Source organism: Companilactobacillus tucceti DSM 20183, assembly GCF_001434665.1.
Lineage (GTDB): Bacteria > Bacillota > Bacilli > Lactobacillales > Lactobacillaceae > Companilactobacillus > Companilactobacillus tucceti.
In genome coordinates, this window is record NZ_AZDG01000007.1 from 1 (window position 1) to 57,671 (window position 57,671).

Annotated in this window: 59 protein-coding genes and 1 pseudogene (1 of these 60 running past the window's edge); 38 read left to right on the forward strand and 22 right to left on the reverse strand. The window is 34.3% G+C overall.

Features of this window, described 5'->3' with window-relative positions; translation table 11 throughout:
• Positions 1 to 236: hypothetical protein (locus FC72_RS11000; protein ID WP_235805144.1), on the forward strand; the 236-nt coding region annotated here is incomplete at its 5' end.
• A gap of 168 nt (positions 237 to 404) precedes the next feature.
• On the opposite strand, the gene FC72_RS10865 is transcribed toward FC72_RS11000, so the two are convergent.
• From FC72_RS10865 to ppdK, 4 genes are all read right to left on the reverse strand, one after another.
• Entirely contained in the window at positions 405 to 515 is a 111-nt protein-coding gene (locus tag FC72_RS10865; RefSeq protein ID WP_162253522.1) for a putative metal homeostasis protein, read from the reverse strand.
• Complete coding sequence (locus FC72_RS04205) at positions 515 to 1,420, reverse strand: metal ABC transporter solute-binding protein (protein ID WP_057765101.1); 906 nt, start codon at positions 1,418 to 1,420, stop codon at positions 515 to 517. The genes FC72_RS10865 and FC72_RS04205 overlap by 1 nt, the downstream gene beginning before the upstream one ends.
• Before the next feature lie 156 nt (positions 1,421 to 1,576).
• Positions 1,577 to 2,203 carry a helix-turn-helix transcriptional regulator gene (locus FC72_RS04210; RefSeq protein WP_057765102.1) on the reverse strand — a complete coding sequence of 209 codons (627 nt, stop codon included), beginning with the start codon at positions 2,201 to 2,203 and terminating at the stop codon, positions 1,577 to 1,579.
• Between the two features lie 90 nt (positions 2,204 to 2,293).
• Positions 2,294 to 4,903, reverse strand: a complete 2,610-nt coding sequence (gene ppdK / locus FC72_RS04215; protein WP_057765104.1) for a pyruvate, phosphate dikinase — start codon at positions 4,901 to 4,903, stop codon at positions 2,294 to 2,296.
• A gap of 141 nt (positions 4,904 to 5,044) precedes the next feature.
• On the opposite strand from ppdK, the gene FC72_RS04220 reads away from it, so the two are divergent.
• Positions 5,045 to 5,485 (forward strand): Fur family transcriptional regulator, encoded by a 441-nt coding sequence (locus FC72_RS04220; RefSeq protein WP_057765260.1) that lies wholly within the window; start codon positions 5,045 to 5,047, stop codon positions 5,483 to 5,485.
• Between the two features lie 118 nt (positions 5,486 to 5,603).
• Here the strand turns inward: FC72_RS04220 and FC72_RS04225 are convergent, their stop codons facing one another.
• On the reverse strand, positions 5,604 to 5,819 hold the full coding sequence (locus FC72_RS04225; RefSeq protein WP_057765107.1) for a transcriptional regulator: 216 nt from the start codon (positions 5,817 to 5,819) through the stop codon (positions 5,604 to 5,606).
• A gap of 155 nt (positions 5,820 to 5,974) precedes the next feature.
• Here FC72_RS04225 and FC72_RS04230 point away from each other — a divergent pair, with 155 nt between their 5' ends.
• Positions 5,975 to 6,241: a hypothetical protein gene (locus FC72_RS04230; protein ID WP_057765109.1), complete on the forward strand. Its 267-nt coding sequence runs from the start codon at positions 5,975 to 5,977 to the stop codon at positions 6,239 to 6,241.
• Positions 6,242 to 6,381: 140 nt separating this feature from the next.
• On the opposite strand, the gene FC72_RS04235 is transcribed toward FC72_RS04230, so the two are convergent.
• The gene (locus FC72_RS04235) at positions 6,382 to 7,287 is read right to left on the reverse strand and encodes a metal ABC transporter solute-binding protein (protein ID WP_057765111.1); all 906 of its coding nucleotides are present in this window, start codon (positions 7,285 to 7,287) and stop codon (positions 6,382 to 6,384) included.
• Positions 7,288 to 7,472: 185 nt separating this feature from the next.
• Between FC72_RS04235 and FC72_RS04240 the strand changes: the two are divergent.
• Both FC72_RS04240 and FC72_RS04245 read left to right on the forward strand, forming a co-directional pair.
• A pseudogene (locus FC72_RS04240) lies at positions 7,473 to 8,498 on the forward strand (sugar kinase).
• A gap of 169 nt (positions 8,499 to 8,667) precedes the next feature.
• On the forward strand, positions 8,668 to 9,525 hold the full coding sequence (locus FC72_RS04245) for a GRP family sugar transporter (protein WP_057765113.1): 858 nt from the start codon (positions 8,668 to 8,670) through the stop codon (positions 9,523 to 9,525).
• Positions 9,526 to 9,615: 90 nt separating this feature from the next.
• On the opposite strand, the gene FC72_RS04250 is transcribed toward FC72_RS04245, so the two are convergent.
• From FC72_RS04250 to FC72_RS11140, 6 genes are all read right to left on the reverse strand, one after another.
• Complete coding sequence (locus FC72_RS04250; RefSeq protein WP_057765114.1) at positions 9,616 to 9,987, reverse strand: helix-turn-helix domain-containing protein; 372 nt, start codon at positions 9,985 to 9,987, stop codon at positions 9,616 to 9,618.
• 20 nt (positions 9,988 to 10,007) lie between these two features.
• On the reverse strand, positions 10,008 to 10,772 hold the full coding sequence (locus FC72_RS04255) for an ABC transporter permease (protein ID WP_057765116.1): 765 nt from the start codon (positions 10,770 to 10,772) through the stop codon (positions 10,008 to 10,010).
• A gap of 20 nt (positions 10,773 to 10,792) precedes the next feature.
• Positions 10,793 to 11,434 carry an ABC transporter permease gene (locus FC72_RS04260; RefSeq protein ID WP_268871653.1) on the reverse strand — a complete coding sequence of 214 codons (642 nt, stop codon included), beginning with the start codon at positions 11,432 to 11,434 and terminating at the stop codon, positions 10,793 to 10,795.
• A 100-nt stretch (positions 11,435 to 11,534) separates the two neighbouring features.
• Positions 11,535 to 12,425: an ABC transporter ATP-binding protein gene (locus FC72_RS04265; protein WP_057765118.1), complete on the reverse strand. Its 891-nt coding sequence runs from the start codon at positions 12,423 to 12,425 to the stop codon at positions 11,535 to 11,537.
• 389 nt (positions 12,426 to 12,814) lie between these two features.
• Positions 12,815 to 13,552, reverse strand: coding sequence for a sugar phosphate isomerase/epimerase family protein (locus tag FC72_RS04270; protein ID WP_057765120.1), 738 nt, complete (start codon positions 13,550 to 13,552; stop codon positions 12,815 to 12,817).
• A 167-nt stretch (positions 13,553 to 13,719) separates the two neighbouring features.
• Complete coding sequence (locus FC72_RS11140) at positions 13,720 to 13,938, reverse strand: DUF3923 family protein (protein ID WP_157051103.1); 219 nt, start codon at positions 13,936 to 13,938, stop codon at positions 13,720 to 13,722.
• Positions 13,939 to 14,027: 89 nt separating this feature from the next.
• Here FC72_RS11140 and FC72_RS10730 point away from each other — a divergent pair, with 89 nt between their 5' ends.
• Complete coding sequence (locus FC72_RS10730; RefSeq protein WP_157051104.1) at positions 14,028 to 14,228, forward strand: hypothetical protein; 201 nt, start codon at positions 14,028 to 14,030, stop codon at positions 14,226 to 14,228.
• Between the two features lie 36 nt (positions 14,229 to 14,264).
• Here FC72_RS10730 and FC72_RS04275 read toward each other — a convergent pair whose 3' ends face one another.
• Positions 14,265 to 14,729, reverse strand: coding sequence for a Fur family transcriptional regulator (locus FC72_RS04275; protein WP_057765122.1), 465 nt, complete (start codon positions 14,727 to 14,729; stop codon positions 14,265 to 14,267).
• A 206-nt stretch (positions 14,730 to 14,935) separates the two neighbouring features.
• Here FC72_RS04275 and FC72_RS04280 point away from each other — a divergent pair, with 206 nt between their 5' ends.
• Together FC72_RS04280 and FC72_RS04285 are read left to right on the forward strand one after the other, a co-directional pair.
• Positions 14,936 to 15,625: a VIT1/CCC1 transporter family protein gene (locus tag FC72_RS04280; protein ID WP_057765124.1), complete on the forward strand. Its 690-nt coding sequence runs from the start codon at positions 14,936 to 14,938 to the stop codon at positions 15,623 to 15,625.
• Between the two features lie 13 nt (positions 15,626 to 15,638).
• The gene (locus FC72_RS04285) at positions 15,639 to 16,343 is read left to right on the forward strand and encodes a VIT1/CCC1 transporter family protein (RefSeq protein ID WP_420806038.1); all 705 of its coding nucleotides are present in this window, start codon (positions 15,639 to 15,641) and stop codon (positions 16,341 to 16,343) included.
• 60 nt (positions 16,344 to 16,403) lie between these two features.
• Here the strand turns inward: FC72_RS04285 and FC72_RS04290 are convergent, their stop codons facing one another.
• A complete protein-coding gene (locus FC72_RS04290) occupies positions 16,404 to 17,750 on the reverse strand; it encodes a Na+/H+ antiporter NhaC family protein (protein WP_057765125.1) in 1,347 nt (448 codons plus the stop codon).
• A gap of 155 nt (positions 17,751 to 17,905) precedes the next feature.
• On the opposite strand from FC72_RS04290, the gene FC72_RS04295 reads away from it, so the two are divergent.
• Complete coding sequence (locus FC72_RS04295; protein WP_057765128.1) at positions 17,906 to 18,736, forward strand: putative RNA methyltransferase; 831 nt, start codon at positions 17,906 to 17,908, stop codon at positions 18,734 to 18,736.
• 145 nt (positions 18,737 to 18,881) lie between these two features.
• Here FC72_RS04295 and FC72_RS04300 read toward each other — a convergent pair whose 3' ends face one another.
• Positions 18,882 to 19,151, reverse strand: coding sequence for a metal-sensing transcriptional repressor (locus FC72_RS04300; protein ID WP_057765130.1), 270 nt, complete (start codon positions 19,149 to 19,151; stop codon positions 18,882 to 18,884).
• 174 nt (positions 19,152 to 19,325) lie between these two features.
• Between FC72_RS04300 and FC72_RS04305 the strand changes: the two genes are divergently transcribed.
• Positions 19,326 to 19,649: a thioredoxin family protein gene (locus tag FC72_RS04305; RefSeq protein ID WP_057765264.1), complete on the forward strand. Its 324-nt coding sequence runs from the start codon at positions 19,326 to 19,328 to the stop codon at positions 19,647 to 19,649.
• 244 nt (positions 19,650 to 19,893) lie between these two features.
• Here the strand turns inward: FC72_RS04305 and FC72_RS04310 are convergent, their stop codons facing one another.
• A complete protein-coding gene (locus FC72_RS04310) occupies positions 19,894 to 20,916 on the reverse strand; it encodes an LCP family protein (protein ID WP_057765132.1) in 1,023 nt (340 codons plus the stop codon).
• A gap of 140 nt (positions 20,917 to 21,056) precedes the next feature.
• Between FC72_RS04310 and arsC the strand changes: the two genes are divergently transcribed.
• The 4 genes from arsC (at position 21,057) to FC72_RS04330 (ending at position 26,180) form a co-directional block, all read left to right on the forward strand.
• Positions 21,057 to 21,455, forward strand: coding sequence for an arsenate reductase (thioredoxin) (gene arsC / locus FC72_RS04315; protein ID WP_057765134.1), 399 nt, complete (start codon positions 21,057 to 21,059; stop codon positions 21,453 to 21,455).
• Positions 21,456 to 21,944: a cysteine hydrolase family protein gene (locus tag FC72_RS04320; protein WP_057765136.1), complete on the forward strand. Its 489-nt coding sequence runs from the start codon at positions 21,456 to 21,458 to the stop codon at positions 21,942 to 21,944.
• Between the two features lie 86 nt (positions 21,945 to 22,030).
• Positions 22,031 to 23,374 carry a M20/M25/M40 family metallo-hydrolase gene (locus FC72_RS04325; protein ID WP_057765138.1) on the forward strand — a complete coding sequence of 448 codons (1,344 nt, stop codon included), beginning with the start codon at positions 22,031 to 22,033 and terminating at the stop codon, positions 23,372 to 23,374.
• Between the two features lie 139 nt (positions 23,375 to 23,513).
• The gene (locus FC72_RS04330) at positions 23,514 to 26,180 is read left to right on the forward strand and encodes an HAD-IC family P-type ATPase (protein WP_057765140.1); all 2,667 of its coding nucleotides are present in this window, start codon (positions 23,514 to 23,516) and stop codon (positions 26,178 to 26,180) included.
• Positions 26,181 to 26,358: 178 nt separating this feature from the next.
• Here the strand turns inward: FC72_RS04330 and FC72_RS04335 are convergent, their stop codons facing one another.
• A complete protein-coding gene (locus FC72_RS04335; protein WP_057765142.1) occupies positions 26,359 to 26,928 on the reverse strand; it encodes an LOG family protein in 570 nt (189 codons plus the stop codon).
• Between the two features lie 87 nt (positions 26,929 to 27,015).
• A complete protein-coding gene (locus tag FC72_RS04340) occupies positions 27,016 to 28,044 on the reverse strand; it encodes a lipoate--protein ligase (RefSeq protein ID WP_057765144.1) in 1,029 nt (342 codons plus the stop codon).
• 131 nt (positions 28,045 to 28,175) lie between these two features.
• Here FC72_RS04340 and FC72_RS04345 point away from each other — a divergent pair, with 131 nt between their 5' ends.
• The 4 genes from FC72_RS04345 (at position 28,176) to FC72_RS04360 (ending at position 32,437) form a co-directional block, all read left to right on the forward strand.
• The gene (locus tag FC72_RS04345) at positions 28,176 to 29,603 is read left to right on the forward strand and encodes a C69 family dipeptidase (RefSeq protein ID WP_057765146.1); all 1,428 of its coding nucleotides are present in this window, start codon (positions 28,176 to 28,178) and stop codon (positions 29,601 to 29,603) included.
• Positions 29,604 to 30,136: 533 nt separating this feature from the next.
• Positions 30,137 to 30,808 carry an L-serine ammonia-lyase, iron-sulfur-dependent subunit beta gene (gene sdaAB / locus FC72_RS04350; protein WP_057765147.1) on the forward strand — a complete coding sequence of 224 codons (672 nt, stop codon included), beginning with the start codon at positions 30,137 to 30,139 and terminating at the stop codon, positions 30,806 to 30,808.
• A gap of 11 nt (positions 30,809 to 30,819) precedes the next feature.
• Positions 30,820 to 31,686, forward strand: coding sequence for an L-serine ammonia-lyase, iron-sulfur-dependent, subunit alpha (gene sdaAA, locus FC72_RS04355; RefSeq protein WP_057765149.1), 867 nt, complete (start codon positions 30,820 to 30,822; stop codon positions 31,684 to 31,686).
• Between the two features lie 211 nt (positions 31,687 to 31,897).
• Entirely contained in the window at positions 31,898 to 32,437 is a 540-nt protein-coding gene (locus FC72_RS04360) for a ClbS/DfsB family four-helix bundle protein (RefSeq protein ID WP_083480746.1), read from the forward strand.
• A gap of 361 nt (positions 32,438 to 32,798) precedes the next feature.
• On the opposite strand, the gene FC72_RS04365 is transcribed toward FC72_RS04360, so the two are convergent.
• Positions 32,799 to 33,908 carry an SLC13 family permease gene (locus tag FC72_RS04365; RefSeq protein ID WP_057765151.1) on the reverse strand — a complete coding sequence of 370 codons (1,110 nt, stop codon included), beginning with the start codon at positions 33,906 to 33,908 and terminating at the stop codon, positions 32,799 to 32,801.
• A 190-nt stretch (positions 33,909 to 34,098) separates the two neighbouring features.
• Between FC72_RS04365 and FC72_RS10735 the strand changes: the two genes are divergently transcribed.
• From FC72_RS10735 to FC72_RS04385, 5 genes are all read left to right on the forward strand, one after another.
• Positions 34,099 to 34,251: a hypothetical protein gene (locus FC72_RS10735; protein ID WP_157051105.1), complete on the forward strand. Its 153-nt coding sequence runs from the start codon at positions 34,099 to 34,101 to the stop codon at positions 34,249 to 34,251.
• 67 nt (positions 34,252 to 34,318) lie between these two features.
• Complete coding sequence (locus tag FC72_RS04370; RefSeq protein WP_057765152.1) at positions 34,319 to 34,519, forward strand: hypothetical protein; 201 nt, start codon at positions 34,319 to 34,321, stop codon at positions 34,517 to 34,519.
• Positions 34,520 to 35,056: 537 nt separating this feature from the next.
• A complete protein-coding gene (locus tag FC72_RS04375) occupies positions 35,057 to 35,542 on the forward strand; it encodes a PH domain-containing protein (protein WP_057765154.1) in 486 nt (161 codons plus the stop codon).
• A complete protein-coding gene (locus FC72_RS04380) occupies positions 35,532 to 36,020 on the forward strand; it encodes a PH domain-containing protein (protein WP_057765156.1) in 489 nt (162 codons plus the stop codon). Before FC72_RS04375 ends, FC72_RS04380 begins: the two co-directional genes overlap by 11 nt.
• A 24-nt stretch (positions 36,021 to 36,044) precedes the next feature.
• Positions 36,045 to 36,962, forward strand: a complete 918-nt coding sequence (locus FC72_RS04385; protein WP_057765158.1) for a PH domain-containing protein — start codon at positions 36,045 to 36,047, stop codon at positions 36,960 to 36,962.
• Positions 36,963 to 37,100: 138 nt separating this feature from the next.
• Here the strand turns inward: FC72_RS04385 and FC72_RS04390 are convergent, their stop codons facing one another.
• Both FC72_RS04390 and FC72_RS04395 read right to left on the reverse strand, forming a co-directional pair.
• Positions 37,101 to 38,384, reverse strand: coding sequence for an O-acetylhomoserine aminocarboxypropyltransferase/cysteine synthase family protein (locus tag FC72_RS04390; RefSeq protein ID WP_057765160.1), 1,284 nt, complete (start codon positions 38,382 to 38,384; stop codon positions 37,101 to 37,103).
• 502 nt (positions 38,385 to 38,886) lie between these two features.
• The gene (locus FC72_RS04395; protein WP_057765162.1) at positions 38,887 to 39,831 is read right to left on the reverse strand and encodes a Dyp-type peroxidase; all 945 of its coding nucleotides are present in this window, start codon (positions 39,829 to 39,831) and stop codon (positions 38,887 to 38,889) included.
• Positions 39,832 to 39,994: 163 nt separating this feature from the next.
• On the opposite strand from FC72_RS04395, the gene FC72_RS04400 reads away from it, so the two are divergent.
• The 5 genes from FC72_RS04400 to FC72_RS04420 all read left to right on the forward strand — a co-directional run bounded on the left by FC72_RS04400 (position 39,995) and on the right by FC72_RS04420 (position 47,883).
• The gene (locus FC72_RS04400) at positions 39,995 to 40,981 is read left to right on the forward strand and encodes a choloylglycine hydrolase family protein (protein ID WP_057765164.1); all 987 of its coding nucleotides are present in this window, start codon (positions 39,995 to 39,997) and stop codon (positions 40,979 to 40,981) included.
• Between the two features lie 577 nt (positions 40,982 to 41,558).
• Positions 41,559 to 42,284 (forward strand): GntR family transcriptional regulator, encoded by a 726-nt coding sequence (locus tag FC72_RS04405; RefSeq protein ID WP_057765166.1) that lies wholly within the window; start codon positions 41,559 to 41,561, stop codon positions 42,282 to 42,284.
• 106 nt (positions 42,285 to 42,390) lie between these two features.
• Positions 42,391 to 44,748, forward strand: coding sequence for a phosphoketolase family protein (locus FC72_RS04410; protein WP_057765168.1), 2,358 nt, complete (start codon positions 42,391 to 42,393; stop codon positions 44,746 to 44,748).
• A gap of 751 nt (positions 44,749 to 45,499) precedes the next feature.
• Entirely contained in the window at positions 45,500 to 45,688 is a 189-nt protein-coding gene (locus FC72_RS04415; protein WP_057765170.1) for a hypothetical protein, read from the forward strand.
• Positions 45,689 to 45,828: 140 nt separating this feature from the next.
• Positions 45,829 to 47,883 (forward strand): SLAP domain-containing protein, encoded by a 2,055-nt coding sequence (locus FC72_RS04420; RefSeq protein ID WP_057765172.1) that lies wholly within the window; start codon positions 45,829 to 45,831, stop codon positions 47,881 to 47,883.
• Between the two features lie 239 nt (positions 47,884 to 48,122).
• On the opposite strand, the gene FC72_RS04425 is transcribed toward FC72_RS04420, so the two are convergent.
• Positions 48,123 to 48,923, reverse strand: coding sequence for a tyrosine-protein phosphatase (locus tag FC72_RS04425; RefSeq protein ID WP_057765174.1), 801 nt, complete (start codon positions 48,921 to 48,923; stop codon positions 48,123 to 48,125).
• A 57-nt stretch (positions 48,924 to 48,980) separates the two neighbouring features.
• On the opposite strand from FC72_RS04425, the gene FC72_RS04430 reads away from it, so the two are divergent.
• From FC72_RS04430 to FC72_RS04475, 10 genes are all read left to right on the forward strand, one after another.
• Positions 48,981 to 50,102 (forward strand): glycerate kinase, encoded by a 1,122-nt coding sequence (locus FC72_RS04430; RefSeq protein ID WP_057765176.1) that lies wholly within the window; start codon positions 48,981 to 48,983, stop codon positions 50,100 to 50,102.
• 80 nt (positions 50,103 to 50,182) lie between these two features.
• Complete coding sequence (locus tag FC72_RS04435) at positions 50,183 to 50,656, forward strand: universal stress protein (protein WP_057765178.1); 474 nt, start codon at positions 50,183 to 50,185, stop codon at positions 50,654 to 50,656.
• A gap of 68 nt (positions 50,657 to 50,724) precedes the next feature.
• Positions 50,725 to 51,270 carry a DNA-3-methyladenine glycosylase I gene (locus FC72_RS04440; protein WP_057765180.1) on the forward strand — a complete coding sequence of 182 codons (546 nt, stop codon included), beginning with the start codon at positions 50,725 to 50,727 and terminating at the stop codon, positions 51,268 to 51,270.
• 46 nt (positions 51,271 to 51,316) lie between these two features.
• Positions 51,317 to 51,805: a hypothetical protein gene (locus tag FC72_RS04445; RefSeq protein WP_057765182.1), complete on the forward strand. Its 489-nt coding sequence runs from the start codon at positions 51,317 to 51,319 to the stop codon at positions 51,803 to 51,805.
• 3 nt (positions 51,806 to 51,808) lie between these two features.
• Positions 51,809 to 52,633, forward strand: coding sequence for an ATP-binding cassette domain-containing protein (locus tag FC72_RS04450; protein ID WP_057765184.1), 825 nt, complete (start codon positions 51,809 to 51,811; stop codon positions 52,631 to 52,633).
• A complete protein-coding gene (locus tag FC72_RS04455) occupies positions 52,623 to 53,273 on the forward strand; it encodes a hypothetical protein (RefSeq protein WP_057765186.1) in 651 nt (216 codons plus the stop codon). The genes FC72_RS04450 and FC72_RS04455 overlap by 11 nt, the downstream gene beginning before the upstream one ends.
• Before the next feature lie 65 nt (positions 53,274 to 53,338).
• Positions 53,339 to 53,863 (forward strand): GNAT family N-acetyltransferase, encoded by a 525-nt coding sequence (locus FC72_RS04460; protein WP_057765188.1) that lies wholly within the window; start codon positions 53,339 to 53,341, stop codon positions 53,861 to 53,863.
• A 98-nt stretch (positions 53,864 to 53,961) separates the two neighbouring features.
• A complete protein-coding gene (locus FC72_RS04465; RefSeq protein ID WP_057765190.1) occupies positions 53,962 to 55,131 on the forward strand; it encodes a metallophosphoesterase family protein in 1,170 nt (389 codons plus the stop codon).
• Between the two features lie 10 nt (positions 55,132 to 55,141).
• Complete coding sequence (gene asnB / locus FC72_RS04470) at positions 55,142 to 57,040, forward strand: asparagine synthase (glutamine-hydrolyzing) (RefSeq protein ID WP_057765192.1); 1,899 nt, start codon at positions 55,142 to 55,144, stop codon at positions 57,038 to 57,040.
• Positions 57,041 to 57,263: 223 nt separating this feature from the next.
• Positions 57,264 to 57,671, forward strand: partial view of a carboxylate--amine ligase gene (locus FC72_RS04475; protein WP_201781795.1) — the 5' portion only. The gene runs 816 nt beyond the window's last position; 408 of the gene's 1,224 nt are visible here — the first part of the coding sequence; it begins with the start codon at positions 57,264 to 57,266; its stop codon lies beyond the right edge, outside the window.

A 57,671-nucleotide genomic window follows, 5' to 3' on the forward strand; every position in this document is an offset into this window, starting at 1 on the left:
AGAGACAGATTCAACTTTATAATATTTCATCTGTCAACTTGACAGGGACTAGTGCATCTTATGCAGTTCCATTTTTTTATATTGGAGAAGTAATAAGTTTCAAATTAAGAAAGGCAATAATAGTTGTTAAAATCAAACCGACGATTAAAGCTAATTTACTATTAACATTATTTCCCATGATTTTCTTGTTACTATTCAAAAATATGGGGCTAAATTTTATAAGGAGCAAAGTATAAAAATTGGTCAACAAGTATTAGGTGAATCTGTTTATAGATGGAATCTTGCTTAAACGCGTTAAAAACACGGCTTTTTCTGCTTAAAAAAAACAAGCCCCACCAATCCAAAGTCGGATTGATGGGGCTTGTTTGTCTTAATGATCGAAAGCTGAACGTGTTTTTAACACTCTATTTCTTACGTTTTATATCATTTAAGACTTTTTTAGCACGTCTTCTTGTTTTAATGTTTTTTGATTTTAAACGACGTAATGAACTAGCTCGATCTATTTTTTCTGCCATTATTTTTGTACCTCTACTAATATTTTATTAAGCTGTTTGTATTGCGACAGCATCCATTCTTTATAATTTTTACCGGCTGGTAATGTTTCGGTTACTTTTAAAACGGGGATATTATTTTTATTAGCCAGTTTTACCATATTATCAACTGTTTTGCTGTCGGATTGAGAATTATACACTAAAAATGAAATGTTTTGTTCCATAATACCTTGGCGCATATTTTTGACTACTTTAGGCGATGGATCGGTTCCATTTTCAACAGCTTTTTCGAATTCCTTATTACCGACTTTGAATCCCATATCTTCAATAGAATAGTCAAAGACAGGTTCACTAACGTATACATCTTTGTTATTTGCATTTTGAGCAGTTTGTTTTAATTCGTCTAATTCTGATTGAACGGGTTTTAATGATTTGATGTATTTATCGGCATTTTTTTGAAAATAAGCTTTATTTTTAGGCTGCTTCTTACCAAGTTCTTTAGCTAGATAGTTAGCTAACTTAGGCATAGTTTTAGGATCATACCAAAGATGGGGATTGTCTCCGGTTTTCTTATTCATAATATCTTCACCGACCAAAATCTTGGATGTTGAATCATTTTTTGAAAGTTTATTCATCCAAGAATCATATCCTAAACCATTAGCAATTGTTACATCTGCTGCGGAAACATCTTTTGCAATATTAGTCGTAGGTTCATAGTCATGTGGATCAAGTCCCGGTTTATTGATGATCGATTGTACAGATCCTTTATTACCAACGACAGCTTTAGCAACTTCGCCATAAAAATCAGTGGTAGTAACAATTTTTATTTTGTTGTTTTCAGCTTGTTTATTTCCACAAGCTGAGAGTGTTATTCCTAAAAACACAATTCCCAAAAATAAAGAAAGGAATTTCAAATTTTTTTGAAACATATAAAATCTCCTTCTAAATAGTAATTATTACTGTTTAAGGATATATTAATTCTTTTTAATTGTAAATGGTAATATTTACGATTTACAATGTATAAGAGAATAAAAATAACCTCAACAACCCAAAAATAGGATTGTTGAGGCTATTCAAAATTAATTTTATTCGTTATATTTAATACCCAATTCAATAAAGTATTGGAAAATACGATTCTTAGTTATTTTACCGATGACTTGTCTGGGATCATCTTTTCTTGTAACTGGTAATGAATCAACTTCATGTTTAAAAAGTAAGTTGCCCACTTCAAGAACTGACATATCTTCAGTTACTGTTACTAGATTTGGCATCCTAGTCATAACCATACTGGCGACCATTGATTCGGTATCAGCGTTATTCACAGTTACTGAAAGTAAATCTTTACGTGATATAAGTCCTAAAAGATTTTTATCATCATCTACGACGTAAAGAGAACCTGAATCTTGAAGAAATAAGATATTAACGCACTCTTGTAAAGTAGTATTTGCCTGTACAAAGGTAGGATCCTTCAAAATTTTGGCAATATTATTGTCGTAAAGTTCTTTAAAGTTAATGCTGGACTTTGGCATTGCGGAAAACTCATATCCGACTTTAGGACGTGATTTGAGTATTTCAATGGCAGTCAATAGACGCAGATCACCACGAATCGTTGGTACACGAAGATTGAGTTTTTCAGCAATTTGTTCACTAGTCATAGGACTTTTTTGTTTAGTTAATTCGATAATTTGTTTTTGTCTATTTGTTAGATACATGATATTTCTCCAAGTATTCTGGTTAAGTAAATTTATACCTATTATATATATAATTATATTTACTAGCAATATCACGTTATATATCATTTGTTAAATTTCTTTGTTAATTGTAGCTTGCGCAGCAGCAATTCTAGCAACTGGAATTCTGTATGGTGAACAAGATACGTATGTAATACCGATTTTATCGAAGAATTGAATTGATTTTGGATCTCCTCCGACTTCACCGCAGACACCGATAGGTAATTGTGATTTTGTTTGACGTCCACGATCGACAGCCATTTTCATTAACTCTCCAACACCTTCTATATCTACTGATTGGAAAGGATCATTTGGAAGAATGCCTTGTTTAATATATTCTGGCATAAATGAACCCACATCATCACGAGAATATCCAAAGGTTAGTTGAGTTAAATCGTTTGTCCCAAAGCTAAAGAAGTCAGAAACTTCTGCAATTTGATTGGCTGTGACACATGCTCTAGGCATTTCCATCATTGTACCTACTTGGTATTCAACATCGGATGAAAGTTCTTTGATTTGATTTTCTACCAAATTTCTGACCCATTGCATTTCTGATTTAGAATCAGTCAAAGGAATCATAATATGTGGCTTGATCTCAATTCCTTCATCTTTAAGACGTAAGACGGCGTTAATGATAGCACGAACCTGCATTTGGTAAATATCGGGGAAAGTTACAGCTAAACGATCTCCACGGTGACCAAGCATAGGATTTAATTCTTTGAGTGAATCGATACGATTTTCAAGGTCTTCAACATTTTCTCCTAGTTCATCAGCGACTAATTTGATTTCTTTAGCGTCATGAGGAAGGAACTCATGTAAAGGTGGGTCTAATAGTCTTACGGTAACTGATTTTCCAGCAGATAGTTTATAAATTTCGTAGAAGTCATTTTGCTGCATTGCCAGTAACTTTTCAAGTGGATCTTTTCTTCCGGTTGCATCTTTGGCTAAAATGAGACGTCTCATTTGTAATAATCTTTCAGACTTGAAGAACATATGCTCAGTTCTTGTTAAACCTATTCCATCAGCATCAAAATCAAGTGCCTTTTGGAAATCAGCAGGAGTGTCGGCGTTAGTATAAACACCCATGTCACTTATTTCTTTAGCCCAGTTAAGTAAAATTGAAAGGTCTCCTTTAATGACGGCTTCACTAGTAGGAATTTGGCCAGAGTAAATTTTTCCCTTAGTACCATCTACAGAGATCCAGTCACCAGGATTGATAACTGTATCGTTTATTTTAGCGACTTTATTTTTGTAATCTACTTGAAGTTCATGTGCGCCTACGACACCAGTTGAGCCCATTCCTCTAGCAACCACAGCTGCGTGAGATGTCATACCACCACGAGAAGTAACGATAGCTTCACTGACAACCATACCTTCAATATCTTCAGGGGAAGTATCTTGTCTTACCAAAATAACTTTTTGATGTTTATTATCGTGAGCTTCTTTAGCCGTATCGGCGGTAAAGTAAACTTGTCCGCTGGCAGCACCGGGGGAGGCAGGAAGTCCTGTTGTTAATTCTCGATGGTTCTTCAATTCTTCTTTGTCAAAATCTGAATGTAACATAGCAGAGATTGATTCAGGGTCAATACGTGAAATAGCAGTTTTTTTATCGATCAATCCCTCATTTACAAGATCAACTGCGATTTTTACAGCGGCTTCAGGTGTTCTTTTACCATTACGAGCTTGTAGTAGGAACAATTCTCCATGTTCAATCGTAAACTCTAAGTCTTGCATGTCTTGATAGTGGTCTTCAAGTTTTTGAGCAATATCAGCAAATTGACCATAGATCTTAGGCATTGATGATTGTAGTGTATCGATTGATTGTGGCGTTCTAACACCTGAAACGACATCTTCACCTTGAGCGTTTAATAGATATTCTCCAAATAGATTCTTTTCACCAGTAGCAGGATTTCTTGTAAAGGCAACACCAGTACCGCAATCTTCACCAGCGTTACCAAAGACCATTGTTTGGACGTTGACAGCTGTTCCTAAGGTTTCAGGAATGTTGTTTTGTTTACGATAAACACGAGCACGATTGTTATCCCATGATTCAAAGACTGAATTCACAGCAGCTAGAATCTGGTCTTCTGGATTTTGAGGAAAGTCTTTATGAGCTTCTTTGGTGTAAATCTCCTTAAAACGCTCTACAATGGATTTTAGGTCTTCTGTTGTTAATTCGATATCGGATTTATAATTATTATTTTTCTTAGTATCTGTTAGAACTTGGTCAAAAATTTCTTCTGAAATTCCGTAAACTACATTACCAAACATAGCTAGCAGACGACGATAACTATCATAGGCAAAACGTTCGTTGTTAGTTATTTTTGCTAAGGCAACAACGGATTTGTCATTTAAACCAATATTTAAAATAGTGTCCATCATTCCGGGCATGGAAATTGCTGCACCTGAACGTACTGAGATCAATAGAGGATTTACGGTATCGTTAAATTTCTTATTTGTATTTTTACTTAATTTAATTAATGCATTATCAATTTCTTGGATGAGACTGTTGCTGAGTTTATTATTATTTCTTTGGTATTCGTGGCAAGCTTCAGTCGTTATAGTGAATCCAGCTGGGACCGGAAGTCCTAATCTGGTCATTTCGGCCAAATTTGCACCTTTACCACCTAATAGTTGACGCATATCTTTGTTACCTTCGGAAAAGAAATAAATTTGTTTCATCAGATATATCTCCTTAATCATTAATTATGATGTATTAAATAACAACTAGACTATATATGATGTTTTATATTAATGCAAGGGGTTACATAAATAAAGACTGGTAATGTGTTAAACTTAAAAAAATAATTTAGATAGGTGAATATTTTGAAAGAAGCACTTCAAATTTTAAAAGACAACAATTATAAAGTGACAAAACAACGAATCGATTTAATTGACTATTTAAGTAAATACGTCGATAGTTATGTTCAAATCAGTGTTGTTGATGCTTATATGCGTTCGTTATATCCTGGTATAAGTCACAATACGGTTTATCGAAATGTTAAAGAGTTTTCTGATATTGGCTTGGTTGAGTACCAAGAAAAAAATAAAACGATGATCAAATTTCAATGTGATTTTGAACAACCACATCATCATCATTTTATTTGTTCTAATTGCGGTAAAGTGATTGAATTAAAGGAGTGTCCTATGGATTTCTTCACCAAGCAATTACCTGGCTGCCAAGTTGAAACACATGCTATTGAAATTTATGGCTTGTGTCCTGACTGTGTAAAAGCACAAAGCAAAAAGGCCAAACCTCTTTAATAGAAGTTTGGCTTTTCGTATCTACTTGAATCTATGGATAGACCAAAGAATAGCTGAATTATAAATACTTCAAAAGTCCCCTATAAAATTATACAAAGCAACTTTCTGCGAAGGGATGTTAGATCGGTTCCTCGTCAGAGTCTTTGTCATGGAAGAAGACTTCAAAGGGAATTTCATATGTGTCATGAAGTTTAATGATTTCCTTTTGAGTGAAGCCTAGATCCTTATTCTTACGATGAACGGTTGATTTAGATTTCTCTAGCAAGTCTGCAATGTCACTTTGTTTAATCTGGTGCATAATACAAAAAGTTTTAAAATACTGATTATCATACATTGCAATCTTTCCTTTGTGGAATATATTTTCCTTTAATGAGGATTACAACTACATATTAAGTTAATTAGTGAAACTTTTCAATATATTTTTTTTCGCAAAGTGTCATAAATTACGCTAAAATATCATATATGAAAGGTAGAGGTTATATTTGACACATGATAACAATTGGAAGATATTTAAAAACTAAAAGATTCTTTTCAGAACTTACATTATTGCAAGTAACTCATATTGCTAAAGATAAATATGGTTACTCTACTTCGACGTCAGTTTTAAGTGCTATTGAAACTGATAAGAACAAAATTATCGACGGTGAGTTATTGTTCGTCTTGTCGGATATTTATGACTTTGATTTGAATGAATTCAAAGAAGTCATTCTAGCAAATATCAGTAATATTCGTGAACGAAGGAAATTAAATAAATAAATTTTTACAGTTTCAGGTACGGTTTTTTTAACGTACATAAAAAGAGAGTTTGGTAAAGTAAAATCAACTTTCGAGCATTAAAACAAATAGCCTCCAACAATCCGATTTTAGATTGTTGGGGGCTATTATTTTGTCAAAAGTTATTTATCTTTTAGGATTTTATTTAATTGTTTGTACTGTGATAGCATCCATTCTTTATATGTATCACCTTCAGGAAGAGTTTCTGTCACCTTTAATACCGGAATATCGTTTTTCTTTGCTAATTGAACTAGATTATCAACGGTTTTACTTTCAGCTTGTTCGTTATAAACAAGAAAGGATACTCTTTTATGGTTCAATCCGTCACGCATATCTTTGACTACTTTAGGTGAAGGATCAGTACCATTTTCAATAGCTTTTTCAAAACTTTTATCACCAATAGTAAATCCCATTGCTTTGATCGAATAATCAAAAACAGGTTCACTCACGTATACATCTTTGTTCTTAGTCTTTTTTGCAGTGTCTTTTAATTGATTCAGTTCATTTTGAACAGGTTTTAGAGATTGAATATATTTTTTAGCATTATTTTTAAAATATTGCTTGTTTTTAGGCTGCTTTTTACCAAGCTCTTTAGCTAAATAGTTAGCATATCTTGGCATGGTATTAGGTTTGTACCAGAGATGAGGGTTGTCACCACTCTTTTTATTCATAATATCTTCGCCGACTTTTATAAAGACAGCATCACTTGTATCGCTTGTTAGTTTATTCATCCAAGAATCATAACCAATACCGTTTGCTACCGTTATGTCGGCACGACTAACTTTTTTAGCGATTTCGGTGGTTGGTTCATAATCATGTGGATCGATTGCAGGATTATTGATTATGGAGGTGACGTTTCCCTTATCTCCAACGACTGATTTGGCAACTTCACCGTAAAAATCAGTCGTGGTTACAATATTTATTTTGCCGTTATGGCTAGTGGATGGTGCTTTTGAAGAACATCCAGTTAAAATAATTGTTAGTAGAGCAATCCCTAAAGTCAAAATGATTTTCTTTGATTTATTCATAATTTTTCCTCAATAGATAATACTATCTACATTAAATGATTGGCTCAATTTTGTAAACGATAATACTTACTGTTTACAGAAAGAGAATACTTTAAAATTAAGAAATCGCTTTCATTGTTTAGTTAACAAGTTTTATAATATTACTAAATGATAATTTAAGTTTATGTATAGGAAAGGATATAAAAATGAAGAATGTACTTACATTTGGTGAGATGATGTTACGTTTAAAGCCATCTGCCAATAATAGAATTATTCAATCAAATGAGTTTGAAGCATCTTATGGAGGAGCGGAAGCTAATGTTGCAGTGTCTTTGGCACTTCAGGGTGATTCCGCTTCATATTTGACCAAATTTCCAAGTAATTCTTTAGGGGACACAGCACTAGGTACTCTTAGAAAATATGGAGTTAATACTAGTCATATTTTGCGTGGTGGACCAAGATTAGGGATTTATTTCTTTGAAAAAGGGGCTAGCGTACGTGGAACATCAGTTGTTTATGATCGAGCTGGAAGTTCTTTAGCGGTTTCTAAAGCAAATGAATATAATTGGGAAGATATTTTTGCAGGGATAGATTATTTTTATTTCTCAGGAATAACTCCTGCAATTTCTAAAGAACTACAAACTGCTGTATTAAATGCTTGTCAGTATTGTAAGGATAACGGTATTCAAATTGTTTGTGATATGAATTATCGTGGCAAAATGTGGACTCCTGAAGAGGCACAAGCATTTAGTAAGAAAGTTATGCCTTTTGTAAATGTTTGTTTAGTACATGATTAAGATTTTGAATCTAGTCTTGGAATTAAGAGCTTTGATGGAGATATGAGTCGTGGTATCGAACAAAAGGATAGTTTCAAAAAAGCCATGAGACAAGTTTATGATCTTTATCCAAATTGTCATACAGTTGCCAGCGTTTTGAGAAATATTTATTCAGTTGAAGATAGTCAATGGTCAGCACTATTACTCAGAGATGGTAAATTCTATGAAAGTCCAGTTTACCAAGTCCACGTATATGAAGGAGTTGCTGGTGGAGATGCCTTCGGAGCTGGATTAATGCATGGATTCCTAAACGACTTTGAAGGTCAAGAACAAGTCAATTATGCAATTGCTGCTAGCGTTTTGAAGTTGACTATTGGAGGAGACCTGAATTTAGTTAGTGAACAAGAAATACGTGACGTTATGAAAAAAGATAGCGCCTCAGCTATGAAACGATAGCCTTTAAAGCAAGATAAAACCTCTCAATAAATTTCAGTGTTACTATATATACCATGTATTTATGGTTGTAGTTTTTTTGAACAAAGTATATAATTCTTTGGTCTAGACAACTATAAAATATAATAAAATAGTTATTTAATATGAAATTTTTTGAGAAAAGAGTGATTTTTTGGGTGTCTTGTTAGCGCTTATTCCAGCAATTGGTTGGGGAATTCAGCCCCTTATTGCCAGTAAAGTTGGAGGAAGCCCTTCAAACCAAATTTTTGGTACAGGATTTGGTTCATTAATAATAGGTCTATTTATTTATGCGATGTATGGAAGTGTTACAGGAATTAACTTTTGGATCAGTTTTGGTGCGGGATTCTTATGGTCGTTAGGTCAAGTAGGTCAATATATCTCCTTTACACAAATCGGCGTTACACGAACGATGCCTATCACAACTGGATTGCAGGTTGTTGGTACATCATTGATTGGAGTTATTATCTTTGGTGAATGGAGTGGTACGGTTTCTAAATTAGTTGGTTTATTGGCAATTATTTTAGTTGTACTTGGTGTTGCCTTCACCGCTATTACCGATAAAAAAGCTGGTAATTCTGCTAAGGGATCATTGACTAAGGGTCTAGCAGTTTTAGTTCCAACAACAGTTGGTTATTGGGCATATGGTGCTTTACCTAAAGCAGTTTCAGCTTCTGGATTACATTTATTTTTCCCAGAAATGCTTGGAATATTTATTGGAGCCGTAATTTATAACTTAGTTATGACAAAAGGAAAGAGCTTTGTCCAAAAAGAAAGTTGGCTTAATGGACTGATCGGATTAGATTTCGGTATTTCCTCATTAGCATATATTTTCGCCGCTCAAGCAGCAGGTGTTGCTTCTGCTTTTGTTATTACACAATTAAACGTTGTTGTTGCAACACTTGGTGGTTTGTTGATCTTGCATGAATCTAAAACATCAAGAGAGCTTAAATTTACATTATCTGGATTAGTTTTAATCGTTGTTGGTAGTGTAATGACGGCATTCTTATAGATTAAAAAAGCAAATCCTTACGGATTTGCTAAGATTATTGAAGGCAAACTAGATTTACTGACAGGTAAATCAGAAGTTTGTCTTCTTTTTTTATCTACCTGTCCAAAAAATGGAAAAGAATCCAATCACGAAGACAATTGCAAGAACTGCCCACCAATAGCCAGACAAGAAGTCCCAAAAGTTCATTTTACCAAGGCGACGAACGTAACGATTATGTTTAGGGTCGAAAACAAATTCTGACGTATCAACCTTAGTGTCATGTTCGGTGCCAAAAACTAAATTGTCCAGGCTGACATTAAATATGTCTGTTAGTTTAATTAAGTTATTTAAGTCTGGTGTTGAATCACCAGATTCCCATTTTGAAACTGCTTGCCGCGTAACGAAAAGCTGGCTAGCTAGATCATCTTGCGTTATATTTTGCTCTTTACGAATTTTTTTGAGTTGTGTAGGAAACCTATTCATGGTTGAATCCTCCTGATTATTTAAAAACGTTTTTTCCTAAAAATAAGATAGCCAACGATTACGAATAGCAAGGTGTAACTGAGCGTCCCCAGTAATAATTGCTGATTAAGTAGGTGACTGGTATCGAAGTAAGTTGCATAGTTATAATATTGTCGAGTTAGATTTGTCATATTGAATGGGTTCCAACGTAAAATTTGTGTGAATTTTTCAGAGTTTAACAAGTTGTCAGAAATAAATTGTCCCATGAAAACCATCAATAGGCTGACGCTAATGACAATGGAATTACTATTGATCAGACAAGAGAGTAGAAAAATTAGACTGATAATGAATGTTGTTGTAAGCACGTCAATTGCAGAGGTTTTCAACATGTTTTCCCAAAGTGGCTGCTGGTAACGATAGAGTGTAGACCATGACACCGATTGATTAAGAGAAGTTTCGTGAAGTCCAAATGTGAATAACATGGCAATCAGATGTAGCCAGAGGTTGTAGATTAGAATGACAATATATTTTGATAAGTAGACTAAGGCCTTACTAGGTGACTTGTAGAGTAATGTGAGAATTGCATTATTCTGAAATTCCATGGAAAAAGTCGTAGCTCCAACGACGACTAGAATAAGCATGATCCAATCTGGTGCGTTATAACACGTAGCCATGAGCAACTTACTCTCATTATACCCAATTGATAGGTCGGTTAAAATCATGAGTATGAGTAATGTTAGCGGTGCAATCCAAGCTAATTTTCGATGACAGAGTTTGTAGAACTCCTGATAAAAACTAAAGGCCATTTTAAATATATCCTCCTTAATTAGATTCGTCTTTTTTTAAATAAGTGATAGCCTAAAATGACGAAAATGATTGCATATATTAAATTTCCTCCGATAATTTCAAGTGAATTTAAATGTGAGACTGTTGCGTATGATGGATTGGTCAATTGTTGAGTGACAAAAATCATATTTAATGGATTCCAGCGGAGGATAGGGATCAAGGATGTAAAAGCTCTCATAAGTGCTACCGAAACGCCAGCACCTAAAAATCCTAATGCTAATCCAACCCCAATCACTGCGGCATTGATTTTTAGTAACATAATAAGCATAAAAGATAGCGTAATGATGAATAAGGAATAAATGAGTATGCCAATAATATTACCAGTGAGCAAAAAAAGTTGCGTTTGATGATTGCTAATTAGTGCAGTCCACGGTGTTTTTACAAGTAAGGATTTAAGAATAACGGTGAAAAGGGTAGCAATCAGTGTCAAGACGAAACTATATAACCATACAACCGTCAATTTTGCCCAGTATATTTGCCAACGCTTTGTATTTTTGTAAAGAAGTATCAAGATCGTCCGGTTTTGATATTCCATATCAAGGAAAATTGAGCCGATTGCGATCATAATAATAGGGATCCATTGAACGGCTCCAAATTCAAAGGTGACTTGTGTTGGGTTCAATTTAGTAGTTAAGACGCTTTAAATCATCAAAATGATTAGTGTGAAAATACCAGCCATAGTGGACTTTTGATGACTAAACTTAAATAGCTCTGCTCTCAAACTAGTCATCATAATGGTCACCACCTCGTTGCTGGTTTAAAAGTTGAACGACAATTTGTTCAAAACTACTAGAAATAGGTGTTAGTTCTTTCAGGTAAACGTGTTGTGAGCTAAGGATATCTTGAATTTCAAAGATATTTTTAGGATTGACTTGAAAGATGCCGCCATCCAAAGTGTAATGAATATGATGATTTTTCAAAAGATCAACAGTAAGTTGAGAATTATTGGTGTGTAGTTTATAAACTTGATGATGAAGTTGTTCAAATTCCGCGATGGGTTGGTTAATGATGATGTGACCATGATTTATGAGAATAACTTGGTTCATGACCTTTTGAAGTTCACTCAGAATATGACTAGAAATCAGGAAAGCAGTGCCTTTTGCAGCGTACTGGTGAATAAGTCGACGAACAATAATTGTCGCTTCAACGTCAAGACCATTCATCGGTTCGTCAAGGATTACTAGTTGTGGCTTATTCAGTAACGCAATAGCAATGCCTAGTTTTTGTTTCATACCTAAGGAGTATCCCTTGGCCTTATCGTGAATGTAGGTATTCATGTTTAACTTGGAGATGAGACTTTGACAGTCATCTGGATCATGCGCATAAAGTTCTAGATTTTGTTGGCCGGTTAGAAAAGGGTAAATAGCTGGGTGCTCAATTAGAGTACCGACTTTGTCTAATGCAGCGTGCTGATTTTCTGTAACGGTAGTCTGGTTTAAAAGAATTTGACCATTAAATTTAGTGAGACCTAGAATTGTTTTCATAAGGGTTGTTTTTCCAGCCCCATTAGGTCCAATCAGACCAATGATATTTCCTGGATTAATCTTAAAGCTAGCATCTGTGATGATTCGTTTTTGACCAATATAAGTATTTACGTTTTGAACGACGAGCATATAGTCTCCCCCCTAAGTTCGGATTGGTTATTTTTTTGACTAATTATACTGTTGTCCAATTTGTTGGTTGCATACAAGCAATGTGTAACAATCATTTCGCAAAATGATAGGATAATTTGCGCAACTTGTAGTTTCGTAAGAAACTATGAATACTGGCATATCAAGGCTTGACAAGATTTTGCTAACTTTTATATAAGTACTTACAGTTGAGTGTGCTTGGTGGTAAAAATAGTAATAAATATTAGAAAGTAACTTCAAAACTGGTCTATTTTTACAGCAGTAATTTGTAATGTTATTAAAAAAAAGACAAAGTCTCAAAAATCAAGACTTTGTCTTCGGTCTGAAACAAATCCGTAAGGATTTGTTTTTTTCGTTATAACGCCTCATTATTAAGCGTGTTCTTCAATAGCATCTTGAACGAGTTTAAACTCATTCTTTAATTCGTCTAATGTCATTGGATATTCGATTGCAACAGGGACATCGGGAGAAACGGCACTTATCAAATTCTTCCAATTTGTAGCACCCTTATCTAAAAGGACTGTTCCTTTGTTTTGAATGTTCTTCAAATGAAGAATTGTTACATAACTGTTTAATTTATCCATGGCCTTTTCAGGGTCTTCATCGATCCAATACCAGTTACCAGCGTCAAATGTATATCCAATAGGTAATCCAGCTTGTTTGATTTCTTCATTGATAGCTAGAACATGATCCATATGTCCGTGATCATTTTGTTCATTTTCAATTGTTAACTGAACTGAATATGAATCTAAAATGTTCTTTAAGTCATTAATCAATTCGTCTGTTAAAGTATCGATCTCTCCCAAACTGATTTTTAATGAACCGATAGAATATTTTGTTGCAAGTTCAAGATAACTTTTTAGATTTTCATTTACTTTATTGTTAACAAATAATTGTTCAGGAATTGAGAAGTATAATAGCCAATTCTTTGATTGTGCTAAATCTTTTAAACTTGAAAGTTCTTCATCACGATTATCATTGAAGAATTCTCCACGTACTTCAACACCATCGATACCCAAGTCAGTGATTTTTTTGATCATGTCTAATTGTGATGCACCATTTTTAACATCATTTTCAAATACTGCTGTATTAACCAAAATCTTTGTCATTGTAGTTCCCTCCAGGTAAGTTGTTAGAAAGTTAATAGACTTACTTTATACCAAGGAATTATCTTTGTAAACGTTTTCAGACAAAACGGTTTAGTTTTCGTGAAAAATTTCTCAATGATAAACTTTTTAGCGTAATTATTGTAAAAAACGTCAAGTTTGTCTTGAATTTAGTGCGGTGTTTTATTGTGCAATAATAAATTATAAATAGTGTAGGCAACAGTTTGAAGAATCGAAATTAATATGAAAATTCCTATCCAGACAAATAGACCACCTAATTTTAAAGTGGATGGATTATTCACACTCGTATATGAGTGTGCGCTGATAATGATTGCTCCGATAACAAAAATAACGAGCCAACTTAGACTGAAAATACGCCATTTTGACATAAGAAAACCTCGATTTATTTGATTTACATGCTATCTAAATTGTAAGTCAAGATTATCAAAAATTAAATTGCGTTTTTAGTTGTTATCTTTTGCTAAAAAAGGATAACGGTGCAACAATGTCACCATTAAACTATTGGGAGTTTAATCATGAAAAAAATACTGGTACTTTTCCCGACATTTTTGTTGAGACTTATTTTTTGATAGGTATTTGGTTACAAGGAATGGGGCAAAAGATTGGAATTGATCTGGGCTATAGATATTACTATTGCAATGTACTTTATGAATCATAACTAAAAAAATAAAGCTGAGGGAAATTTCTCTCGGCTTTATTTTTTTTGTGTAATACCAAGTTTTGCTTGGCATTCAGGACATAGTCCGTAAACTTCCATATGATTTCCAGATATCATATATCCAGATATTTCAGCAGTTCGTTCTTCTAAATTCTTTTCATCTTTATCAAATCCTGGATAAGTGACGTCAACAATTTTCCCGCAGTTAGTACAAATTGCGTGATAGTGTGGCGTTCCGAAATAATCATAGTGGGTACTTCCATCACCGTTTTGCAATTCAACGACTAATCGGTGTTCAACAAAAGTATTTAAAGTGTTATATATCGTTGAAGAACCCATATTCGGAAGTTCCTTGCTTAGAGCATCACGAATGGTTTCAACTGTTGGGTGATTATGATGGCTGGCTAGATAAGCCAGTATAATGTGACGCTGTGGAGTGACTCTAAGCTTGTGATCTTTTAAAAGCTTTAACGTGTCCTCCATGACAGAACTATTAGTCATAAGCAGTCTTCCTTTCTAGTTTGGAATCATTACAAGTTAATTATAATACCTATCTAATAAAAATATCAATTAATGATTCTTATTGGGATAAAGTTAGGAATGGGTTATTAAATGTTTACATTTGGCTAAAAATGAATTATTATGTATTCGTTAGCATATGAGAATTATTCCAACTTAGAAATGATTTTAATTAAGAGGTGAACAAAATGCAAAAAGCTAAAAAGACTAGAAGTTTAGCAGAGAAGATAAATGTTATGCGTGCTAGCGTTATGGGGGCAAATGATGGAATTATCTCAGTTGCTGGTATCGTTATTGGTGTTGCTGGTGCAGGTAGTAATAATTATGCAATTTTTCTAGCTGGTATTGCTGGTATGTTAGCGGGAACCATTTCTATGGCGATGGGAGAATGGGTTTCAGTTAGTACACAGCGTGACAGTGAAAAAAGAGCCATTGAAAAGGAATCAGCTGCTTTAGATGGAAATTATGATGGAGAGTTTGAATTTATCCAAAATAAATATCAAAAGACAGGAATATCTCAAGCACTGGCTTTAAAAGCTACGAAAGAAATGATGAGTGATGATCCTTTGGATGTTGCAGTTCGTGAACGCTTTGGATTTAATCCTAAGGAAGAAACAAGTGCAATTGCAGCTGCGATAGCTTCTATGATCTCTTTCCCAACAGGATCGATTTTGCCATTAGTTTCAATAACACTATTTCCAGCCGATATGAAAATATTCGCTACTATAATTGCCGTCATAATTGCGCTGGTTATTACTGGTTATACAGCCGCATATTTAGGAAATGCTAATAGACTAAAAGCGGTCTTCAGAAATGTAGTTTCAGGATTATTGACAATGCTCGTTACTTACTTCATAGGAACATTATTTGCACATTAAAGGAGTGATAAGAATGATGAAAGCAGTAAACTTTCCCAAGCAAAAAAAGAGTAAAAAGACCATGGCTGAACGTTCAAATACGTTACGTGCCGGAGTTCTAGGTTCAAATGATGGAATTCTTACCGTTGTTGGTGTGCTATTCTCAGTTGCCGTTGCGACAACAAATCAATTCACGATTTTTATTGCTGGTTTATCCGACCTTATTGCATGTGCTTTTTCAATGGCTTCTGGCGAATATGCATCAGTTAGCTCCCAAAAGGATACCGAAAAAGCAGCTATTGAAAAAGAACGTGAATTAATAGAAACAGATTACCAAGCAGAATTAAATGTAGTAGCCGATTATTACGTTGATAGAGGCGTAAGTAAAGAGACATCTTTAGAAATTGCCGAAGAATTAATGAAAAAAGATGCCTTAGGAACTGTAGTTAAAGTTAAATACGATTTGGATCTTGGACATTATATGAATCCATGGGATGCAGCATTTTCTTCTCTTGTTGCTGCGTCATCTGGTGGTATTTTTCCACTAGTTGCAATGACATTTTTGCCAGTATCATTACAATGGCCAGGTACAATATTAGCCGTTACATTGTCTGTTGCACTTACAGGGTTTCTAAGTGCAAAATTAGGTGACGGACTAGTTAAAACAGCTATCATTAGAAATGTTATTGTTGGTATTATTACTATGATCATTCACTATTCAGTAGGATTAATGTTGTAATTATTTATTGAACAAAGATAGGAGAGATAAGGATATTGAAATCCAAATCTCTCCTATTTTTTAATTTATCAGGTCTTCTTCAAAATGGTCGTAGCCATTTTCCGGTGTTACTTTTATTTTTGGAAACCCTAAGAATACGAATAATAAACTCATAATAAGTGTTAAATAACAGTACCAAACCCAAGGGACGATAGAAACTGGTGATATTTTAGCCATTCCTCCAGCTACTAATAATTGTCCCGCATAAGGTATCAATCCTTGGACATGAGTCGCAAACATTGATAATAAAGTTGAAACACGTGCTCTTGAAAGTTTAAATTTACGTCCAATTTCAGTTGCCAGTGGGCCAACGGTAATAATAGCAATTGTGTTGTTAGTTGTAGCAACACATAATAGTGTTACTAAAGCTCCAATTGAAAATTCGGCTCCGTGTTTAGATTTAGTTTGTTTTCCTAATGTATCCATTAACCACTGAATCCCACCGAGGTATTTCATCAACTCAACTAACCCACCAACGATAATGGAAATAATGGCGATATCTTCCATACCGGACATACCTGATTGAACGTATTTCATCGATCCAATCAAACTAAAATCTCCATGAATTATCCCAATTACAATTCCAGAAACAACACCAATTATCATCACTGGCATGACATTCAATCCTATTAATGACAAAACGATTACTAAAATATATGGGATCAAGTCGATAAAATTCCAGTTATATGATCCAGTCAAGACGACATTTTTTATGGGATAAATAGTTAATAAAATAATATTAATAATAATTGCAGGAATATAGGTGATTATATTTAATTTAAATTTTTCTCTTTGTTCCACGCCTTGTGTTTGAACTGATGCAATTGCAGATGCGGAGATAAATGACAAATTATCTCCAAACATTGCACTACCTACGACTATTCCTGCCATTAATGCTGGGTTCACACCAGTTTTAACAGCCACATCCACAGCTACAGGCATCAAAGCAGTAATTGTTCCCATAGATGTACCCATGGCAAAGCTTAAAATACAACCTATAACAAACATTCCTGGTAGGATCATATTCGATGGTAGGATACTTAGTCCTAGATTAGTGACAGAAGATACAGCATGCATTTTAGATGCTACACCTTGAAAAGCTCCGGCTAAGATAAAAATAACGACCATCATAATTAGAGTAGGTTCACCACCACCTCTACAAAAGGTCATTACTTTTTCGGAAAAAGATAATTTCTTTGTTCCTTTAGGTGGAGCAATTCCAAATGCAACCATTGAGGCTAAAATCATTCCTACTAAAAGTGGCATGCTGTCAAATTTCCCAGAAAATATACCTGTTAATACATATAAAATTAAAAATACGACTAGTGGCATTAGACCTTTAATGCTACTATTTTTTGATTCTTTCATTTGAAGCTCCATTTAACTAAAAATATTTTTTTTAAACATACTTTAAAAATATTAAGACACATAGATTGATTAAACAAGTTATTATTTGGCAACTTTAAAGCGAAAAATCAACGTATGATAAAATTAAAACATTATATAAGAATTCAGGTAATTCAATGAATAAGGAAAAAATACTTAGATTCAGTGATAGTGATAAATTTTTTAATTGTCCTATTTGTAGTGAATCTCTCAATTTAGAAAACAATGGTTTAGTTTGTTCCAATGGGCATAATTTTGATATTGCCAAACAAGGCTATGTAAATTTCTTGTTAAATATGAAGCAACAAAAAAATTATGATAAAGCCAATTTTGAAAATCGAGGATTGATTTTAAAAGATGGCTTGTACGATCATATTTTAAATAAGATAGTAGAAATTATTGAAAAACTACCAATTACAACTATTTTAGATGCTGGCTGTGGTGAAGGATATTACTCTCGTGTTATTCAGGATAAACTAAATAAAACTGTTTTAGCATTTGATATTTCAAAGGATTCAGTACAACTTGCTGCCAGAAATGACAAAAATAATGCAGTTAAATGGTTTGTTGGTGATTTAGCTAATTTACCTATGAAAGACAATAGTGTAGATGGCATCCTAGACATCTTTTCACCCGCAAATTATCATGAATTTCACCGAATCTTAGATAATGGATATTTGATCAAGGTTATTCCTGGAGAAAAGCATTTAACAGAATTACGACAACAAGCCAGCAAATATCTTCGTAGTGAAAGTTATTCTAATAAAAAAGTTCTTGATTATTTTGAGGAACATTTTCAAGTAGTAGATGAAATTAAAGCTACTAAAACTTATGCAGTTTCAGACGAAGAAAGAACAGCTTTTATTAATATGACACCGCTACTTTTTAACGTTGATAAAGAAAAAGTAGATTGGACTACCGTTAAAGAAATAACAGTTGATGCCACTATTCTTATTGGTAAGGCTTAGAGCGTAATGATACACGCTCAGCTTTCGAGCATTAAGGCAAACAAGCCCATCAATCCGGTTTTGGATTGATGGGCTTGTTTGATTTAAGCGGAAAAAGCTGTATATCATTGCGCGTTTATACCGCATGAAAAGTAATAGTTACATTCTACTTAGTCTTTAATAATAGTTCTAATGATGTTTGTAAATCTGTTAGTTGTTGTTCATTGACACAGTTAACATTCTTACGAATATTTTGGGCGATAACTTGCTTTATGGCTTTATCAACACCGGATTTTACGGCCGATAATTGAACTAAAACTTCGTCACAAGGGCGCCCGTTATCCATCATTCGCAAGATGCCATCTAGTTGACCACGAGATCTTTTTATCTGGCTGGTTATTTTTTTATTTGCTACTTCTTCAGATGTTTGAGACATATACCGGCCTCCTCAATATTAATATCATAGATATTATACCCAGACGGGTAGTGTACATCAAATTATATGCTGATGATTGTTTATATAGGTTGAAAGCAAAATAATTGATATAGTTTACCCTAGGGGGTATATTAGTAATTGAAATATGAGAATGGTAAAAGGGGAGACTTGCAGATGAGCAATATTAAAGAGATTTCTGATAAGACTTTTAATGATGAGACAAGCACTGGTTTAGTAATTACTGATTTTAATGCTGACTGGTGTCCTCCATGTAAGATGATGAATCCAATTTTGGAGAAGTTATCTGAAAATGATCAATTAGGTGATAAGATCAAATTTACATCAATGAATGTTGATAAGAATCCACAAACACCTAACAATTTTGGTATTCAAGGTATTCCAACATTTATCGTTAAAAAAGACGGTGAAGTAGTTGGTAGAATGGTTGGATATCAACCAGAGCCTAAGTTCCGTAAGGCATTGGAACAGTATATGTAGAAGAGTGTGAAAAAAGGCGTTCTGCCACCGGAACATAGCCTAGAGCCACGAATGATTGGCTCCATCAATCATTTGTGGTTCGTAGCTATGTGGAGGTTGCAGCCTTTTTTCACACGTTTAGGCTATAAAAAAGTTCGGAAATAAAGACAAGCCCATCAATCCAAAATCGGATTGATGGGCTTGTTTGTATTAAGCGGAAAAAGCTGTGTGTTGTCACACGTTTACGGAAAAAAGTACTCCTTTTTTAGTATGTATTATTTGTATAGTAAGTTTTATCTAGTCCGTGTGTATTATAATCTGTGTCATCTTGATCTTCAAAGAAAGACTTATTTAATTCATTTAATTTAGTTTCAGTATTTGAAACTTCCTGGTCATTCAAACCTAAGTTTTTACGTAATTTATTAGAAGAATTTTGTAGTACATTAGTAGGAAGTATTTGATATGAACTGCCATTGATCCATGCTGATTTCCCTTGCAATTGATAAGATTTGATTTTTTTACCACTACTATGATACTTAACTGGTAATTCTTCTAACTGTTTATCGGTTAAGTCAGTACTAATATCTGGTCCAAGTTCTTTGATCAATTGTGGTAGTTTAACTAGATATTTGGGTTGAGCCATTTTTTTGGCAACTGCTTTTAAAACTTGTTGTTGTCTAATTTGTCTACCATAGTCACCACGTGGATCTTCATAACGCATTCTTACATAAGTTAACGCCTTTTTTCCATCTAGATGGTGAGTACCTTTAGGGATGGTTATACCATCAAAGCTAACTTTTAAATCAGATTTGACTGTAACACCTCCGACAAAATCAACGGTCTTTTTGAGAGCCCCCATATTTACGGCAACGCTATAATCAACAGGAACGTTTAATAAATCACTTACAGTATTTTTAGCCATTTTAGACTTTCCAATATTATAAGCAGCATTTATTTTTTGAACATTTTTAGTTTTGTCGCCAACCATTTCGGCAACAGCATCTCTTGGAATAGAATATATGACAGTTTTGTGAGTTTGTGGGTTCAAAGTAGCTAACATCATAGTGTCTGAATTACCGCGGTCAATTCTGCCATCGGCCCCGGTGTCGGCACCCAAGAGTAAAACTGAAATAGGTTTGTCTTGATCAACTTTTTGGGAAACACTATTTTTACTAGTATCAACAGACTTCAATGCTTGCTTACTTTGATGGATGTATACACCTAAAATGATCGCTAATATAGCGATTAAAGCAATGATAACTATTGTAATTCGTTTAAAAATTTTCATATAATACCTCAATGATTAATCTTAGTAATTTATTATAATATAATTACTAAATAATACAAGGTAGTTCGTCCTTTACTATATTTCTATGGTTTAATTTAACTAACAATCTATCCTATCTAATGGGAAGGAGCTAATAATTTATGAAAAAAATTTATTTTATTTGTACAGGTAACTCTTGTCGTTCTCAAATGGCAGAAGGATTTGGTAAAAAGTATCTAACTGACTTTGAAGTAAGAAGCGCTGGTGTTGAAACTCACGGACTAAATCCTAAAGCAGTTAAGGTTATGGCTGAAAAAGGAATAGATATTTCTGATAATACGTCCGACTTGATTGATATTGATTATTTTAACAGTTGCGATTTGGTAGTTACCCTTTGTGGGGATGCTAGAGATCGTTGCCCAGTTATTCCTAAAAATGTTAAACATCTGCACTGGGGATTAATGGATCCTGCAAAAGCAGAAGGTTCAGAGGATGAAATTTTAGATGTCTTTAGAAAAGTTCGCGATGAAATTGAAATCAAAGTTAAGGAGTTAGCGTAAATGAGTAAGATGGCACAGGTTTTGATAGTTATCGATATGCAGAATGAACTAAGTGGTTGTTATAATTTTGAAGAATTAATAGACGATATCAACAATCGTATTGATGATTATCGACAAGATAAATTACCGATAATCTTCATTCAGCATAATGACAGTGATTTGATAAAGGGTAGTGAAGAGTGGAATTTTGTTAGTGAGCTAGATAAAAGAGATTCTGACCTAGTGGTAGAAAAAACTCATGCTAATTCTTTTTACCATACAGAATTGAATGAACTATTGCGGGAAAATGGGTTAAAAACGATAGAGATATGTGGTGCCCAAACAGAATATTGTTGTGATACGACTATTAAAATGGCGCATGGATTAGGATATAAAATTTTAATGCAACCTGATATGACAACAACTATGGACAACGATTATTTAAGTGCAAAAAACACGATAGACTTTTATGAAGATATTTGGAATAAACGCTTTGTTTCTTTTATTTAATATTTCTAGGACTTTGACTAATATCAGTTATTGTGATTAAAAAGGTCTACAATAAAACTGAATATTATAGTTGAGGAGGATACATATTGATTTCAAGAGATAGTTTCATCGAAGATAATAAAGCTGAGTTTGAAAAATTATTTAAGAAATTGATTGGGCTTAAAGGTGTCAGTGCCACTGGCGAAGGTATCAACGAAACGATTAAATTATTACAGGAAAAATTAAAGGGTCTGGGAGCTCATGTAGAAGTAATTCAAACTGCAGGATCACCTACCATTTTGGCTGAAATAAGAGGTCAAAGTGATCGTACGGTTTTGTTTTACGGGCATTACGACGTTATGACGCCGGGAATTGATGCTGATTGGGATACAGATCCTTTTACTTTGACTAAAAAAGATGGACGATTCTATGGAAGTGGGGCTGGAGATAATAAAGGTCAATTATTAGCACAAATTCTAGGCCTATATGTCTATAAAAAGGTTAATGGCGGTTTCCCATTTAATATTAAATTTTTAATTGAAGGGGAAGAAGAACAAGGTAGCAAGAATCTACCTTTCACAGTTAAAAAATTGTCTGATAATAAGTTGAAAGATGTTGATTTGGCAATAGTTGTTGATGGATCTTTTAACCAATCAGGACAACATGTTTTAAGATTAGGTAATCGTGGAGCATTAGGATTTCAGATTACCGCTCAAACGGGTATGCAAGATAATCATTCTGGTAATCTGGGCAATATTATGAGAAATCCAGTATTGATTTTGATGAAGTTATTACAAAAAATGTATGATTTTGAAAATAATAAAGTTTTGATCCCTGATTTTTATAATGGGGTAGAAGAACCTAGCAAAACAGAAATAAATTGGATGAAACAATTACCATATGATAAGAAATCTATTTCTGAACAAACTGGAGTAAGCACATTGCCTGATACAGGTTTGGAGTACTATAAGAAATTGATGTTTAGACCGACATTCAATATTTCTGGAATCAACGCAGGCTATACAGCTAAGGGAATGAAGTCGATTATTCCTCATGAAGCAGTTATGAAAGTTGAAACTAGATTAGTTGGTAAACAAGACATTCAAGAAATTCAAATTGGAATCAATAATCTATTGCAGGATGAAATAAATAATGGAGATATCAAAGTACACTATTTGGTACAAGTACCACCATGCAAAACCGCCTCTGATGATAAGGATATTGGATCATTAGTTGATGCTATCAAAGAAGCAACAGGTTCAGGCTTGATTGAACCTACAATGCCAGGAACCGTACCAAATTATGTTTGGTCAGATATTCTAAAAGTTCCTGTGTTTACAATTCCATATGCAAACTTTGATCAATGTAATCACGCTCCAAATGAGAATATTACTGAAAAAGCTTTTTACGATGGAATAAAAATTTCTTATGAATTGTTAGAACACTTATAGAGTCGCTAATGCGGCTCTATTTTTATATATAAGTTTTTACGACATATATGCATAAGACTTTACTTAAATAAAAATATTTGTTAAAGTTTATATACACGGATATATCCACCGAACCCACTTTATGAAAGCGAGGTCTTAGATGGACATAAAATACTATCAATTATATTTAGAAGAATTAAAAAAGAAAAACAGAATTCAAGATTTTGAACAGGGTCTTTCCGATGAAGAAGCTAAAAAGCGACTAGAGGAATTTGGACTAAATAAACTTGAATCAAAGAAAACTCCAAAATGGAAAATGTTTCTTAGTCAATTTAATAATATGGTGATCTACGTGCTGATTTTTGCAGCTCTGATTACTTTAATATTGGGTCATTATTCGGACTCGATCATAATTGGATTGGTTGTAATCATAAATTCATTGATCGGGTATTTTCAAGAAGCCAGTGCTTCTAATGCTTTAGAACGAATCAAAGAAATGCTTTCGATCAATGCAACTGTATATCGAGATGGTCAAAGAAAGGAAATATCTGCAGAAGATTTAGTTCCTGGAGATACGGTCTTTTTAGAAGCGGGTGATAATGTACCTGCTGATTTGAGAATTATTAATTCTGATAATTTGAGAATTCAAGAATCATCTTTAACTGGTGAAACTAATTCAGTTGAAAAGTCATCTGATGTTATTAAAGAAGATTCTGCTTTAGCTGATCAAACTAATATGGCTTTTGCAACAACGGCTGTTACTAAGGGAAGTGGTATTGGTTCAGTTGTTGCTACCGCTGAAAATACAGAAATTGGTAAAATATCCACCGAGGTCAGCTCTGTAAAGAAACGTAAGACTCCATTAATGCAAGTGATCGATAAATTGGGAAGCAGTGTTTCATACTTTATTGTTGCTGCGGCAGTGATAACTTTCTTTATTGGTTTACTATTTAACGTTTATTCTATTTCAGTTTTATCTATGGCAGTGGTTTCAATGGTAGTTGGTACAATTCCTGAAGGATTACCCGCTACGACATCGGTTATTTTGGCCAAAGGTGTGAACGATATGGCTAAAAATCAAAATACTATTATTAAAACCTTGCCAGCTGTTGAAACTTTAGGTTCAGTTGACGTTATAGCTACAGACAAAACGGGAACATTAACTAAAAATGAGATGACGGTAACTGACATTGTAGTTTTAGATGATGAATTTCAAGTAACGGGAATAGGTTATGAACCTGTTGGGGAAATTGTTAAAAATGATCAACCAGTTGAAATGAATGAAAAACTACAATTATTCTTAGAATCAGGTTATCAGGCAAATGATACCCACTTAAGTAATGATGATGGAGAATGGAAAATCGTCGGTGAACCCACTGACGGTGCGTTTTTATCTCTCTATCACAAAGTTTTCCCGTATGGTAAAGAATCAGACTTTGAAAGTATCGATATCTTACCGTTTGACTCTGATTATAGATATATTGCTAGATTAGTGAAAAAAGATGATCAGAATTATCTTTTTGTTAAAGGATCACCTGATAAGTTATTCCAAATGGCTAAAAATAACGATGATTCATTTGATCAAGATAGTTGGTCACAAAAGGTTAAAAAATTTTCTGAAGATGGTAAACGTGTGATTGGTGTCGGTTATAAAAAAGTTTCAAATGAGACGACTACTATTACCCATGACCTCATAAATAACGGACTGAACTTCTTAGGCCTTGCGGCTATTATAGATCCTCCTAGAGAGGAAGTAATTGAAGCACTTGAAGAAATTCGTTCCGCTGGTGTTGAAGTTAAGATGATAACTGGTGATAGTCCGATCACAGCTAGTGCAATAGGTGAAAAACTTGGGTTAGCTCAAAACATTAATGCTATAACAGGTCCAAAATGGGATAGGTTATCAGATTCAGAACGTATAAAAGCGGCAGATGAAAATCAAGTATTTGCTAGAACAACTCCGGGAAATAAGATCGAAATAATCGAAGCACTACAAAAGAATAATAAAGTTACTGCTATGACAGGGGATGGTGTAAACGACGCTCCAGCCTTGAAACAAGCTGACATAGGAGTGGCCATGGGAATTAAAGGAACAGATGTTGCCAAAGATTCCGCTGATATGATTTTGACAGATGACAATTTTGCTACCATTTCTAAGGCTATGAGAGAAGGTAGAAGAATATTTGATAATATCAAAAAGAGTATTTTGTACTTGCTCCCGATCTCTTTTTCAGAAGGATTGATCATAATGTATTCAATTCTTACAAAGAGTGAGATTCCTCTACATCCGACGCAATTGCTGTGGATCAATATGGTATCAGCGATTACTATCCAGTTTGCATTGACTTTTGAACCAGCAGAAGACGGCATTATGAGTCGTCCGCCTAGAAAGACCGGCTCTAAATTAATGAGCAGGCATGACTTGTTCCAAGTTACATATATTTCTATTTTGATGGCAGTTATCAGTTTGATCATTGATGCCTTCCTACGTGGAAATGGAGTCAGCGCAGTAATTTCAAGTACTACAATGGTAAATGTTTTGATAATGGGTAAGATTTTCTACTTATTTAATATTCGCTCTCAAAAGCCAGCATTTTCTAGAAACTTCTTTTCTAACCCTAAAGCATTTTACTTCGTAGGATTAATGTTGTTACTGCAAGTTGTACTTACTTATGTTCCATTCATGCAAGAAATATTTTATACAGGTTCTCTAGGTATAACAGAATGGGTACTTGCAATAGTAGGTGGGGCAATTATCTTACTTGTAGCTGAGTTTGATAAGTATATTTGTAGGTTGAAGTTGAGAGGACAATTTCAAAGAGTGTAATGAAAGAGTGCAATGAAAGAGTGCAATGAAACACGTTCAGCTTTCGAGCATTAAGGCAAACAACCCCAACAATCCGATAGGATTGTTGGGGTTGTTTGGTTTAAGCGGAAAAATCTGTGTTTCATTGCACGTTTAAGCTTCGTATAGAGGCTGTTTTACGCTTCATATTAAGTCAAAACTAGTTATTTGTATAAGTACGAATCTTAGGAGGAACATAATTTTCCATAAATTCACGTATATCATCTAATGAATCAGAGAAAAGTAGTTTTTCACGATCTTCTGAACTTAAGAACTCCTTACTAGTCATTTGATCGAACATAGTTTTGAGTGGATCATAGTAGCCTTTAACATTAAAAAATGCGCTAGGGTTTTCGTTGTCACCAAGTCTTGCCCAAGAAAATGCTTCGATTATTTCTTCTAAAGTACCTGGACCTCCAGGTAAAGCAATACATCCATCTGATAGATCTAACATAGTTTTTTTACGTACAGACATGTCAGGGACTATTTGTAAATCACAATCTTCAAAAGCAGTACCACGATCAAACAATTCTTGAGTTATAATTCCGTGGACATTGCCACCTTTATTACGAACTTCGCCGGCAAGCATGCCCATAAGGCCAACTTTCCCGCCTCCGTAAACTAATTCTAAATCGTTATCAACTAACCAATCGGCTAACTGCAAAGTTGCTTCTTGATAGATTTTTTCATTTCCACTTGCTGCACCACAATACACTGCAATTCGTTTCAAATCATGATCTCCTTTATGAAAACTATTGTGAAGGTATTTTAGCACAAGCAATTAAAGAATTGGAAATGTATCTGCAATCATAATTAATTATTTGGAAAGTAATAAATCTACTAAAGGTTCGGCATCTATTTTACCTAGATTACCAGCAATATCTACTTTGTTTAGACTGGCAAGTAAGCTGTCTTTATCAAATTTAGTATTTAGTAGAGCATCTTCAAGAACTGAAGGTTTTCCACCAGTAATGAAATCACCATATATCTTAATAGCAGAAATTTCATTATTATCATTTAATGAGAAGTTAAATGCGACTGTACCAATATCAAAATGCTTTGATACATAATTTGTGAAGCCAGGATTCTTACCATAGTTCCATTCATCAGTATCGTATTTGTCGGCTAAACGTGAGTCAATGATATTCCAATCATGATCAGTAAGGGTATAAGTCTCAATATCATCTAAGGAGTCTACTTTGAAAATACGTTTCAACAATTCAAGTTTGAAGTGATCAGCGTCCATACTCTTAAATGGTTCGTCCAAGTATTCCTTAATATTTGTAATACGTTTGTTTACTGATTTAACACCTTTAGATTCAAGTTTATCTTGTTCGGGTGTTAGAACTTTTGAAGCAGTTTCCATATCAAGGTCAAACATCAATGTACCACCAGCAGCGTAGGAATCACCGACTTTAAACATAGTCATTCCAGAGAACTTTTTACCATCAATGACGATATCATTTCTGCCACGCATTTCAGCACCAGTTGCGCCCATTTCGTGTAAGGCATCGACGATAGGTTGAGCGAAATATTTATAATCTCCAAAATGATCATCGTTACCAATAATAATATTTTCAAAAATCATATTTCCATAGTCGTGGTAAACCGCACCACCACCAGAAGTACGTCTAACTAGTTGGATATTTTTCTCTTTTAAATAGGGAAAGTTGACTTCAGCGTAAGCATTTTGGTTAACACCTACAATAACTGAAGGATTATTGATATACATAATTAAACCGTGACCCTTTAGTTTAAGATCATTTACCAAATAGTTATCTAATGATTGATTAACAATTGCGTTGTAAACAGGCTTCTTATTCTTTGATGTATCTATAAAGAACATCTAATCACACTCCCTCGAAAAATTATGACACACAGTAATTGTAAGCCTTAACATATTAAAAGAAAACGTGTTTTATTTTAACAAATATTCTGTTACTCTTAACTTGAAAACTGAATTGGAGGAGAGAAGATATGACTGATCGTTTGGAAGCATCTGCATGTACGTCAATTTTAGTTGGCAAAAAGGCTAGTATGGACGGATCTACCTTAATATCGAGAAATGAAGATAGACACGCCGCAATTGAAGGTAAAAGACTGATCGTTCAACCTGCTGTATCAGGTCGTAAGGAGACTTATGTTTCACCATATAATAAGTTAACTGTTCCATTACCAGAAAACGGTTACAAATATATTTCTACGCCTAACTTGGATCAAAGCGCAGGACCTAATGAGGAAAATGGTTTTAACGAAAAGAATGTTGGTGAAAGTGCTACAGAAAGTATTTTTGCTAATGAACACGTTTTGGCACTAGATCCGTTTGTAAAAAACGGTTTAGCAGAAGATTCAATGACAACATTAGTATTGCCATTCATCGACTCAGCACGTGATGGAGTACGTTATTTAGGTGAATTAGTTAAGAAATATGGTTCAGCTGAAGGTAATGGTGTTCAATTCAACGATAAAGATGAAGTTTGGTATATGGAAATCGTAACCGGACATCAATGGGTAGCTGTTCGTATCCCTGATGATTGTTACGCAGTTACAGGAAATCAAACATCAATTCAAAATATTGATTTTAATGACCCTGATAACTATATGTGGGCCGATGGAATTCAAGAATTTGTTGAGAAAAATAATTTGAATCCAGACTTTGAAGGATTCAACTTCCGTCGTATTTTTGGTACTGATACAGAATTTGACCGTCACTATAACACACCAAGAGTTTGGTATGCACAAAAGTACTTTAACCCATCAATCGAACAAGACCCTGAATCATCAGATCTACAATTTATTCGTAAACCAGAATTTAAAATCACACCAGAAGATATTCAATTTGTTTTAGGATCACACTATAATGAAACAAAATATGATCCACTAGGAACAGGCTGTGAAAAAGACAAACATATCTATCGTTCAATTTCATTAGCACGTACAGCTCAATCACATGTTTTACAATTACGTGATTCAGACAAAAACGGAGCAGCCGCAATTGAATGGGTATCATTAGGAGTTCCATCATTTTGCCCATACGTACCATTCTTCGCAAATACTAATGAAATAGATTCTTCATACACTGACATTCCAGAAAAGCTAGATCTAAAGAGTGCCTTCTGGATGTATGAATCATTAGCAATGTTAGTAGAATCACATTATAAAGAATTTATCCAAGATGACATCGATTATAGAAAAGAATTGTCAGAGTGGGCACACAGAAAGATCGATGAAGTAGATAAGAAAGCAGTCACAATGTCAGGTGACGAATTAACAGATTATCTAACAAAGCAAAATGCTGAAATCGTAAAGCATTATAATGATAAGACAAAAGAATTAATGGCAAGCTTAGTAACAAAGGGAACAGAGTTGTCCAAGTTGCAATTTGTTAGTGGACAGTGGCACTAAAAAAAAGAGCGTTTCAATTGGCCGCTTAAACCTCGAGCATTACTTAGGTAAATAGTTGTGGCAACGAAGTTGACGCAATTATTTATCGTAGTAAGCGGAGAGGTTTGCCAATTGATTCGCGTTTCGGAAAAAAGAGAGTAAAACAAGGCGTTTAGCTCCTGAGCATTACCTAGGTAAATAGTTGTGGCAACGGAGTTGACGCAGCTATTTATCGTAGTAAGCGCAGGGAGCTGCCTTGTTTTACTCGTTTCAAATCAGTATCAAAACATTACCAAACCAGCATCAAAATAAGCACCACAAATAAAAGGGGAAACATGTCTATAACTAGATATGTTCCTTTTATTTTTGTCAAAAATTTCAAAAAATATCATCGTAAAATAACTGTGACAACATTCACAAAATGAGTTGTTTTAACATCTTTGACGCGTTAATATTACTAAGGCACAAAGAATTTGAAAACGAAATAATACACATTTAAATTATTTAAGTTGGGGAAAATGATTTGCCAAAAATATGAAATAAAGGAGTAAATTATGAAAGATTTACGTTTTAATAGTGTTTTTGACATTATAGGTCCCGTTATGGTGGGACCAAGCAGTTCACATACGGCTGGGGCAGCCAGAATTGGTAAAGTCGTACGTAGTATTTTTGGTGAAGAGCCAGAAAAAATAACGATTGATCTGTATGAATCATTTGCTAAAACATATCGTGGTCATGGTACAGATGTTGCTATCGTTGGAGGATTATTAGGCATGAAACCAGATAATGATAGATTATCTGATTCTTTGAAAATTGCTTATGACAAAGGAATAAAAGTTGCTTTTGTTCCAAAGAGTGATAAAGTCGACCATCCTAATACAACTAAGATAACGATGACCAAGGGGGACCATAGTCTTACTGTAACTGGAGTATCGATTGGTGGAGGAAATATTCAAATTTCTGAAATTAATGGTTTTAAGATTTCGTTGAGTATGGGGACACCCACTTATATAACGATCCAACAAGATGTTGCGGGGATGATTGCCCAGGTAACAGATATATTTTATGATCGAGATATCAATATCGGTACTATGACCGTTACTAGAGAATCTAAAGGTGAAAAGTCTATCATGATCATTGAAGTTGATGATAGAAAAGATCATGAAGAAATACTTAAGCAATTAAAAGAAATAAAAAATATAGAAAACACAACATTCTTTGAATAGGGGGATATATTATGTTTTATACAGTTAAGGATTTAATTGAACAAAGTCATGATTATCCTTCAATTGCTGATTTGATGATCACCGTAGAATCAGAAAATACAGGACGTGACAAGGATAAGATTCGTTCACTCATGGAATGTAATCTTGAAGCAATGGAGAAATCGGTTAAAGAAGGTATAAAAGGAGTTAAGTCCGTTACTGGATTGACCGGTGGGGATGCAAAGCGAATGGATCAATATATTGATGATGGCGATTTTTTAAGTGGTAAACCGATTCTTGAAGCTGTTAGAAATGCTATTGCTGTAAATGAGGTCAACGCTAAAATGGGACTCATTTGTGCAACTCCTACAGCCGGTAGTGCAGGGGTCTTAGCCGGTGTATTAATGGCCGTTCGAGATCGCTTGAAAATGACTAAAGATGAACAAGTTGATTTCTTATTTGTAGCAGGTGCTTTCGGCCTCGCCATTGCTAATAATTCATCTATTGCGGGCGCTGAAGGTGGTTGCCAGGCAGAAGTAGGGTCAGCTAGTGCAATGGCTGCTGCAGCCTTAGTTTGTGCCAAAGGAGGTACAGCAGAGCAGGCTGGATACGCAATAGCCATAACTTTACAAAATATGATGGGATTGATTTGTGATCCTGTTGCCGGTCTGGTTGAAGTACCTTGTGTTAAGAGAAATGCACTTGGTTCGTCTCAAGCGATGATATCTGCTGATATGGCGTTAGCTGGTATCAAGAGTGTTATTCCTGTCGATGAAGTAGTCGATGCCATGCGTAGAGTTGGACAGCAAATGCCTAGTATATTCAAGGAAACTGCTGAAGGTGGAGTAGCAACTACACCAACCGCTTTAAAATTAAAAAAAGAGATTTTTGGAGAATAATAAAAGGAATATATCGAAAATAAAATCGGTATATTCCTTTTTTAATACTTTGATAAATTTGTCATTATAGCCCGTCATTATGGCATATATAGGAAGAAAAATAGTTTACAAAAAACAATAGTGAAATTTTTCATAAGTTATTTTACAACAATTGTGACATTCCGAGGCCTATAATGAATATTGGAGGAGTCCCGAGTAGGACTCAAAATCAATGAAAGGTAGCGACGGTATGCGGGGATATAAGAATTCAGAAGAATTAATTGACCAAATAAAAGAAAGTTATCATAAATTCATTGATGAATATCAGGGTATTACTGATGGTGTGGCTGATGAAAGAATTGACCAAGTAGAGAAGACACCAAGAGAAATGCTCTCTTATCAAGTCGGTTGGATTAATATGATTCTTTCTTGGGAAAAGATGGAAGAAAGCGGCGAAGAAATAACTACTCCGACGCCAGGATATAAGTGGGACCAAATGCGTGAGTTATACCACGACTTTAACGTTAAGTATGGTGCCAATGGCTTAGACAATGAGGAAGAAGAACTAAAAAAAGTTGTTAAAGAGTTAATTGCTTGGATAGATCACATGTCTTCTGATGAACTATTTAAGCCGGGAGAGAGAAAGTGGGCAACTACAAAAGCCATGTGGCCAGTTGCCAAATGGATCAGAATCAATGCAATTTCACCATTTACTAATTACAGTCGTCAAGTTAGAAAGTGGAAGAATTATAATTTAAGACAAAGAGCGTAACAAAGTATGCTCAGCTTTCGAGCATTAAAGTAAAATTACCCAACAACCTTCAGGTTGCTGGGTAATTTTATTTTAAGCGGAAAAAGCTATACTTTGTTACGCGTTTAAGCGGCATGATAAAGGAAAAAAAGAGGAGTAATCCAAAAAGAAATATCTGTTTTAATCTATTTTAAGCGGAAAAAGCTATACTTTGTTATGCGTTTAAGCAGCATGATTTTGTTTTCAAATTTTTATAGACTAAACGTGCAAAAAAAAGGCTGCAACCTCCACATAGCCACGAACCTCAAATGATTGATGGAACCAATCATTCGTGGTTCGTGGCTATGATTCGGTGGCAAACCGCCTTTTTTTGCACTCTTTATTATTGGAATAAATCGATCATAAAGTAACCAATAACTCCAATTATTATTAACATTGTAAAGTTGATTATTGAAAAGGCAATTAAATATTTGCCGGGGTTCTTTTTAAAGAAGAACTTATACTGTTTAAAAGCTAGTAAGTTAGCCAAAGAAGCAACTACCGTTCCTAAACCACCAATATTAGTACCTAAGAATATAGCATGAACATATGTAGAAAACTTAGAAACTAAGATCGTAGTGGGCACGTTACTAATAAATTGACTAGTAACAATAGAGGTTAGATAGGCACTTGTTCTTGTTTGGATAAAACCTGATAAGTGGCTAACTATTTGTGGATCACGATTGATATTACCAACGGCTATGAAGAAACACATAAAAATCAAGACGATGGAATAATCTACTGATTTTAAAATATTTGGATTTACAAAGATCACTAGCAGTATAGCCGCAATCAATGATCCCCACATAGGAATAACAGAGAATATTCCTAAGAAAATGATGATCGTAACAAATGCTGTAAGAGCTAAACTAGGAATATTTAATTCAACGGCTGTTAATTCCGTTAACTCGACCTTATTCTTTGGAAAAAAGCGAGTTATTGCAAAAATTGCCAGAAAGTTAACGATAGTTATCGGAGCAGACATAACGAAGAATTGCATGATTCCTAAGTTGTAATGAGTTAATAGGAATAAGTTATGTGTATTACCAAAGGGAGTAAAGATACTTCCTAGGTTAGCTGCCATAGCTATGATTATGACTGGGTAAATCGGGTTTACTTTTATATGCTTGGATAATTCATAAAATAATGGAACTAAAGTTAAAATAGTAACATCATTAGTTAAAAACATAGCTCCAAAGAATGCCAAAGATGCTAAAGTGAACATCAGTTGCTGGGTTGTTTTTGCCTTATGAGTTAAGTAAGCAGCATAATATTTCAAAAAGTCTAAATAATCATATATTTGAATTATTATCATCATTGAAAGTAAAGACGCGATCGTCTTCCAATTTATATCCATAAGTCGCGGTGGACTAATGAAGATTGAGGTGAGGATTGCTGCAATACCAGCAATCCACAGCACCTTGTCTGAAAATACTCGTTTTAAAACTACCATTTACGTTTCCCCTAATAAAAGAAGTGCCTCTAACTAGTATAAAGATTATTTGTTCAATGAAAAAGACAAATGTGTAAATTTTTATTAATTTAGCGCTCAAATATTAAATTTTTAGAAAATCTTTCCCATTAAAAACCTTATTCATTGTAACTTAGTTATACTATATAGCAATAACAAGGAGGTAGGTAAAATGTATCTATTATTAATATTCTTAACATTTATAGTTGGAATTGCCATAGCCACAATCTCATTTAAAGCTAAGAAAGAATCATTATATTACCTTCTACTATCAACTGGGACTATGATGTTTTTCTTAGGAATTTATATGGCCGTTCCAAAATAAAAATTTAGTGCGTTTTTAGTATTGTATTTGTATAATTTCCTTACTTTAAATTGTGGGGGGATCGCCTATGATGAAAATACGCATAGCGCTTCTAGTTTTAGTATCAATGTTGTTGACGATTACCGAAATGACAATCAATCCAATGTTTTATGTAGGTAGAATATTTTTAGTGCTCTCAGTATTGATAGCAGTACTGGCAGGATTAAATTTCGTAAAGTCTAATTGGAGATTCGTTAATGAAGACGACGATTTACCAGATCCAGAATAATATAAATTTATAGTATTAGTTCAAATAGTCTAGCAAATTCAGTTGCTGGATTATTTTTTTTGCTTGAAAAGTCCGTCTTCAGGAGCAAGAAAACCATGTTGCTATGGGGACCTATTCGAGCCAGGGTCTCGAATTTCGGTTTTGAACTTTGAGAAAACCACTCAAATTTCAGAACTCGTCTCGTGGTGTAAGTGCTAAAGCACTAACGCCACCTGCATAGCAACCTAGTTTTCTTGCTCCTTCCGACTGAATATCAGTATTTAGTGTTTAGTATAGATATCTTAGTCGGAGGTTGAAAGTGAGAAGAGTCAACAGTGATTGTGGTGTTAGTACGAGTGGTTTTCTCGTGCTTACAGCACAGGACGTATTTTGAAATTCGCGTACTTTGCGAAGTTCAAAATCGAGTTCGGAGACCTTGGCTCCGGACGATCCCACTGTAGACTCATTCTCATTTTTAACCGGAGACGGCCAAAGACTAACTTGCTGAAGATATTGTATTTGATATACTTTAACCACGATTGAACAAGGGGAGAATATATGGATAAAGTAGAAAAAATACCTAAAGAGATTAAGACTATTTGGCGAATAAATGCGATCTTTGATTTCTTAATTTTTTTGATTGTTATTTTGGGAATGGCTTTAATTAAGATGATTTTTCCAGGGATAAATAAAGATTTTATAATAATCAGTCAAGTTGTCGTATCGATATTGGCGGTCATTGTAATAGTTTCCGAACTAGTCTTAATTCCTTATCGTTGGAATTTTTGGACTTATTATATTGATGAACGACAAGTTGAATTACATAAAGGGTATTTTTTTAGGAAGCAAATTGTGATTCCAATCGCTAGGGTGCAAAATGTTACCTTAAAACAAGGTCCTATTTTGAGGATCAAGGATCTACAAAAGGTTATAGTTGTTACGGCTGCTGGAAAAAGTGAGATTGAGGGTATCGAATCTACCCAAGCTGAACAGTTGAAGGAAGTAATTATGAAACTGGCGCAGGAGGCTAAAAATGATATCTAAACCACGTCGATTACATCCAGCAGCAATTCTTTTTTACCTATATAAAGAGATCAAGTCGCTAGCTTTGCCTATTGTCATTGCTTTAGTTGCCATCTTTCGTGGATCCTTATTAAAGATGGTTCTGGGAATAGGTGTTACTTTAATTTTGATTGTAGGATATTGTTTGCTTAAATATTTTACTTTTAGTTATCAGCTGTTGGACCATGAAATTTTGGTAAAAAGTGGAGTATTTGTTAAAAAGGTTAACCACGTTCCGTATGATAGAATCCAAAACATAACTTCTAATCAGTGGTTTTTTCTAAAACCATTCGGTCTTGAAGAACTAGAAATAGAAACAGCAGGACATTCGGAAGGTCCAGAGGTAAGTTTATCGGCGGTTTCTGTGGAACTAAAGAACGAACTAAATAATTATCGTCAACAAGTTGATACGGAAATAAAATCTAAAAATGTTTCACGGGAAACTTTTTCTGGGGAATAATATTCTATAACATGGAAAGAATTATTGAAGTTTGCCCTAACATCTCCTGCATTTTTATCAGGTTTATTAGTGATTCTGGCAGCATATGGCAAAATTCAAAATGTCGTCAATAAACAGGTATATAAGTTTGCGGAAGCTGAAATGCAACATTTAGGTATTTTAATTATAATTGCTGGATTTATTTTCGTATTGTTACTGTTTTATATTATTTCTGTTTTGTCATTGATTGCTAAGTATTATCATTTCAACTTGGTTAAAAATAATAATAAATTTCAAATGGAATATGGATTTTTTAAGACTAAGAAGACAACAATATCTATGAATCGTGTTCAAGCTGTTGTTGTAAAACAAACTCTTTTACGAAGATTATTAAATATAGCTTCTGTTAAGTTGGTTATAATTTCTAATTCTAAAAAAGAAGATACCGAAAAAGATATTATAGTTATGCCAGTAATTGAAAAGGCTAATTTAGAATCATTTTTGGGTAAGTTTTTTCCCAGTATTCCAATTAGTAATCTTGAAGTTAAAAAGGCATCGTCGAAAACTTTTTATTATGATTTACGTAATGCAATTATTATTAGTGTTTTAGTAGATGTTGTTTTAGGAATAATGGCTTACAGAATAACATGGTTGTTGGCAGTCATTATTTTATTATCTGGACTTATTTTTGTAGGACCGGCATATTTAAAGGCTAGAAGGTCTGGGCTAGCAATAATGGATAAACATTTCTTATACTTGCAAAATAACCAATTCTTCTCTAAAAATACTTATTTTATTCCTAGAGAGAGTATTCAATTAATAGAAAGACGTCAAAGTGTATGGCTAGCAAAAAAGTCATTTGCGCATCTACGACTTAATTGTCGATCTGGTAATGGGGAACGAATTATTGCGGTTAAGTATTTACCTGAAGAATTAATTGATGAGGTTGTTGATTGGTATTGAGATTTTTTATGTGTGGCGTAAACGTGCAATGATACACAGCTTTTTCCGCTTAAGACAAAAGACCCTATCAATCCGATTTTGGATTGATAGGGTCTTTTGCATTAATGCTCGAAAGCTGAACGTGTATCATTGCACTCTCTAATCACTAACTTTATCCAATCCCTGCTTAAGATCGGCAATTAAATCGTCAGCATTTTCAATACCGATCGAAATTCTGATTAAATCGGGCGTGATACCTGTAGCTAATAGTTCTTTTTCATTTAATTGTGCATGGGTCGTTGAAGCGGGATGAATGATCAATGACTTAGCGTCACCAACATTTGCTAGCAATGAGAAGATATTTAGGTTTGAAATTAATTCTTTACCTGCTTTTTCACCACCAGTTAAACCAATTGTAAAGATTGATCCGACACCTTTAGGGAAATCTCTTTTGGCCAGTTTGTAATAAGGGCTGTCTTCTTGTTCTGGATATTTTATCCAAGCGACTTTAGGCGAATCTTGAAGGAATTTAATGATTTTACGAGTATTAGTAACGTGTCTCTCAATTCTTAGTGACAATGTTTCTAGACCCTCGATCAAAAGAAATGAGTTGAATGGACTGATAGCACCACCGACATCACGCAATACTTCTGAACGAACTTTTGTTGTAAAAGCACCGCCATTTAAATCAGCGAAAACCAAACCATTGTATTGGGGATTTGGTGTTGTAAATTCTGGATATCGATCTGATTTACGGTAATCGAATTTGCCATTTTCTACGATAACGCCGCCCATGCTAGTACCGTGACCTCCAATAAATTTAGTGGCTGATTCTACGACGATATCGGCACCCAAATCAAGTGGTTTATATAGATAAGGTGAGGCAAATGTATTATCAACGATCAATAACAAACCATTTTTGTGAGCAATTTCAGCGATAGCAGGAACATCGGATAGGTTGATGTCAGGATTACCAATACTCTCTAGGTAAAGTGCTTTTGTATGTTCGTTAATTTCTTTTTCAAAATTTTTGGGATCATCTGAATTAACGAAATGTGTTTTAATACCTAATTTGGGCAATGTGACGTTGAATAAATTGTAAGTTCCACCATAAAGGGTACTTGCGGAAACAATTTCATCGCCAGCCTTGGCAATGTTTTCAATAGTTGCTGAAATAGCCGCCGCACCAGTTGCTAGTGCTACACCAGATGTCCCATCTTCTAGTTGAGCAACTCTTTTCTCAAGTACATCAGTTGTAGGGTTAGTCAAACGGGTATAAATATTACCGGGGTCTTTTAAGGCAAAACGGTCAGCTGCTTGTTTAGGGTCTTTAAAAACGTATGAAGTTGTTTGATAAATAGGAACAGCACGAGCTCCGGTTTCGTCTACAGTTTGTCCAGCATGTACTTGTAATGTTTCAAATTTATATTCTTGTTCACTCATAATTATGATTCCTCCAAAATTTTAATAAATTCATGTTTAATTGATTAGTTGTGTTGGATGATTCTTCTGTCAAAGCCGCCTAGTCGCAACTGCGGCATTCGAAAATCCCTCTTAAATGAAAATCGTCTAAAATCGTTTGACATTAAAATCACCTCCATAAATTAAAAAAATGTATAAAAAAAGTCCCCATGCTGACTAATGTCAACATGGGGACGATGTGGTCGTGGTACCACCCCAAATTCGTAGATAAAATCTACCTCAACAACTCACTAAGTAAGTTCGGGATGATATCGCATCCTTGCGTACCGTTGGCTTTCACCTAGGTAAGACTCCAAGCTCATCTTCAATCAAGTGTTCGTTCCGCCTTTTCACTATCCAGCGGTCACTATTCAAAACTAATAATTGATCTACTCTTCTCTTCAACGTCTAAATTAAATTTTCTTTAATGAAATTAGTGATTAGTATAGTCGTTGAAATTTAAAAGTCAAGCTTGTTTTTATAATTAATATTCACCCTCGGCAATCTTATCCAAGGTATCTTTTGAAGGAATGAAGAATAAATTACCTGTTATTGGGGTACTAAAGTCAAGTAAACGGTCGCTTTTAGTAAACATATTTGTAAGCATACGGTTAGTGACAGCAAAGTCTTTTGAGTAACCAATAAAGTATGTACCAGTTAAGTTCTTTGCGGGGTCGGAGAATGGAACATTCATTCTAACGATTTTATGTTCAACACCGCCGTCTTCATCTTTAGCGGCAATGTTGTGGGCATTAGGTAGTTTTTCGTCATCATCAAGTTCTCTATCTGAGAATTTATGACGGCCAATAGCTTTTTCTTGATCCTCTGTTTTTAGATCATTCCAAGCATCCATATTATGAGAGTATTTTTGAGCAAATGCATATGATCCATTAACAAATTCTGGATCTTGCTTTTCGTCGATCAAAGTATAATCCATTGATTCAACTCCGGCGGGATTTTCAGTTCCGTCGATGAATCCAACAATAGAGCGACCTTCAAAATAACGGAAACCATGTGTTTCATCTTCGACAGTTGTTATTGGGCGTAAGATACCCATAAATTGATCAATGATTTCGTAACAAACTGACATCTTAGAAGCACGTACGTGAATAAACAAATCACCAGGTGTAGAAACTGCAGTATATTTTGGACCTTTGATTTCTTTGAAATTTTCGAGTTCTTTAGGCTTTGGTGAATTAGGGAATAAGTAATCCCAAGCATTTGAACCAAATCCCCAAGCTACATGAACTTGGGCTTCAGGGTCACGAATACGCATGCTATTTATGATTGAGTTGGACATATCAGAAAATTCAGCAATAGCATCTTTTTCTTCACTTTGGTTCTCATGTTTTAACATTAATGTTGTGAAAATAACACTTTCACCTGCATCCTTATAAACGTCTTGAGCTTTTTTAATATCAATAGTCATCTGCTTACCTCCGAGGCTTATTTAAACAAATCATAACATAAGGAATCGGTACAAAATTATTTAAAAAATGTAAATTTAAATTGTTGATTTTGTATCTAATTTAGGATAATAATTAAACGTTGAATAAATTAATTAATAATTGAACCAAAAGGGAGTAGTAGCAATGTGCACAAGTATAAGTTATGAGGCTTTAGATGGAGCTAAGTTTTTATCAAGAACAATGGACTTTGCATTTGAATTGAACGGCAGACCAACTTTCTTGCCTAGAGATTATGAATGGATATCTTCTTTTGATAAAAAAACATATAAAGCTGATTATGCCATTTTAGGTACTGGGGCAAAGTATGGTAACAACTATATGGTAGCCGACGGTACTAATGAGTACGGATTGGCAGCAGCTGAATTGTATTTTGCTCATAAAGCTGAATATGATCATGAACCAACAGATGGAGCTATCAATTTGGTATCAGAAGAATTTATTTTGTGGGCTTTAGGCAATAATAAATCACTTGCCGAATTGAAAGATAATATTAAAAACGTGCATATTATTGAATCCGATAAGGGTGTTATGGGTAAGAATCAACCACTACATTGGATATTTAGTGATTTAACAGGAGCAACATATGTCATTGAACCTGAAGGTGATGGCTTGATCCTTCAAGAAGATAAAACAGGTGTTATGACTAATACTCCAGATTATCAATGGCATGAAACAAATTTGGCCAATTATTTAGGTGCACAGCCAAATAATTTTGGAAGTAAAAAATTTGGTGATTTAGAAGTTCAACCATTAGGTCAAAACGGAACATTTCGTTTACCGGGTGGTTATACAGCTGTTGATCGTTTTGTTAGAACTGCCTTTAATCGTGAAGTAATTGAAAAAGCAGCCGACGCTACTGAAGCTGTTAACACTATCATGCATATTTTAGATAGTGTAGATGTTCCAAAGGGTGCAAATACTAAGCCAGATGGCCCAAGTTATACTCAATATCAGTCTATATTTGATATGACAAATAGAATCATGTATTACATACCTTATGGAAATAGAACTGTCTTTAAAGTAAGAATGACTGATGAAATGATTGGTGCACAAAAGACTCCTAAAGAATTTCCTGTTGCATTGACACAAGAGTTTAATGAGTTGAATTAGATCGGGGGAATTGCCGCCTCCAGAATCAAGAAAATCATGTCGCTATGGGGACCGATTTGAGCCAAAGTACGGTCTCAAATCTCGATTTTGAACCTTGCAAAATACGCAAGTTTCAAAATTCGTCCCGTGGTGTAAGCACTAAAGTGCTAACGCCACTTTTATAGCGACATGATTTTCTTGATTTTTCCGGCTAGTTTATCTGTTTATTTTTGAATGAAGAATTATAGTAAATATAAAATAATTGTCGATTCCCAACTATATATATGTATTAGTTGGGGCTTTTTTATTTTGATGAAAATTAGCTGGAGGTTATGAGTAATGGAACCAGTTGTGCCAGTGGAGTTGAATGGTGGTTTTCCATTCTTACTCCACAGACATATTGAAGATTTGCGTAGCAAAGCTTCAATATGAGACTCAAGACCGAGGCTTGAGTCGGTCTCACAACAGGTGGAATTACTCATAACCGTAAGCGGCAAGTAAACAACCATTTGGTATGTAATCCATCTTTAAAATGAGATATAATAAAAGTGACTGATAACTACCTTATATAAAATTGGTACGTTCCAAAGGAGGAAACATGGCAGATTTAGTTTATCAACGAGTTATTGATTCATTAAAAGAAAAAATAGATTCTAATACTTATCCAGATATGCGTTTACCAGACGAACGATCACTTGCAGAACAATATGACGTAAGTAGAAGTTCAATTAAGCGTGCGCTAAGCAATATGTCAGATCAAGGCATAATATTCAAAAAACGTGGTTCGGGTACTTTTATTAATCCGTTATATTTGAAGCAGGATTCTTATTTCAACTACAGTGGTAGCAACCTTGGAATTACTGATAGTTTTAAGGCTAACGGCCAAAAACCTGGGATCAAGGTTTTAAGTTTTGATGTTATTAGACCGGATCAAGATATGCAGGATAATTTATTCTTAAAACCTAGTGAGTTCGTTTATTCATTTAAGAGATTAAGATTATTGGATGATAAACCATTTATGATCGAAACTGGATATATTCCAATTAAGTTGGCACCGGAGTTGAATGAGCAAGTTGCCTCAGAATCAATTTTTAATTATGTGGAAACTGAGCTTGGAAAAGAAGTTAACAAAACTTATTTAGCTATTTCAGCTTCGCCTTCTGATGAAGAGGGACAAAAATTATTGAATTTAAATGAGAATGAACCTCTAGGTATCATGGAAGGTATCTTCTTCTTAAACGACGGGACTCCATTTGAATTTTCAACAATGAAGCTACATTACAAATACTTTAAGTATGATTCATTTGTTGATTTAGACAGATAATTAAAAGGTAGTTATTTTTATTGGGACGTACCAATTAGTTAAATGGTTGACTTAAAATTAAATACTGGTTATTATGTATATGTAAAAACCTAAGGAGTGTGCCGTAATGACAGATTATTCATCAAAAGAATATTTAAACTTAGTAGACAAATATTGGCGTGCAGCAAACTACGTTTCTGTTGGTCAATTATATTTAAAAGATAACCCACTATTAAAACGTGCTCTTAAACCCGAAGATGTTAAAGTTCATCCAATCGGACATTGGGGAACTATCGCAGGTCAAAACTTTATATATGCCCATCTAAACCGTATTATCAATGAATACGGTGTAAATATGTTCTATATCGAAGGACCAGGTCATGGTGGTCAAGTTATGGTTTCAAACTCATATCTTGATGGAAGTTATACTGAAATTTATCCTGAGATAACTCAAGATGAAAAAGGTATGCAAAAGTTGTTTAAGCAATTCTCATTCCCAGGTGGAGTTGCTTCTCATGCTGCACCTGAAACACCAGGTTCAATGCACGAAGGTGGAGAATTAGGTTACTCATTATCACACGGTGTTGGTGCTATCTTAGATAACCCTGACCAAATTGCCGCAGTTGTTATCGGTGATGGTGAATCAGAAACTGGTCCTTTAGCTGGATCATGGTTCTCAAATGTTTTCATTAACCCTGTGAATGATGGTGCTGTATTGCCTATCGTTAACTTAAATGGTTTCAAGATTTCTAACCCAACAATTCTTTCACGTAAAAATGATGAAGAATTAAGAGAATATTACAGTGGTATGGGTTGGGAACCTCTATTTGTTGAAGGTGATGACCCTTCAGAAATGCATCCGGCAATGGCTAAGACTTTGGATGTTGCTATTGAAAGAATTAAAGATATTCAAAAAGAAGCTAGAAAACATCCAGCTTCAGAAGCAACTATGCCAAGATGGCCAATGATTATTCTTCGTGCACCTAAGGGCTGGACTGGTCCTAAAGAATGGGACGGAGAACCAATTGAAGGCTCATTTAGAGCTCACCAAATTCCAATTCCTGTAGATCAAAACGATATGCAACACGCTGATGCTTTAGTAGATTGGCTAAAATCATATAAACCTGAGGAATTATTTAACGACGATGGTAGCTTGAAGCCTGAAATTGCTGCAATCGCACCTAAGGGTGATAAGAGAATGGCTATGAACCCTATCGTTAACGGTGGTGTTGATCCTAAACCTCTTAAATTGCCAGATTATAAGAACTACGCTTTGAACTTTGACAAGCCAGGCGAAAAGACAGCTCAAGATATGATCGAATTAGGTAGATATCTAAAGGATGTTATTTTAAATAACCAAGATAACTTTAGATTATTTGGACCTGATGAAACTATGTCAAACCGCCTAAATCACATCTTCGAAGCTTCTCCACGTCAATGGATGGAAGAAGTTAAAGAACCAAACGATCAATATGAAGCACCAGTTGGTCGTATTATTGATTCACAACTATCAGAACATCAAGCTGAAGGATTCCTTGAAGGATATGCATTAACAGGACGTCATGGTATCTTTGCCAGTTATGAAGCCTTCTTAAGAGTTGTTGACTCAATGTTGACACAACACTTCAAGTGGCTAAGAAAAGCTAACGAATTGTCATGGAGAAAGAAATATCCATCACTAAACGTTATTGCTACATCAACAGCTTTCCAACAAGATCACAACGGTTATACTCACCAAGACCCAGGTATTATTACTCATTTAGCTGAGAAGAAGCCTGAATACATTCGTGAATATTTCCCAGCTGACACAAACTCATTGCTTGCCGTTATGCCTAAGATCCTTGATGATGAAGAGAAGATCAACTTGTTAGTTACTTCAAAACATCCACGTCCACAATTCTATTCAATTGAAGAAGGACAAGAATTAGCCGATAAGGGTCTTAAAGTAATCGACTGGGCATCAAATGACAATGGTGAACCTGATATTGTTATTGCCGCTGCCGGTACAGAACCTAACCTAGAAGCACTTGCTGCTATCAGCATCTTACGTAAGGACGTTCCAGATCTTAAGATCAGATTTGTTAACGTTGTTGACCTATTGAAACTAAGATCACCAGAAGTTGATCCTCGTGGCCTATCTGATGAAGAATTCAATAGCATCTTTACAGCTGATAAACCAGTATTGTTCGCTTTCCATGGCTTTGAAGATATTATTAAAGACATCTTCTTTGATCGTGATAACCACAATCTATTTGTACATGGTTACCGTGAAAACGGTGATATTACTACACCATTTGATATGCGTGTTGTTAATGAAATGGATCGTTTCCACTTAGCAGAAGAAGCAGCCACAGCCGTTTACGGTGAAAAGGCCGACGACTTTGCTGACAAGATGGAAGCAGAAGTTGATAAACATAATAAATATATCCGTGAGTACGGTACAGACCTTCCAGAAGTAGAAAACTGGAAATGGGATGTAAAATAGAGTGTAATCAAATATGCTCAGCTTTCGAGCATTAAGGTAAATAGCCCTCAGTAATCCAAAGGATTGCTGAGGGCTATTTATATTAAGCGCAAAAAGTTATGTTTGATTACACGTTTAAGCGAAGCTTAAAAAATATAGTTAATTTTGAAAGTGGTTGTGATACAAATTACACTTAACATTTTTGCTTCCAAACTTTTATAGCCTAAACGTGCAAAAAAAGACTGCAACCTCCACATAGCTACGAACCACAAATGATTGATAGTGCCAATCATTCGTGGTCCTAGGCTATGTTCCGGTGGCAAACCGTCTTTTGTTACACTCTTGCTATTTATATTAAGCACAAAAAGTTATGTTTGATTACACGTTTAAGCGAAACTTAAAAAAGAAAAGTGTATTTTGAATTAAAAGTAATCCAAAGGATTGCTGAGGGCTATTTATAATGAACAAAAAAAGACATGCTTAAAGACACATTCAACTGATTTTCTCTAAATGAACCAAAAATTAATTATTTAAACCTAATCTAATAATAGGTTTAGAAAATATCCCAAAATCAGCATGAAAACGTATGAAAATGGAGATTGTGAAAATTAGAACGTTTAATTTTGTACATCGCAGATAGACCTTTGTAGCGCCGTGGTGTAACCGATTACTGTAACTTGAAAAATAGTGAATGTAAGGACTTGAAAAAGGCAATTTCACATGTTACTCTCGAGATGTAGAAAGATTGAAAAACACAAGGTGGGTGGATATTATGACAAATCAAGTTGTAAACAAATTAGGATTAACTGCATTAGCTGCTGTGGGAGTAGTAATATTGATGTTACTATTTATGTTGCAAATTCGATATGCCGTATTAACCGCCGCATTTGTAGCAATCATTTTAGCAGTTTATGCTCAAAATATATTCGGTAAACATCACACATTTATTCTTCATGATTAAGGTTATAAAAATTGAATAAATATATTCAATTTTTTAGAAGTAAGAAAATAGACCCAGTAGTCCAATTTTGGATTGCAGGGTCTATTTTTGGTATTTAAGAACTATAATAAAATTATCTTGTATAAAGAAGGTAAATTATCATGAAAAACTTTCAGGGGAATGGGAAAAGATGGATTCTATTTTCGACTTTAACATTAGCTGGCGGATTGATTTTAACAACTAATTCAACAACTACTATTAAAGCCGATAATATTCCAGTTAATGCGGGTACTGCTGAAACGGAGACAGGTAACGAGGATACAACTCCAACTACTAATGCCACTACACCGGCCAATGATCCTACTAATGATAATCAAGTAAATTATACAATTAATTATGTAGATTCCACCTCCAGTAATGTTTTGCAAAGTACTACGGGAACAGCAGATGGAGGTTCTTCAATCACTATACCAACGGCTACGATAGCAGGTTATCAGCAAAACACCAGTAGTCAGTATCAGTTAGCATCAGTCACAACAGATGCCGATAAGAAGCAGGATATATCTGTACCAATGACTAAACTTACTGGCGCAACATTGCGTGTTAAGGAGAATGAGAGTGACGGTAATTCTTTAAATAGAATTCCAGTTGGATCTTTAGAAGTTAACGATAGTAATTACAAAAACGACGTACAAACTGAATTGAGTACAATGCAAAAGGGACGCAAGGTTGATTTTGCCAATTCAACTTACGGGTACAGTTCCTTAAATACGCTGGACTATCTTAAAGGGATGGAAAATTCTTCTCCAGCAGATATTGTTATAAAGGTGTTGGAAAATGAAGGATCAAGTGACGTTTTAAATGAAAGCTTATCTGGAAAAGAGTTAGATTTTGGCTTTCAATATTTACCAATTGATGAAAACTACGAAGTTCATTATGTTGCCGTGGGGGGACCACAAGATGGCAAGGTAATTTATATTGATAAGGGTCAAAATGATAATGGGGTATTACCAAGTACACCTCATCATAGAGGAATACCAGCTTCTGATGCTGTTCCAGGTTACAAGGTGTCAAGTTTTGACGAAAATGATATATCTTTTGATGAAGAAGCTGGTGTCTTGACTTTTAAGGTGCCAATTGAACCTGGTATCTTAATTACTATCAATGAGTATGATAAAAATAAAAAATTAGTAAAAACCGTAAATTGGGATATAATATCTAACGATAAAATTGCGATTCAACCAGATAGTACTAGTAATCCAATATTTCCTTCTGGAAAAATAAGAAATACTGATATTTCTGGTGTATTGAGTGATTCATTTTATAAAGATTTAATAATGGACAAAAATCTAATTATTGCTGATTCTAACTTCGACGATATACATGGAGATAGTCCAGAAGTTAGCGATTCTGCGGCACAAGTAATGGGACTATATAATCAGTTATATGGTTTAGATACTAAAAACTCAAATATGGGTTATATAACTAAGTTCATCATGAATGCCCTGTTTCCAAACGGATCAGTTGGTGAAAATTGGTCAGGAAATGTAATTACAATTAATGCATATTTGGATTTCGTGGATCAGAGTACTTCGACAAGTATTCCTGTAACACCATCTGATGTAATAAATAAAGTAAACAATATTGCAACTACGACTAAGAAAGTCAATTTATATGATAATAAGGGCAATTTAATTACTAATAGAGCATTAGATATTAATACTGCTTGGCAAAGTGACCAAGAATTTACTTATAATGGTCAAAAGTATTATCGAGTTTCACCTGATGAATATGTCAAAGCAGGGGATGTTTATTTATATAAAGATACCGATACGAGTTTGGTTAGAATTTTTAGTGATGGTAGTGGTAGTATAGTGGACTATTTGGGATCTGAAGTCTCTAGAAAACTTGACCCTGCAACTGATTGGAAAACAGATCGAATTGCATTGATAAATGGTAATGAGTATTATCGAGTTTCAACTAATGAATTTATAAAATTAGATACGGTTCAACCTTATGAAAATGATTTTGAAAATTTGGTTACGTCTAACTTAACTAATACTTATGATGAACATGGAAAAGAACTCACTCTGAAACTGCCTAATAATACAGGATATAAAACTGATCGAATCGTCACTATCAATGGCATTAAGTATTATCGTGTCTCAACTGATACTTTTGTAAAGGTTGATGATATACAAAAAATGACAAAATAAAAACACCGCAATAAAATTGCGATGTTCTGGCTGAGAATATTTCTCGGTCTTTTTTTAACCCAACTATCAGGGGGGAAGATTGGGCTTTGTTGTATTTTTGAGAATTAATACTTTTTACATGAAGAATATCAGGGAGAATCATAAGTTAAGGTGCTCTTCGCTTTCCTTTAGCTTACAAGTATATAATAATCAGTAAATGTGAAGAAAGTATGATGCAAGTTAGAAGTAATTATCAATATTTACTGTAAATAGATTTTTTTAAGGTCAGAAACTTGATTATCACTTACATGTAGTTCATTTCTGATATAATTATTGAGACTTCCTGAAGTTTCTTTTATGGCTTTCTGAGCTGCTAATAGGTAGTTTTCATCAACTGTCATTAAAGCACGTATTGAATCTACTAATGAAGCATCACGTTTTTTGACTTCTTTTAGAAGTTCTGAGACATATCCCTTGCTTGCTTTATTAGTTAGTAGATAATCTTGTTTTATAGTAGATAAAGGTATACCAAGAATGTATAAGAAGAAAACAGCTCCCATACCAGTACGATCTTTACCAGCACTACAATGGAACAATAAGACATCATCATCGTTAGAATTACCTAATAATTCGTCGAAAAAGTTTCGGTAAGCCTTTTTGGATTGATCTTCAGTAATGATTTCTTTATAAACATCAAGCATATGTTCATAACCGTTTGATGGGTCGAAATCGATTTCTGGAATAACTGAATCTTTAATTTGCGAAGCTTCAGTTAAATCCTCACGGAAGACAGGTAGGGAAACGTATTTTGTGCCATTTGGAATTCTGTCTGGACTCTTATCGATCTCTGATTGTGAACGAAAATCAACGTCTGTTTTAAGACCGTAGTCGCTTAAAAAGTTTAAATCATTGTCAGTTAATTTATCTAAACCGGCTGAACGGATGATTTTGTGGTATTTAACTTGTTTGCCAGTCGTTGTTTTGTAACCACCTAGTTCACGGAAGTTTACACCTGCTTCAAGGTCTAAGATACGATGTGTTTGTTGTGTAGCGTTATCCATATATGAACCCCTCTATCTTTTAATCTAATTTCAATTATAACAAAAGGAAGATTTGTCATGAAATTTATCATTGCTCCTGGAAAATATCGCCATGCTAGCTCTAGAAAAATTGGTCAAGCTATTTATAGCGGTATTTCACGTGCATTGCCCAATGCTGAGATTGTAACAATGCCAGTCACGGATAGCGAATATGGTATGCCAGCGTTAGTAAAACATACTATTGGAGGCAAGTGGGCCGAGTTACAATTTTTTGACGCCTTTTGGCAAAGTAAAACAGGACGCTATTTAGTAACGAGCATTGATAGTCAGGATACCGCAATTATAGATTCAGAACAAATAGTAGGCTTGGATTTAGCGGCCAATAAAAAGAGAAAAGATCTATTTCACGCTACTAGTCATGGTGTAGGGGAATTCATACTGGACGCAGTGTCAAGTGGACATAAGAACATTGTTATCTGTTTAGGTAAAACAGCTGTGGCTGATGGAGGATTAGGAGCACTTCAAGCTTTAGGCGCAAAGGTTTATGATGAGAATGAAGAATTGATTCCAGAGGGTGAAAATCCGTTGATAAACGCCTATCAAATCAATTTGGAAGGAATTAATAGAGTTTTACCAAGAAGAACTAAGATCACCGTTTTATTGAACTATTCCGCAAATATGGAACCAGAGGAAAATTACGAATGTCTCAACAAAACTCAAGTAAGTTTTTTAGAAGATAACCTCGTTTATATTACTGAAAAGATAAATCAGAAGTATAATTTAGATATACACCCGATGCCAAACTCGGATGCGATCAAAACTTTAGCGGGAGCTTTTGCAATGATCAATGCTCATATTTTCCGCTCTTCGTTTGAATGGGTGGCTAATGTGACAGGAATGGATCAAACTATTCGCTCGACTGACGTTTTGGTCACTGCTACTGAAACTATTTCAGCGGATGCAATGCATGATGAGATCCTTTATCATTTGAGTAAAATCGCTGGAACAGTAAGGATTCCTACATTTGCTTTATGTAATAACTTTGTTGATGACTTTGAGGATTATGAACAACTATTTACAGGTATATTTTCAACTCAAATGGTCAATCAACAGATGGATAGTGAAGACGAAAAAATGATTTTTGGGAATTACGAATCAGCAGCAAACCAGTTAGCTCGTACGTTGACGGCATTTTCTTAGTATTATTTATTGAATAAAACTCATTAATGCATTAATCTTACATTAAAGAGTTTTCATTAAGAGCATTGGAGGATCAGATTATGGAACAAGATTATGAAAAGATTTTAGTACCAGTTGACGGCTCAAAGGAAGCTGAAATGGCCTTTAGAAAGGCTGTCAAGGTTGCACAAATGAATAAAGGGCATCTTGATGTTTTGACGGTTCTCGATACTAAACAATTCATCGGTTTACATGGTGGAATGTTGAATGGGGATGTTATTTATCAACTATCTGAAGATGCTCAAAAATATTTAAATGAATTAAAAGACGAAGCAGTTGCAAACGGAGCAAACGCTGATGACATTGACATTCACGTTCGTTTTGGTGAACCAAAGACTGTTATCTCTCAAGAATTCGTTGAAGAATATAAGAATGACTTAATTATGATCGGTTCTACTGGTATGAATGCAGTTACTAGATTACTAGTTGGTTCAGTATCTGAATATGTTACAAGAAACGCTAGAACAGATGTTATTATTGTTAGAACAGCTGTTGATAACGGTAAAATGAAATAATAATCCATAAAGTAGGAGAAAAAAGACTGAGATGAGTCATATCCCAGCCTTTTTTTATTGGTGAAGAAATGAGATGTGCGTGGGCAGATAGTTCAAAAGAAATGCAAGTTTATCATGATAGTGAATGGGGCAAAATCGATAAAGATGAACGTTATTTATTTGAAATGTTAAGTTTAGAATTGTCACAGGCCGGTCTTTCTTGGTCAACCATTTTGAAAAGACGCGCGGGTTATAAAGAAGTATTTGATGATTTTGATATAAATAAGGTCGCTGACTATTCAGATGAAAAAGTGGCGCAATTATTGACTGACAAAAAAATCATACGTAATAAATTAAAGGTAAATGCAATCGTTAATAATGCTCGTCAAATAAGAAAAATGCACGACGATGGTAGAACATTTTCTGAATATATTTGGAATTTTGTTGATAATAAGCAGATAATTCATCATATTAAGACTATGGATGAAGTCCCAGCTCAAGATGAGTTATCTCAAAAAATTAGTAAAGATCTGAAAAAAAGAGGATTTAAGTTTATCGGGCCAACGATCGTCTATTCATTTTTACAGGCGATAGGGGTTATTAATGATCATTTAGATAGTTGCGATTTTAAATAATCAGACTTATTAAGTATAATAGGGACGTAATAACGGAGGAAAATTTATGAATTCTGATACTATTAGTGAATTTGCTGACTGGATCTATAAAAATTGTAAGGATGTTGAAAATAAATCAACTAAGTTAGATACAAAAAAGGTTTATGATTTGATCAACAACCTTGAAATATTGAGAAAACCAATTCAAGATTATTTCGATATGACTGAAGAAGAGTATTACCAAAATGAGTCTGACCATCGTTTGACTTTGCAAAATCCAACTGGAACATTAGGGCAATTGCATGATCGTGTACAAGTTAATCACGTTGATGGTTCACTTTCGGGACATGAAATCAACTTTACATATAATCATGAAGACCCTTATGCAGGTGGAGACTATAAGGCTAAGACAGATTTACACTTGATTGAATATGCCTTTACTGTTATTGGAGCAGTTTATGATAATACAATTGTTTCTGATGTAAGAAACGCTCTTTCAAATGATGCTGTCTTATCAATTGGTTTGGCCGCAAAAGCAATCGAGGAATGGCAATAGATTATGGAATTATTGGCAGCAAAAGATCTGTCACTTCAAAATGAAGGTTACTTTGCGTTTAAGCATGTAACCTTTTCTTTGTATCAAAATGAAATTGCCTATATTTTAGGTGATAATGGCAGCGGTAAAACTCAATTCTTAGACACTTTGGCAAGTTTGAAGTCTCCTGATAGCGGTAAGCTGGAAATAGCTCCTAAAGCAAGATTTGGTTATCTACCACAAATAAATCCTGAAGTGATCACTAAAACTGTAAAAAAATATTTGAGTGACGTTCGTTCTTTAAGTGGCAACTTGGCAGTTAGAGATTCGCAATTAAAGGAATTGATCACTTATATGGGGATGTCTCCATATTTAGACAGACCGGTTAGACAGTTGTCTTTAGGTTTGAAGCAACGCGTTGGCTTTTTGGCTGCAGTAGTCGGACATCCCAATATTTTACTTTTAGATGAACCATTCTCCTTTCAAAACAGTGAAATGATAACTAACATGCTCGATATTATAAAAGATCTTCGTGATAACCATTCAGGCATAGTTATTGCCAGTACGGTTCAAGATGATAGTGTGGTTAATTATTTTGATACCAATTATTTGATGAAAGATAATAGTTTGATCAAAGTAACAGATCAAAATCAGGCGGTCCATTATATGCTTATTTTTACTGTTAAATCTAATACTATGGCGTTACCAAGCGACATTAGTCATTATTTATCCACTAATGTTGATAATTTGATCGAGTTAAAAGTTCCAATGAAGATAAAAGATTCCATCATCAAAGAGATGCTGGAATTAAACTATAACTTTGAGGGGGCAAGAGTCCTTGAAAATTAAGTTTTTAATGGATAACTTTTTTAAATTAGTATTTAGAGATTATCTATATTTATCGATGTTATTTATGATGGTGATTTTTAAGTTTACAATTGCTCCAATTTTGGGATTATCTGGATCACAAAATGTCGAATTGTTGATTGTTTTAACTTTTTTTATGGGATTAATCAACGGTTTGAATTTCTTTAAAAATAATCAGTTGTATAATCGGTATGTAAAACAAAAAGTTGGTAATTATTGGCTGTATATATCAGTTCAAACAGTTATATTATTGCTGACGAATATTTTGACAGCAGTTTTGACATTCATCAATACTGCTGATTTGTTATTGATTATATTATTTACAACATCAGGCTTTGTTGGCACAACAATGGCTATGCTTTTAAAACCACGTTTTGAAAAACATCCCATTGTAGGACAGATTAGTATGTTTATTTTGATATATTTATCTTTAGCTGACAGCTCTAGTGGCGTTCTTTATTATATAAACTGGATTTTGCCACCTATTTCTAAAATGATAGTAACCTTGCAAGATGGTCATTCAATACAAGCATTACTACCGGTTGCTGGACAGCAATTTGTCTACGGAATTATTTTATTTGCTATTAGTGGTGTCTTTTATCAAAAAAAATTTGAAAAATGAGATAAAAGTATTGCTATTTACCATCAACTTCTGCTTTAATTGCCTGATGAACAAGGAGGCCTATAATGAGCAATATTTATTTACGTCGTGCGAGACAAGACGATTTGCCAAAAGTTATAGAAATTATTGAGGGTGCTAAGAAAACCTTACGCGACCGTGGTGTCGATCAGTGGCAACGTGGTTATCCCAATGATGCCATCTTAAAACAGGACCTTGAAGAAGGTATTAATTATGTTTTATTGTTGGATGGTGAAGTTGTGGGAACTGCTGCTCTCCAACAAGGCTATGATAAAAACTATCAAGAAATAACTAACGGTAAATGGGATGGCGATTCAGATGTAACTTATTCGATCATCCACAGAATTGCAGTAGAGCCAGGTCATCAGGGCCAACACTTATCTGCTGCATTGATCCAACAACTTATGACAATGTCTTATAGCTTGGGATATGAGGACGTTAGAATCGACACCCATCCAGATAATCTAGTTATGCAACACGTTATCAAAGCAAATGGATTTGTTGAAAAAGGTATTATTACTATGGACGAAGATAAAGGTGACAGAAAAGCCTATCAAATCTTACTAAAATAACAGTTAAATTGTATTGAATAAGCCATCGAGATAGATGGTTTTTTTGGTTATTTTCACTTAAACAATGTTAGTATTGGAAGTATTGGGAGAACAGAAAATTGAATATTAAAAATTTTGCTAAAAAGGTTTTGAATCCAAAACCATCTGAATTTATCTCAACACAAACTGATAATTTTCTAAGAAGGTTGAAACCAAGACCTTTTGCGGTTGATTATATAAATAACGTTTATAAAAATAATGTGAAACCTCATATAACTGACAATACAATGACTCTTTCTGTCTTGACAGATACTCATGCTAAAGCCATTGCTAGTGCCTCTTATTATGGGATCAATGGTGTTCGTCACATAATTGAAAGCAATGTTGTTAGTGATGAAGCTGGAATTGATTTAAATGTTCATTTAGGTGACTTAATTGATGGCAGTGATAAGCCGGAAATAAGCCGTGGTTTGTTGCGCTTTGCTGTGGAGAATTATAAAGACAGCAAGTCACCATTTTTCATTGTGGAAGGCAATCACGATGAAAATGACAAGTATGATGAACATCGTTTTATCAGTTCAGCTTCTTTTAGACGTGATGACTATGATAGTTTAGTGACTAAATATGATTTTGAACAATCAAAGATATTTAGATTGAATCCCGTTTCCCAAGTGGGCTGGTTTGATAAAGGTGACATTCGAGTTATCTTTATAAATACTAGTGATATTCCTTACATCTTAAACAATGGTTCTAAGAAATATGACTTTAAAAAAGTCCGTGGTGTAAGAGAACAACAATTAGAAGATTTAATCGCTGTTTTGGAAAATACCGTTGATAAACATGTGGTTGTCATGGGTCATGCTAATATTGTTAGTCCTAGTGGCAGAAGTTCTTTGAATTTCAATGGTGATTTGATTCAGCAACTTTTTGTAGCTTTCAATAATAAAGATCGTGGCCAATTGAAGAATCAGCTCACAGGTGATTTTGGCGTTAACTTAAGATACGATTTTTCATCAACAGGAATATCTAAAGTAACGACTTATATTTGTGGTCACATGCATTACGAAAAATATTATAAAGTTACAGGAATTAATCATATAATATTGAACTGCTCTGCTTTGATGGGGAAGAAACATGGTTTAACAACAGATTATAATAAAAAATGGGATCGAAGATATAATGAAATATCAGAATTATCAGGGTATTTCATTAATATTGATCCAGATAAATTGCAACTACAAATATTTGGTTATGGAGCAGCAACTAGATATGTAAGTTTTGAGATATAGGAGAAATAATATGTGTGGAATTGTCGGATTTGTAGATAAGGAAATAGCCGAGAAAAAGCCGGTGATCGAGTCTATGATGGATGCAATCAAGCATCGTGGTCCTAACAGTTCAGGAGAACTGGTAAACGGCAACGTTGCACTAGGCTTTCGTCGTCTTAGTATTATTGATATTAAGAGTGGTATGCAACCTATTTATAATGAAGATAATAGTAAAGCTATCGTTTTCAATGGAGAAATTTATAACTACCGTTCAATTAGAGAAGAATTGAAAAAAGATGGCCATATTTTTAAAACAAATACAGACACAGAAGTATTGCTCCATGGATTTGAAGAGTGGGGAATCGTTGAGTTACTAAAGAAGATTCGCGGTATGTTTGCCTTTGTTATTTATGATTTAGAAACAGGAGACATAACAGGCGCCAGAGATTTCTTTGGTATAAAACCCATTTATTATTACAATCGACAAGGAACGTTTATTTTTGGCTCCGAAATAAAATCCTTTTTGAAACATCCTAATTTTAAAAAAGAGCTGAATAAGTCAGCTTTAAAGCCATATTTGACTTTCCAATATTCAGCTCTAAATGAGACCTTTTTCAAGAATGTTTTTCGTATTCCTGAAGGCCATTACTTTACTTATAAGTCAGGAAAATTAAGTATTAAAAAGTATTGGGATATTCATTTTAAAGAAAATCAATTGAGCTTTGAAGAAACGGTCAATAAGATCAATGAGTCTATTAATGAATCAGTAAAAGCACATTCCATTAGTGATGTTCCAGTCGGTTCACTATTATCGAGTGGTATAGATTCAAGTTATATAACAGCTATCTTGAAGCCTGAACATACATATTCTATTGATTTTGATACTGATACTTATGAAGAGGGCAGTGCCGCAAAAGACTTAGCCGATAACCTCGGTTTAAAGAATACTCGTGGGATCGTTACTAAAGATGAAGCTATTAAAGCCATGCCACTGATTCAATATTATATGGATGAACCAGATGCTAATCCATCTTGTGTGCCACTATATTTCTTAACTAAACTTGCTAGTAAAGATGTAACAGTTATTCTTTCGGGTGAAGGTGCAGATGAATTGTTCGCCGGTTATGCAAACTATGGTGATCACTCTAAGTCAAAAATTATTCGAGCCTTTGCTGAAGAGTTGAAGAAGTTACCAAAATCAACAAAGTATAAATTAGCTCATGGCCTAAATAAAGTACCTAATTTTCCAGGCCGCTTACACTTATACGAATCAACTGCTAAAGCCGAAGAATTTTTCATCGGTGAAGCCAAAGTTTTCAGTGAAGATGAAGCTTCTGAAATAATTCAATCTGATTTTGAGAAAGCTCGTACTGTAAAAGATATTGTTATGAGAAGTTATCGTAAAGTAGCTGATTATGATGATGAAGTTAAAAAGATGCAGTATTTAGACATACATCAATTTATGTCAAATGATATCTTGTTGAAGGCAGATAAAATGAGTATGGCTAATTCAATGGAATTAAGAGTTCCATTCTTGGATAAAAAAGTTGCAGAAGTAGCATCAGGAATTCCTACTAAATATCTTTTAAACCGTAAAGATAGTAAATATGCACTAAGAGTCGCTGCCCAAAAAGTTTTGCCTGATCAATGGGCTAAACGCAAAAAGTTGGGATTCCCAGTTCCTATCAGAGACTGGATTCATTCTGAAGATGTTTATAAAGAATTTAGAGATCTATTCAGTGAAAGCTTCGTTACAGAATTCTTTGATCAAGATAAAATCTTAGAAATGCTTGATGGATTTTATAATGGTAAAAATGATGACCGTCGTAAAATTTGGACGGTTTACACATTCTTGATTTGGTACAAGGTATTCTTTATTAATAATGGAACTAAGCCTGATGTTGATCCTCAAGTTAAATTAGTAAATTAAAATGAAAGCGCCCTTATTAATAGGGGCGCTTTTAGTGTTCATAATAAAAATATTTAGAAAATGATAATTAATTACCGTTTTATCGAAGTGTTGTATTGATATGTTATAATTTTGTTTGAAATGTGTGTAAAATTTATAAATATGAATTAATAAAAGTAAGAGGTTGATCCTTATCGAAACTAAATCAGGAAAGAAATTCACTCCTATATTATTAGGTAGTGACATGAATGTTTATGGTATGGCGCGTGCCTTTCATGACGTTTATGGTGGTGGTGCAGTTCAAGCATATGCCAGTGCACAATTAGCTCCTACTCGTTATACTAAAATTGTTAATGTAAATATTCATCCAGGATTTTCTGAAGATCCCGTATTTATTGAAAGAATGCGTGAAATTGCTAAAATTTATGAAAATCATGATGAGCCAGTTATATTGATCTCGTGCGGGGATGGATACGCTGAACTTATCAGTAAACATAAGGAAGAGTTATCTAAAACTTTTGTATGCCCATATGTCGATTATGACAAATTAAAGGCACTGAATAATAAAGAGAATTTCTATAAGATTGCCGATGAACATAAGCTACCACATCCAAAAACTAAGATCATTACTAAGAAGATGTATCAAGATAAG

Excerpts from the sequence above, each read along its gene's own strand:
- FC72_RS10865 (WP_162253522.1), bottom strand. The coding sequence starts at position 515 with ATGGCAGAAAAAATAGATCGAGCTAGTTCATTACGTCGTTTAAAATCA.
- FC72_RS04205 (WP_057765101.1), bottom strand. The coding sequence starts at position 1,420 with ATGTTTCAAAAAAATTTGAAATTCCTTTCTTTATTTTTGGGAATTGTG.
- FC72_RS04210 (WP_057765102.1), bottom strand. The coding sequence starts at position 2,203 with ATGTATCTAACAAATAGACAAAAACAAATTATCGAATTAACTAAACAA.
- ppdK (WP_057765104.1), bottom strand. The coding sequence starts at position 4,903 with ATGAAACAAATTTATTTCTTTTCCGAAGGTAACAAAGATATGCGTCAA.
- FC72_RS04225 (WP_057765107.1), bottom strand. The coding sequence starts at position 5,819 with ATGTATGATAATCAGTATTTTAAAACTTTTTGTATTATGCACCAGATT.
- FC72_RS04230 (WP_057765109.1), top strand. The coding sequence starts at position 5,975 with ATGATAACAATTGGAAGATATTTAAAAACTAAAAGATTCTTTTCAGAA.
- FC72_RS04235 (WP_057765111.1), bottom strand. The coding sequence starts at position 7,287 with ATGAATAAATCAAAGAAAATCATTTTGACTTTAGGGATTGCTCTACTA.
- FC72_RS04250 (WP_057765114.1), bottom strand. The coding sequence starts at position 9,987 with ATGAATAGGTTTCCTACACAACTCAAAAAAATTCGTAAAGAGCAAAAT.
- FC72_RS04255 (WP_057765116.1), bottom strand. The coding sequence starts at position 10,772 with ATGGCCTTTAGTTTTTATCAGGAGTTCTACAAACTCTGTCATCGAAAA.
- FC72_RS04265 (WP_057765118.1), bottom strand. The coding sequence starts at position 12,425 with ATGCTCGTCGTTCAAAACGTAAATACTTATATTGGTCAAAAACGAATC.
- FC72_RS04270 (WP_057765120.1), bottom strand. The coding sequence starts at position 13,552 with ATGACAAAGATTTTGGTTAATACAGCAGTATTTGAAAATGATGTTAAA.
- FC72_RS11140 (WP_157051103.1), bottom strand. The coding sequence starts at position 13,938 with ATGTCAAAATGGCGTATTTTCAGTCTAAGTTGGCTCGTTATTTTTGTT.
- FC72_RS04275 (WP_057765122.1), bottom strand. The coding sequence starts at position 14,729 with ATGACTAATAGTTCTGTCATGGAGGACACGTTAAAGCTTTTAAAAGAT.
- FC72_RS04280 (WP_057765124.1), top strand. The coding sequence starts at position 14,936 with ATGCAAAAAGCTAAAAAGACTAGAAGTTTAGCAGAGAAGATAAATGTT.
- FC72_RS04285 (WP_420806038.1), top strand. The coding sequence starts at position 15,639 with ATGATGAAAGCAGTAAACTTTCCCAAGCAAAAAAAGAGTAAAAAGACC.
- FC72_RS04290 (WP_057765125.1), bottom strand. The coding sequence starts at position 17,750 with ATGAAAGAATCAAAAAATAGTAGCATTAAAGGTCTAATGCCACTAGTC.
- FC72_RS04295 (WP_057765128.1), top strand. The coding sequence starts at position 17,906 with ATGAATAAGGAAAAAATACTTAGATTCAGTGATAGTGATAAATTTTTT.
- FC72_RS04300 (WP_057765130.1), bottom strand. The coding sequence starts at position 19,151 with ATGTCTCAAACATCTGAAGAAGTAGCAAATAAAAAAATAACCAGCCAG.
- FC72_RS04305 (WP_057765264.1), top strand. The coding sequence starts at position 19,326 with ATGAGCAATATTAAAGAGATTTCTGATAAGACTTTTAATGATGAGACA.
- FC72_RS04310 (WP_057765132.1), bottom strand. The coding sequence starts at position 20,916 with ATGAAAATTTTTAAACGAATTACAATAGTTATCATTGCTTTAATCGCT.
- arsC (WP_057765134.1), top strand. The coding sequence starts at position 21,057 with ATGAAAAAAATTTATTTTATTTGTACAGGTAACTCTTGTCGTTCTCAA.
- FC72_RS04320 (WP_057765136.1), top strand. The coding sequence starts at position 21,456 with ATGAGTAAGATGGCACAGGTTTTGATAGTTATCGATATGCAGAATGAA.
- FC72_RS04330 (WP_057765140.1), top strand. The coding sequence starts at position 23,514 with ATGGACATAAAATACTATCAATTATATTTAGAAGAATTAAAAAAGAAA.
- FC72_RS04340 (WP_057765144.1), bottom strand. The coding sequence starts at position 28,044 with ATGTTCTTTATAGATACATCAAAGAATAAGAAGCCTGTTTACAACGCA.
- FC72_RS04345 (WP_057765146.1), top strand. The coding sequence starts at position 28,176 with ATGACTGATCGTTTGGAAGCATCTGCATGTACGTCAATTTTAGTTGGC.
- sdaAB (WP_057765147.1), top strand. The coding sequence starts at position 30,137 with ATGAAAGATTTACGTTTTAATAGTGTTTTTGACATTATAGGTCCCGTT.
- sdaAA (WP_057765149.1), top strand. The coding sequence starts at position 30,820 with ATGTTTTATACAGTTAAGGATTTAATTGAACAAAGTCATGATTATCCT.
- FC72_RS04360 (WP_083480746.1), top strand. The coding sequence starts at position 31,898 with ATGAAAGGTAGCGACGGTATGCGGGGATATAAGAATTCAGAAGAATTA.
- FC72_RS04365 (WP_057765151.1), bottom strand. The coding sequence starts at position 33,908 with ATGGTAGTTTTAAAACGAGTATTTTCAGACAAGGTGCTGTGGATTGCT.
- FC72_RS10735 (WP_157051105.1), top strand. The coding sequence starts at position 34,099 with ATGTATCTATTATTAATATTCTTAACATTTATAGTTGGAATTGCCATA.
- FC72_RS04370 (WP_057765152.1), top strand. The coding sequence starts at position 34,319 with ATGATGAAAATACGCATAGCGCTTCTAGTTTTAGTATCAATGTTGTTG.
- FC72_RS04375 (WP_057765154.1), top strand. The coding sequence starts at position 35,057 with ATGGATAAAGTAGAAAAAATACCTAAAGAGATTAAGACTATTTGGCGA.
- FC72_RS04380 (WP_057765156.1), top strand. The coding sequence starts at position 35,532 with ATGATATCTAAACCACGTCGATTACATCCAGCAGCAATTCTTTTTTAC.
- FC72_RS04390 (WP_057765160.1), bottom strand. The coding sequence starts at position 38,384 with ATGAGTGAACAAGAATATAAATTTGAAACATTACAAGTACATGCTGGA.
- FC72_RS04395 (WP_057765162.1), bottom strand. The coding sequence starts at position 39,831 with ATGACTATTGATATTAAAAAAGCTCAAGACGTTTATAAGGATGCAGGT.
- FC72_RS04400 (WP_057765164.1), top strand. The coding sequence starts at position 39,995 with ATGTGCACAAGTATAAGTTATGAGGCTTTAGATGGAGCTAAGTTTTTA.
- FC72_RS04405 (WP_057765166.1), top strand. The coding sequence starts at position 41,559 with ATGGCAGATTTAGTTTATCAACGAGTTATTGATTCATTAAAAGAAAAA.
- FC72_RS04410 (WP_057765168.1), top strand. The coding sequence starts at position 42,391 with ATGACAGATTATTCATCAAAAGAATATTTAAACTTAGTAGACAAATAT.
- FC72_RS04415 (WP_057765170.1), top strand. The coding sequence starts at position 45,500 with ATGACAAATCAAGTTGTAAACAAATTAGGATTAACTGCATTAGCTGCT.
- FC72_RS04420 (WP_057765172.1), top strand. The coding sequence starts at position 45,829 with ATGAAAAACTTTCAGGGGAATGGGAAAAGATGGATTCTATTTTCGACT.
- FC72_RS04425 (WP_057765174.1), bottom strand. The coding sequence starts at position 48,923 with ATGGATAACGCTACACAACAAACACATCGTATCTTAGACCTTGAAGCA.
- FC72_RS04430 (WP_057765176.1), top strand. The coding sequence starts at position 48,981 with ATGAAATTTATCATTGCTCCTGGAAAATATCGCCATGCTAGCTCTAGA.
- FC72_RS04435 (WP_057765178.1), top strand. The coding sequence starts at position 50,183 with ATGGAACAAGATTATGAAAAGATTTTAGTACCAGTTGACGGCTCAAAG.
- FC72_RS04440 (WP_057765180.1), top strand. The coding sequence starts at position 50,725 with ATGAGATGTGCGTGGGCAGATAGTTCAAAAGAAATGCAAGTTTATCAT.
- FC72_RS04445 (WP_057765182.1), top strand. The coding sequence starts at position 51,317 with ATGAATTCTGATACTATTAGTGAATTTGCTGACTGGATCTATAAAAAT.
- FC72_RS04450 (WP_057765184.1), top strand. The coding sequence starts at position 51,809 with ATGGAATTATTGGCAGCAAAAGATCTGTCACTTCAAAATGAAGGTTAC.
- FC72_RS04460 (WP_057765188.1), top strand. The coding sequence starts at position 53,339 with ATGAGCAATATTTATTTACGTCGTGCGAGACAAGACGATTTGCCAAAA.
- asnB (WP_057765192.1), top strand. The coding sequence starts at position 55,142 with ATGTGTGGAATTGTCGGATTTGTAGATAAGGAAATAGCCGAGAAAAAG.